The sequence below is a fragment of the Erythrobacter sanguineus genome, from assembly GCF_900143235.1.
Taxonomy (GTDB): domain Bacteria; phylum Pseudomonadota; class Alphaproteobacteria; order Sphingomonadales; family Sphingomonadaceae; genus Erythrobacter; species Erythrobacter sanguineus.
The window spans coordinates 1-55689 of record NZ_FRDF01000009.1 but is presented as its reverse complement, the minus strand read 5'-3'; the positions used below and the strand labels follow the sequence as shown (position 1 = coordinate 55689).

General features: G+C 64.3%; 56 protein-coding genes and 3 tRNA genes (1 of these 59 only partly in view). 39 read left to right on the top strand and 20 right to left on the bottom strand.

Going from position 1 to position 55689, the window contains the following annotated elements:
• The 4 genes in view from aroA to cmk are tightly spaced (each overlapping or abutting the next) and all read left to right on the top strand, a layout consistent with a single transcriptional unit that may run on beyond the window.
• A protein-coding gene (gene aroA, locus BUA05_RS08680) for a 3-phosphoshikimate 1-carboxyvinyltransferase (RefSeq protein WP_072674421.1) crosses the window boundary here: on the top strand, positions 1-776 show its 3' portion. 544 nt of this gene lie to the left of the window's left edge; the window shows 776 of its 1320 coding nt (coding positions 545-1320); its start codon lies beyond the left edge, outside the window; it ends in the stop codon at positions 774-776.
• Complete coding sequence (locus BUA05_RS08675; protein ID WP_072674275.1) at positions 773-1042, top strand: CBU_0592 family membrane protein; 270 nt, start codon at positions 773-775, stop codon at positions 1040-1042. Before aroA ends, BUA05_RS08675 begins: the two co-directional genes overlap by 4 nt.
• Positions 1039-2067, top strand: coding sequence for a proline iminopeptidase-family hydrolase (locus tag BUA05_RS08670; protein WP_072674274.1), 1029 nt, complete (start codon positions 1039-1041; stop codon positions 2065-2067). Before BUA05_RS08675 ends, BUA05_RS08670 begins: the two co-directional genes overlap by 4 nt.
• The gene (gene cmk / locus BUA05_RS08665; RefSeq protein ID WP_072674273.1) at positions 2064-2687 is read left to right on the top strand and encodes a (d)CMP kinase; all 624 of its coding nucleotides are present in this window, start codon (positions 2064-2066) and stop codon (positions 2685-2687) included. Before BUA05_RS08670 ends, cmk begins: the two co-directional genes overlap by 4 nt.
• A 21-nt stretch (positions 2688-2708) precedes the next feature.
• Here the strand turns inward: cmk and BUA05_RS08660 are convergent, their stop codons facing one another.
• Positions 2709-3263, bottom strand: coding sequence for a hypothetical protein (locus BUA05_RS08660; protein WP_143150281.1), 555 nt, complete (start codon positions 3261-3263; stop codon positions 2709-2711).
• 304 nt (positions 3264-3567) lie between these two features.
• Between BUA05_RS08660 and rpsA the strand changes: the two genes are divergently transcribed.
• The 3 genes from rpsA (at position 3568) to BUA05_RS08645 (ending at position 7219) form a co-directional block, all read left to right on the top strand.
• A complete protein-coding gene (gene rpsA, locus BUA05_RS08655) occupies positions 3568-5274 on the top strand; it encodes a 30S ribosomal protein S1 (RefSeq protein WP_072674271.1) in 1707 nt (568 codons plus the stop codon).
• Between the two features lie 204 nt (positions 5275-5478).
• The gene (gloB, locus tag BUA05_RS08650; protein WP_072674270.1) at positions 5479-6234 is read left to right on the top strand and encodes a hydroxyacylglutathione hydrolase; all 756 of its coding nucleotides are present in this window, start codon (positions 5479-5481) and stop codon (positions 6232-6234) included.
• 4 nt (positions 6235-6238) lie between these two features.
• Positions 6239-7219, top strand: a complete 981-nt coding sequence (locus BUA05_RS08645) for an NADPH:quinone oxidoreductase family protein (RefSeq protein ID WP_072674269.1) — start codon at positions 6239-6241, stop codon at positions 7217-7219.
• Positions 7220-7283: 64 nt separating this feature from the next.
• Here BUA05_RS08645 and BUA05_RS08640 read toward each other — a convergent pair whose 3' ends face one another.
• From BUA05_RS08640 to BUA05_RS08605, 8 genes are all read right to left on the bottom strand, one after another.
• Positions 7284-7814 carry a F0F1 ATP synthase subunit B family protein gene (locus BUA05_RS08640; protein ID WP_072674268.1) on the bottom strand — a complete coding sequence of 177 codons (531 nt, stop codon included), beginning with the start codon at positions 7812-7814 and terminating at the stop codon, positions 7284-7286.
• Positions 7807-8301, bottom strand: coding sequence for a F0F1 ATP synthase subunit B family protein (locus BUA05_RS08635; RefSeq protein ID WP_072674267.1), 495 nt, complete (start codon positions 8299-8301; stop codon positions 7807-7809). The genes BUA05_RS08640 and BUA05_RS08635 overlap by 8 nt, the downstream gene beginning before the upstream one ends.
• A 74-nt stretch (positions 8302-8375) precedes the next feature.
• Complete coding sequence (locus BUA05_RS08630) at positions 8376-8600, bottom strand: F0F1 ATP synthase subunit C (protein ID WP_036800778.1); 225 nt, start codon at positions 8598-8600, stop codon at positions 8376-8378.
• A gap of 67 nt (positions 8601-8667) precedes the next feature.
• On the bottom strand, positions 8668-9429 hold the full coding sequence (locus BUA05_RS08625) for a F0F1 ATP synthase subunit A (protein WP_072674419.1): 762 nt from the start codon (positions 9427-9429) through the stop codon (positions 8668-8670).
• A gap of 101 nt (positions 9430-9530) precedes the next feature.
• A complete protein-coding gene (locus BUA05_RS08620; protein WP_072674266.1) occupies positions 9531-9878 on the bottom strand; it encodes an AtpZ/AtpI family protein in 348 nt (115 codons plus the stop codon).
• Positions 9879-10198: 320 nt separating this feature from the next.
• Complete coding sequence (locus BUA05_RS08615; RefSeq protein WP_086616541.1) at positions 10199-10582, bottom strand: YdbL family probable chaperone protein; 384 nt, start codon at positions 10580-10582, stop codon at positions 10199-10201.
• 97 nt (positions 10583-10679) lie between these two features.
• On the bottom strand, positions 10680-10850 hold the full coding sequence (locus BUA05_RS08610; protein ID WP_072674417.1) for a YnbE family lipoprotein: 171 nt from the start codon (positions 10848-10850) through the stop codon (positions 10680-10682).
• A 104-nt stretch (positions 10851-10954) separates the two neighbouring features.
• Positions 10955-14155, bottom strand: coding sequence for an intermembrane phospholipid transport protein YdbH family protein (locus tag BUA05_RS08605; protein WP_158093699.1), 3201 nt, complete (start codon positions 14153-14155; stop codon positions 10955-10957).
• A gap of 43 nt (positions 14156-14198) precedes the next feature.
• On the opposite strand from BUA05_RS08605, the gene radC reads away from it, so the two are divergent.
• From radC to BUA05_RS08545, 12 genes are all read left to right on the top strand, one after another.
• Complete coding sequence (radC, locus tag BUA05_RS08600; RefSeq protein ID WP_084662550.1) at positions 14199-14969, top strand: RadC family protein; 771 nt, start codon at positions 14199-14201, stop codon at positions 14967-14969.
• A complete protein-coding gene (locus tag BUA05_RS14755) occupies positions 14969-15139 on the top strand; it encodes a hypothetical protein (protein WP_158093700.1) in 171 nt (56 codons plus the stop codon). The genes radC and BUA05_RS14755 overlap by 1 nt, the downstream gene beginning before the upstream one ends.
• A complete protein-coding gene (locus BUA05_RS08595; RefSeq protein ID WP_084662549.1) occupies positions 15136-16869 on the top strand; it encodes an SGNH hydrolase domain-containing protein in 1734 nt (577 codons plus the stop codon). Before BUA05_RS14755 ends, BUA05_RS08595 begins: the two co-directional genes overlap by 4 nt.
• Before the next feature lie 84 nt (positions 16870-16953).
• On the top strand, positions 16954-18264 hold the full coding sequence (gene purB, locus BUA05_RS08590; protein ID WP_072674415.1) for an adenylosuccinate lyase: 1311 nt from the start codon (positions 16954-16956) through the stop codon (positions 18262-18264).
• 65 nt (positions 18265-18329) lie between these two features.
• A complete protein-coding gene (locus BUA05_RS08585; protein ID WP_072674261.1) occupies positions 18330-18725 on the top strand; it encodes a LapA family protein in 396 nt (131 codons plus the stop codon).
• Positions 18722-19396: an orotidine-5'-phosphate decarboxylase gene (gene pyrF, locus BUA05_RS08580; protein ID WP_072674260.1), complete on the top strand. Its 675-nt coding sequence runs from the start codon at positions 18722-18724 to the stop codon at positions 19394-19396. The genes BUA05_RS08585 and pyrF overlap by 4 nt, the downstream gene beginning before the upstream one ends.
• Positions 19393-19911 (top strand): GNAT family N-acetyltransferase, encoded by a 519-nt coding sequence (locus tag BUA05_RS08575; RefSeq protein ID WP_084662548.1) that lies wholly within the window; start codon positions 19393-19395, stop codon positions 19909-19911. The genes pyrF and BUA05_RS08575 overlap by 4 nt, the downstream gene beginning before the upstream one ends.
• Positions 19912-19921: 10 nt before the next feature.
• Positions 19922-20557 (top strand): phosphoribosylanthranilate isomerase, encoded by a 636-nt coding sequence (locus BUA05_RS08570; RefSeq protein WP_072674259.1) that lies wholly within the window; start codon positions 19922-19924, stop codon positions 20555-20557.
• Between the two features lie 85 nt (positions 20558-20642).
• A complete protein-coding gene (gene trpB / locus BUA05_RS08565; RefSeq protein WP_072674258.1) occupies positions 20643-21857 on the top strand; it encodes a tryptophan synthase subunit beta in 1215 nt (404 codons plus the stop codon).
• A 366-nt stretch (positions 21858-22223) separates the two neighbouring features.
• Positions 22224-23018, top strand: coding sequence for a tryptophan synthase subunit alpha (gene trpA / locus BUA05_RS08555; protein WP_072674256.1), 795 nt, complete (start codon positions 22224-22226; stop codon positions 23016-23018).
• Complete coding sequence (accD, locus tag BUA05_RS08550; protein WP_072674255.1) at positions 23015-23866, top strand: acetyl-CoA carboxylase, carboxyltransferase subunit beta; 852 nt, start codon at positions 23015-23017, stop codon at positions 23864-23866. Before trpA ends, accD begins: the two co-directional genes overlap by 4 nt.
• A 15-nt stretch (positions 23867-23881) precedes the next feature.
• Positions 23882-25183, top strand: a complete 1302-nt coding sequence (locus BUA05_RS08545) for a bifunctional folylpolyglutamate synthase/dihydrofolate synthase (RefSeq protein WP_072674254.1) — start codon at positions 23882-23884, stop codon at positions 25181-25183.
• Positions 25184-25186: 3 nt separating this feature from the next.
• On the opposite strand, the gene BUA05_RS08540 is transcribed toward BUA05_RS08545, so the two are convergent.
• The gene (locus BUA05_RS08540) at positions 25187-26902 is read right to left on the bottom strand and encodes an AmpG family muropeptide MFS transporter (RefSeq protein WP_072674253.1); all 1716 of its coding nucleotides are present in this window, start codon (positions 26900-26902) and stop codon (positions 25187-25189) included.
• A gap of 93 nt (positions 26903-26995) precedes the next feature.
• On the opposite strand from BUA05_RS08540, the gene BUA05_RS08535 reads away from it, so the two are divergent.
• The 4 genes from BUA05_RS08535 to BUA05_RS08520 all read left to right on the top strand — a co-directional run bounded on the left by BUA05_RS08535 (position 26996) and on the right by BUA05_RS08520 (position 32210).
• Entirely contained in the window at positions 26996-28153 is a 1158-nt protein-coding gene (locus tag BUA05_RS08535; RefSeq protein WP_245790144.1) for an aromatic ring-hydroxylating oxygenase subunit alpha, read from the top strand.
• A gap of 28 nt (positions 28154-28181) precedes the next feature.
• The gene (locus BUA05_RS08530; protein ID WP_245790143.1) at positions 28182-29276 is read left to right on the top strand and encodes a pseudouridine synthase; all 1095 of its coding nucleotides are present in this window, start codon (positions 28182-28184) and stop codon (positions 29274-29276) included.
• Positions 29276-29830 (top strand): 16S rRNA (guanine(966)-N(2))-methyltransferase RsmD, encoded by a 555-nt coding sequence (gene rsmD / locus BUA05_RS08525; RefSeq protein WP_072674251.1) that lies wholly within the window; start codon positions 29276-29278, stop codon positions 29828-29830. Before BUA05_RS08530 ends, rsmD begins: the two co-directional genes overlap by 1 nt.
• A 73-nt stretch (positions 29831-29903) precedes the next feature.
• Positions 29904-32210 (top strand): ATP-dependent helicase, encoded by a 2307-nt coding sequence (locus tag BUA05_RS08520; protein ID WP_072674250.1) that lies wholly within the window; start codon positions 29904-29906, stop codon positions 32208-32210.
• Positions 32211-32212: 2 nt separating this feature from the next.
• Here the strand turns inward: BUA05_RS08520 and BUA05_RS08515 are convergent, their stop codons facing one another.
• On the bottom strand, positions 32213-33661 hold the full coding sequence (locus tag BUA05_RS08515; RefSeq protein WP_072674249.1) for a DEAD/DEAH box helicase: 1449 nt from the start codon (positions 33659-33661) through the stop codon (positions 32213-32215).
• Positions 33662-33805: 144 nt separating this feature from the next.
• Complete coding sequence (locus BUA05_RS08510; RefSeq protein ID WP_072674248.1) at positions 33806-34381, bottom strand: hypothetical protein; 576 nt, start codon at positions 34379-34381, stop codon at positions 33806-33808.
• Between the two features lie 161 nt (positions 34382-34542).
• On the opposite strand from BUA05_RS08510, the gene BUA05_RS08505 reads away from it, so the two are divergent.
• The gene (locus BUA05_RS08505; RefSeq protein WP_084662547.1) at positions 34543-35997 is read left to right on the top strand and encodes an FAD-binding oxidoreductase; all 1455 of its coding nucleotides are present in this window, start codon (positions 34543-34545) and stop codon (positions 35995-35997) included.
• Between the two features lie 89 nt (positions 35998-36086).
• On the top strand, positions 36087-36866 hold the full coding sequence (locus BUA05_RS08500) for a SapC family protein (RefSeq protein WP_072674246.1): 780 nt from the start codon (positions 36087-36089) through the stop codon (positions 36864-36866).
• 265 nt (positions 36867-37131) lie between these two features.
• On the opposite strand, the gene BUA05_RS08495 is transcribed toward BUA05_RS08500, so the two are convergent.
• Complete coding sequence (locus tag BUA05_RS08495) at positions 37132-38121, bottom strand: N-formylglutamate amidohydrolase (protein ID WP_084662561.1); 990 nt, start codon at positions 38119-38121, stop codon at positions 37132-37134.
• A 138-nt stretch (positions 38122-38259) separates the two neighbouring features.
• On the opposite strand from BUA05_RS08495, the gene cpdR reads away from it, so the two are divergent.
• From cpdR to BUA05_RS08465, 6 genes are all read left to right on the top strand, one after another.
• Positions 38260-38637: a cell cycle two-component system response regulator CpdR gene (gene cpdR / locus BUA05_RS08490; RefSeq protein ID WP_072674245.1), complete on the top strand. Its 378-nt coding sequence runs from the start codon at positions 38260-38262 to the stop codon at positions 38635-38637.
• Between the two features lie 85 nt (positions 38638-38722).
• Positions 38723-38797 (top strand) — tRNA-Val (locus tag BUA05_RS08485).
• A 165-nt stretch (positions 38798-38962) separates the two neighbouring features.
• Positions 38963-40465 (top strand): ATP-binding protein, encoded by a 1503-nt coding sequence (locus tag BUA05_RS08480; RefSeq protein WP_072674244.1) that lies wholly within the window; start codon positions 38963-38965, stop codon positions 40463-40465.
• 122 nt (positions 40466-40587) lie between these two features.
• On the top strand, positions 40588-42705 hold the full coding sequence (locus BUA05_RS08475; RefSeq protein ID WP_158093701.1) for a TonB-dependent receptor plug domain-containing protein: 2118 nt from the start codon (positions 40588-40590) through the stop codon (positions 42703-42705).
• Positions 42706-42759: 54 nt separating this feature from the next.
• Entirely contained in the window at positions 42760-43656 is an 897-nt protein-coding gene (locus BUA05_RS08470) for an HpcH/HpaI aldolase/citrate lyase family protein (RefSeq protein ID WP_072674243.1), read from the top strand.
• Positions 43657-43728: 72 nt separating this feature from the next.
• Entirely contained in the window at positions 43729-44142 is a 414-nt protein-coding gene (locus BUA05_RS08465) for a holin family protein (RefSeq protein WP_072674242.1), read from the top strand.
• Here the strand turns inward: BUA05_RS08465 and BUA05_RS08460 are convergent.
• Positions 44123-45169: an acyltransferase family protein gene (locus tag BUA05_RS08460; RefSeq protein ID WP_178139161.1), complete on the bottom strand. Its 1047-nt coding sequence runs from the start codon at positions 45167-45169 to the stop codon at positions 44123-44125. The two genes, BUA05_RS08465 and BUA05_RS08460, sit on opposite strands and share 20 nt — an antisense overlap.
• 100 nt (positions 45170-45269) lie before the next feature.
• On the opposite strand from BUA05_RS08460, the gene BUA05_RS08455 reads away from it, so the two are divergent.
• From BUA05_RS08455 to BUA05_RS08440, 4 genes are all read left to right on the top strand, one after another.
• Positions 45270-45710 carry a type II 3-dehydroquinate dehydratase gene (locus BUA05_RS08455; RefSeq protein ID WP_072674240.1) on the top strand — a complete coding sequence of 147 codons (441 nt, stop codon included), beginning with the start codon at positions 45270-45272 and terminating at the stop codon, positions 45708-45710.
• A gap of 106 nt (positions 45711-45816) precedes the next feature.
• A complete protein-coding gene (gene accB / locus BUA05_RS08450) occupies positions 45817-46329 on the top strand; it encodes an acetyl-CoA carboxylase biotin carboxyl carrier protein (protein ID WP_072674239.1) in 513 nt (170 codons plus the stop codon).
• Between the two features lie 4 nt (positions 46330-46333).
• Positions 46334-47683 carry an acetyl-CoA carboxylase biotin carboxylase subunit gene (gene accC / locus BUA05_RS08445; RefSeq protein ID WP_072674238.1) on the top strand — a complete coding sequence of 450 codons (1350 nt, stop codon included), beginning with the start codon at positions 46334-46336 and terminating at the stop codon, positions 47681-47683.
• A 180-nt stretch (positions 47684-47863) separates the two neighbouring features.
• Positions 47864-49174: an NAD(P)/FAD-dependent oxidoreductase gene (locus BUA05_RS08440; RefSeq protein ID WP_072674237.1), complete on the top strand. Its 1311-nt coding sequence runs from the start codon at positions 47864-47866 to the stop codon at positions 49172-49174.
• A gap of 7 nt (positions 49175-49181) precedes the next feature.
• Here the strand turns inward: BUA05_RS08440 and BUA05_RS08435 are convergent, their stop codons facing one another.
• From BUA05_RS08435 to BUA05_RS08425, 3 genes are read right to left on the bottom strand one after another with little or no spacing between them, the layout of a single operon-like run.
• Complete coding sequence (locus BUA05_RS08435; protein WP_072674236.1) at positions 49182-49568, bottom strand: hypothetical protein; 387 nt, start codon at positions 49566-49568, stop codon at positions 49182-49184.
• Positions 49569-49594: 26 nt separating this feature from the next.
• The gene (locus tag BUA05_RS08430; protein ID WP_245790142.1) at positions 49595-50041 is read right to left on the bottom strand and encodes a GFA family protein; all 447 of its coding nucleotides are present in this window, start codon (positions 50039-50041) and stop codon (positions 49595-49597) included.
• Positions 50042-50054: 13 nt separating this feature from the next.
• On the bottom strand, positions 50055-50516 hold the full coding sequence (locus tag BUA05_RS08425) for an Lrp/AsnC family transcriptional regulator (RefSeq protein ID WP_072674235.1): 462 nt from the start codon (positions 50514-50516) through the stop codon (positions 50055-50057).
• Between the two features lie 290 nt (positions 50517-50806).
• Here BUA05_RS08425 and BUA05_RS08420 point away from each other — a divergent pair, with 290 nt between their 5' ends.
• From BUA05_RS08420 to BUA05_RS08405, 4 genes are all read left to right on the top strand, one after another.
• On the top strand, positions 50807-52615 hold the full coding sequence (locus tag BUA05_RS08420; protein ID WP_072674234.1) for a histidine kinase dimerization/phospho-acceptor domain-containing protein: 1809 nt from the start codon (positions 50807-50809) through the stop codon (positions 52613-52615).
• Positions 52612-53613 (top strand): polysaccharide deacetylase family protein, encoded by a 1002-nt coding sequence (locus BUA05_RS08415; RefSeq protein ID WP_072674233.1) that lies wholly within the window; start codon positions 52612-52614, stop codon positions 53611-53613. The genes BUA05_RS08420 and BUA05_RS08415 overlap by 4 nt, the downstream gene beginning before the upstream one ends.
• 90 nt (positions 53614-53703) lie before the next feature.
• Positions 53704-53776 (top strand) — tRNA-Ile (locus tag BUA05_RS08410).
• Positions 53777-53804: 28 nt separating this feature from the next.
• Positions 53805-53881 (top strand) — tRNA-Pro (locus BUA05_RS08405).
• 160 nt (positions 53882-54041) lie between these two features.
• Here BUA05_RS08405 and BUA05_RS08400 read toward each other — a convergent pair.
• The 3 genes from BUA05_RS08400 to BUA05_RS14865 all read right to left on the bottom strand — a co-directional run.
• On the bottom strand, positions 54042-54608 hold the full coding sequence (locus BUA05_RS08400; RefSeq protein WP_072674232.1) for a hypothetical protein: 567 nt from the start codon (positions 54606-54608) through the stop codon (positions 54042-54044).
• 80 nt (positions 54609-54688) lie between these two features.
• Positions 54689-55435: an MBL fold metallo-hydrolase gene (locus tag BUA05_RS08395; protein ID WP_072674231.1), complete on the bottom strand. Its 747-nt coding sequence runs from the start codon at positions 55433-55435 to the stop codon at positions 54689-54691.
• Positions 55436-55470: 35 nt separating this feature from the next.
• Positions 55471-55689 (bottom strand): hypothetical protein (locus BUA05_RS14865; RefSeq protein WP_218587359.1); only part of this gene is annotated, 219 nt, incomplete at its 5' end.

Below are 55689 nucleotides of genomic sequence, written 5' to 3'. Positions count from 1 at the left end.
CCCCCGGCATCACCCGCGTGATCGAGCCTGTCCCCACCCGTGACCATACCGAACGGATGCTGACCGGATTCGGCGCGCGGCTTGAGGTGGGCGAGGAAGGCGGCGAGCGGATCATCGCCATCCATGGCGAGGCGGATTTGCGCCCGATGGATGTGACCGTGCCGGGCGATCCGTCCTCGGCGGCGTTTTTCATGGTCGCCGCCACTTTGGTGCCGGGGAGCGATCTGACGATCCGCAATGTCGGCCTCAACCCGACCCGCGCAGGCCTACTGCATGTGCTGCGCCAGATGGGCGCAGACATCACCGAAGTGGACGCACGCGACGTTGGCGGAGAGCCGGTTGCCGATCTGAAGGTGCGCCATGCGCAGCTTGCCGGGATTGATATCGACCCCGCGATTGCACCCAGCATGATCGATGAATTCCCGGTTCTGTTCGTCGCCGCCGCGCTGGCCAGCGGCACCACCCGCACCACCGGGCTGGAGGAACTGCGGGTCAAGGAATCTGATCGCCTTGCCGTCATGGCTGCCGCCTTGAAGCTGGCAGGCGCGCGGGTGGAGGAGCACGAGGACGGCCTCACCATCCACGGCACCGGCGGTGATCCTCTTGCCGGCACGCCCGAGGGCGCGCTCGTCGCCACCCGGCTCGATCATCGCATTGCCATGAGCATGGCGATCGCCGGCCTCGCCAGCCGTGACGGGGTGCGCATTGACGATACCAGCCCGATCAACACCAGCTTCCCCACTTTCATGGGCCTGCTGGCGGAGGCGGGACAATGAGTACCCCGTTCGACTGGGCGAGCATCGTCGGCCTGTGCGGCACCGCCTGCATCATCGGCGCCTATGCCTACCTGACGCTGGCCAAGGCGACCAACCCCTTCCCGCTCCACGGCACGAACCTGCTGGGCGCGGCCTTGCTGACCATATCACTGCTGGTACACACCAACTGGGCGAGCCTGATGCTGGAAGGGTTCTGGGCGTCGATTGCGATCTTCGGACTGGTGCGCGCATGGCATCGACGTCCATCGACAGGAGAACCGACATGACCACGGCCCCCTTGCGCGCCGCGCTGCTGGCCGCCTTGGCATTGCTGCCCGCTGCCGCTCTGGCGCAGGGTGCTGCGCTGCCGGCCGATCCGGCAGCGGACTGGTCTGCGCCCACCTCCGAACACCGAATCGCGGTCGAAGGCGGGCAGGTCTGGGTCAGGGTCAACGGCACCATTGATGAAGGCGCGCCGCCCGCGATCTTCATTCACGGCGGCCCCGGCGGCACGCATATTGGTTTCGGCGGGCTTCTGAGCCTTGCCGACCAGCGCCCGGTGATCCTGTACGACCAGCTCGACAGCGGCATGTCAGACCGGCCTGAAAACCCCGCCAACTGGCGGCCCGAACGCTTCGTGGCCGAACTGGAAGCGATCCGGCAGGCGCTGGGGGTCGAACGCTGGCATGTCGTCGGCCACAGCTGGGGGTCGGCATTAGCGCTTGAATATGCCGCCGCCTATCCGCAGCACACCGCATCTGCCGTTTTGAGCGGCACCTTTCTTTCAACCGCGCACTGGATCACCGGCACCAACCTGCTGATCCGCGACCTGCCGGATGACGTGGCTGCCGCAATCCGCGCCTGCGAAGGCCCCACCCCGCCCGGCCCCGAGGTGTGCAAGCCCGCCACCGACGCCTTCTACAGCGCCTATAATGGCCGCCCCGACAGGCCTGCCCCTTCGCCCGAAGCGGTCGCCTATCGTGCGCGCTATGGCGGCAAGGGGTTCAACGCGGCGGTGTATAATGCGATGTGGGGGCCGACCGAATTCCGCGCCTCGGGCTCGCTGGCGAATTATGATGCATCGCCCTTGCTATCACGGGTCGATGGCAAGCGGGTGCTGTTCGTGATCGGCCAGTATGACGAAGCGCGGATCGACACCGTGCAGGATTTCGCCGCGCTCACCCCCGGCGCGGAGCTGGCCGTGGTACCGGGCGGATCGCACGCGTTCATCTCGGAACGGCCCACAATCGCCGAGGCGATCTACCGCGACTGGATGACCCGCATCGACGCGCGCATGAGCAGCGCCGAATGATCATCGCCGTCGACGGGCCGACCGCATCGGGAAAGGGCACCATCGCCAAGGCGCTGGCCGCGCATTTCGGCCTGCCGCACCTCGATACCGGGCTGCTTTACCGTGCGGTTGGATGGCAGGTGCAGGACAAGGGCGGCAATCCCGATAATCTGCAAGATGCCATGGCCGGATGCGATTTTGCCGGCAGCCTGCTTGATGAGGACAGCTTGCGCTCAGAACAGGTCGGCGGGTTGGCCAGCCGGGTTTCGGTGCATCCGGCGGTGCGCCAGGCCCTGTATGAACGCCAGCGCGCCTTTGCGCTGCAACCAGGCGGCGCGGTGCTGGACGGGCGCGATATCGGTACGGTGATTGCGCCTGAAGCCGTGGTGAAGCTTTATGTTACCGCCAGCGTGCAGGAACGCGCCCGCCGGCGGTGGCTGGAACTGCAGGGCCGGGGGATCGAGACGGCCCTTGCCGCCATCGAGCGCGACATCGCCGCACGCGATGCGCGCGACATGGGCCGCGCCGACGCCCCCTTGCACGCCGCATCCGATGCGCTGGTGATCGACACGACCCATTTCAGCCGCGATCAGGCGATCGAGGCAGCGATCGAGGCGGTCGAGGAACGTTTGAGGCACTAAGGCCAGCCGTCGCTTTGCGCGTCAGTCGGCCCAGCCAGCCTTCTGGTCTTCGGCCCGCTGGATTGCAGCCTCTTTCTGCGCCTCGACCCATTTTTCGTCGGCCTCAAAACCTTCCTTCTGCATTTTCGGGAAGCTTTTGATCACGATCGCCGCCATTTCTCGGCCGAGCAATTCGGCATCGACCGGCTCGCCCGTCAGGGTCTGGCGGACAAGGGCGGCGATTTCACGTTCGAAGAATTGAACGCCCGCATCGGTGATGGCCGCGCCTGTATCGCCGCAGTCGGGTGTGATGCGGGTCTTGTCGGAACCCACCGTCTCGAAACGCACGACGCAGGATGACGAATATGTGCCCGCGTTGGACAGCTTCACCCGCAAGCCATCGGCGGCCACCCCTGCGGAGCGCATCCATCGGGTTTGCGATCCGGCCTTGTACGATGCCTTGGTGCTGGCAATCCTTGCCTTCGCCTCTGCAAGGGGAATGGCATAGACATCGGCATCTGCGCCGCAGGCGCTCAACATGGCACATCCGGCCAGCAGCGCCCCGAAAAGACTTGCGGATTTCCGTGTGGTCAACATGATCATGGTCCCCGGTCTGGCTGAAGGGTCAGTGCGGTTCCTAGCTCGGCATGCTTAACAAACCCCTTTGCCGCCCGGGCTTGCCGAAGGCGGTTTTCCTTGCTTTTCGCCGCCGCCTCACCTAGGCGCGCGGCCGTTCTCGCAATCTTTATCGGTTGAAGGACCTTCGCGGCGGCATCCGGCCTCGCGGAGAAGTCGGCCTCTTGCCCTGCCAGCCCCCGCAATGGTGCGCGGGAAGCAGTTTAAGACCCCGGAAAAACCGGTGGCCGGTAGCACAACGAAGTAAACAGGATTCACCTGAACAATGGCAACCCAGATGCCCACCCGCGCTGACTTTGAAGCGCTGCTCAATGAACAACTCGGCGGTGCCGGCGAAGATGGCTTTGAAGGCCGCGTCGTCAAGGGAACCGTCACCGCGATCGAAAACGGCTTTGCCGTGATCGACGTCGGCCTCAAGAGCGAAGGCCGCATCCCCCTCAAGGAATTTTCGCGTGGCGAAGACGATCACGGCCTGACCGTCGGCGGCGAAGTCGAAGTCTTCGTTGACCGCGTCGAGAACGCCGATGGCGAAGCCATGCTCAGCCGCGACCGCGCCCGCCGCGAAGCCGCGTGGGACAAGCTGGAAAGCGAATTCGGCGAAGGCAAGCGCGTCGAAGGCCGCATCTTCGGCCGGGTCAAGGGCGGCTTCACCGTCGACCTCGATGGCGCCGTGGCCTTCCTGCCCGGCAGCCAGGTCGATATCCGCCCGGTGCGCGATGTCACCCCGCTGATGGACATTCCCCAGCCGTTCCAGATCCTCAAGATGGATCGCCGCCGCGGCAATATCGTTGTCTCGCGCCGCGCGGTGCTCGAAGAAACTCGCGCCGAACAGCGCAGCGAGTTGATCAACGATCTGGCCGAAGGTCAGGTGATCGACGGCGTGGTCAAGAACATCACCGATTACGGTGCCTTCGTCGATCTCGGCGGTATTGACGGCCTGCTGCATGTCACCGACATGAGCTACAAGCGCGTCAACCACCCCAGCGAGGTCATCAATATCGGTGACACCGTGACCGTGCAGATCGTGCGCATCAACGCCGATACGCAGCGCATCAGCCTCGGCATGAAGCAGCTAGAAAGCGATCCGTGGGATGGCGTTGCCGCCAAGTATCCGGTGGGCATGAAGCTGTCGGGTCAGGTTACCAACATCACCGAATACGGCGCCTTTGTCGAACTCGAGTCCGGGATCGAAGGGCTTGTCCACGTTTCGGAAATGAGCTGGACCAAGAAGAACGTCCATCCGGGCAAGATCGTGTCGACTTCGCAGGAAGTCGAAGTGATGGTGCTGGAAGTCGACAGCGACAAGCGCCGCATCAGCCTCGGTTTGAAGCAGGCCCAGCGCAATCCGTGGGACGAGTTTGCTGAAAAGCACCCCGTCGGCGCGGTCGTGGAAGGCGAAGTCAAGAACGCGACCGAATTCGGCCTGTTCGTCGGCCTCGACGGCGATGTCGATGGCATGGTCCACATGTCCGATATCGCATGGGGCATTTCGGGCGAAGACGCGCTGGCGCTTCACCGCAAGGGCGAAATGGTCAAGGCCGTGGTGCTCGATGTCGATGTCGACAAGGAACGCATTAGCCTCGGCATGAAGCAGCTCGAAAAGGGCGCGCCTTCGGCTGAAGGTGCCTCGACCGGGGGCGCCTTGCGCAAGAACCAGACCGTCACCGTCATCGTGCTCGAAGTGCGCGACGGCGGGCTGGAAGTGCAGGTTGGCGAAGATGGTGCGACCGGCTTCATCAAGCGCAGCGACCTTGGGCGCGACCGCGACGAACAGCGCCCCGACCGCTTCCAGGTCGGCAGCAAGATCGATGCGATGGTGATCGGCTTCGACCGTTCGAAGAAGCCCAACTTTTCGATCAAGGCGCGTCAGATCGCCGAAGAAAAGGAAGCCGTGCAGCAGTTCGGCTCGTCCGACAGCGGCGCATCGCTGGGCGACATCCTCGGCGAAGCGCTCAAGCGCAAGGACGACTGATTGCCCTGATCGACGATCCCGCCTCGGCGGGAGCGTCATCGGTGCTGTTTCGCGCTGTGCGCGAGCACCTGCGGGCGGCCGGTCGGCCTTGCGGCACCTGTGGTGCCGTAGCCGCACATTCAATCCGACGCAGACAGGAAAAGGCCCGCTTGCTTTGGCAGGCGGGCCTTTTCCTTTGGGACCTGCGGCTGTAAGGTATGCCGCATGATCCATGTTCACCAGTTCCCCTGCCTTAGCGACAACTACGGCTATCTCGTCCACGACACCGACAGCCACGAAACCGCGGCCATCGATACCCCCGACGCCCGGGAGTATCTGCGCCAGGCCGATTTGAAAGGCTGGCGCATCACCCAGATCTGGAACACCCACTGGCACCCCGATCATGCCGGCGGCAACGCGGCGATCAAGGACGCAACCGGCTGCACCATCACCGGCCCGGCGGAGATAGAGGGCAAGTTCCCGATCGATACCATTGTCGCACATGGTGATACCGTGACGCTGGGCGAGGAGAAGGCGCAGGTTATCGACGTTTCGGGCCACACCAATGGCCACATCGCCTTCCACATGGCCGATGCAGGCGTTGCCTTCGTCGGCGATAGTGTTTTTGCGCTTGGTTGCGGGCGGATGTTCGAAGGTGAGCCTGCGCAGTTCTGGGCGAGCCTCAAGCGCATCAAGGCGCTGCCGCCCGAAACCCTGCTTTATTGCGCGCACGAATATACCGCCTCCAACGCGAAATTCGCGCTCCACGCGGACCCGGAGAACGCCGCGCTGCAAGCCTACACCCAAGAAATCGCCGCCAAGCGTGCGCGCGATGAATGGACCGTGCCGACCACGCTCAAGCGCGAACTGGCCACCAACCCGTTCCTGCGCGCCGATGATCCGGCGATGATGGCAAAGTGGGGCGGCAGCGCGCCTCACCAGACCTTTGCGGCGCTACGGGCCGCCAAGGACAATTTCTAGCACCATGCAGGCCCTCAGGGTCGAACGCCTTTCGGAGGATCTCTCCGGCGTCGTTCTCGCCGATATCCCCGCACCCGTTCGTGCAGCCGGCGAGGTGCTGGTGCAGGTGCGCGCGGCCTCGCTCAACTTTCCCGATCTGCTGATGACCCGCGGGAAATACCAGTTCAAGCCGGACGTGCCCTTTACCAGCGGGCTGGAATTTGCAGGCGAGGTGCTGGAGGCGGATCCCGCCAGCGGTTTTGCACCCGGCGACAAGGTTATGGGGGGCAACAAGACCGGCGCCTTTGCCGCGTTTGCCAGCATGCCTGCCGGCAAGCTTTCGCCCATGCCGCGCGGCATGGATTTTCCCGCCGCAGCCGCCATGGGCGCAGCCTATTCGACCGCGTATACCGGGCTGGTCGAACTTGGCGGCCTGAAGCAGGGCCAGTGGGTGCTGGTCCACGGCGCAAGCGGCGGGGTCGGCCTTGCCGCCTGCGATCTGGCGATAGCGCTGGGCGCGCGGGTGATCGCAACCACCGGCAGCCCCCCAAAGGCCGACCGTATCGCCGCCCTCGTCCAGCCTGACGCGGTGATTAGCGCCGAAGGGCGTTTCCGCGAGGCGGTGGGAGAAATCACCGGCGGCAGGCTGGCCGATATCGTGTTCGACCCGGTCGGCGGCGATGTGTTCGACGAATCGACCCGCTGCGTCGCCTTTGGCGGCAAGCTGATGGTGGTGGGCTTCACCTCGGGCCGGATTGCCGACATCGCCACCAACATCCCGCTGATCAAGGGGTTTTCAGTCGTGGGTCTGCGCGCGGGCGAATATGCCCGCCGCTTTCCAGAAAGGGGCCGCGCCATCACCCAGGCCATCGCCGCGCTGGCCGAGGCGGGCAAGATAACGCCCGCAATCGACCGGGTGCTGCCGCTGTCGCGCTGGCGCGAGGGCTTTGATGCGATGGCAAGGCGCGAACTGGTGGGCAAGGTGGTGTTCCAACCGGGCGGCTGATGCGCCCACGAAAAAGGGGCGGCCCGATCAGACCGCCCCCCTACAATCGGAAATTGTCACCCACTCAGAGCGAGGAAATCACCTCGTCGGCGAGTTTCCTGTCGGCCTTCTTGTCGTGGGCCTTGGCGATCAGCAATTTGGAAGCAGCCGCAGCAGCGGAAACTGCGCTTGCCTTGACTTCGGCCACTGCGGCACGTTCGGCAGCGGCGATCTTGTCTTCGGCCATGCGCTGGCGGCGGGCGACCATCACCTTGCTGTCAGCCTCGGCCTTGGCGAGGATCGCGTCAGCCTCTTCGCGGGCTCCGTCCAGCATCGCCTCGGCGTCTTTTTCAGCGCTGGCGATCTTGGCGGTATATTCGGCCCGCAAAGCCTCTGCCTCGGCGCGCAAGCTCTTGGCGTCGTCAAGCGCGGCACGGATTTCGGCAATCCGGGAGTCGAGCCCGCCGGTGACAATGCCGGGGACCTTTTTCCACACGAACACCGCGATCAGCACAAGCATCGCCAGCGCGACCCACTGGTAGGAATCGAGCCCGAACACGGCGGGTTCGGCATAGCCTTCGGCACCGCTCGCCAGCAGGGTGAGAATGTCAGCCATGAGCCATCACCTCCTTGACCGCAGCCTCAGCCGCAGCGGGTTCGATTTCAGCGCCGGCAATCCGGGCGACGATATCGCGCGCGGCATCGGCGGCAACGCCTTCGATTTCGGCCATTGCGCTGGCCCGGGCAGCATTGATCCCGGCTTCGGCCTCGGCAAGCCGGGCATCGAGCCGCGCCTGTGCCTTGGCCAGCTTGGTCTGGTTTGCCGTGGCGGCCTTGGCCTTGGCCTTGGCGATCAGAGCCTGGGCGGCAGCGCGATTTTCATTCTCGCGCTTGCGCCAGGCGGCTTCTTCGCTGTCGGCAGCATCGCGTGCCGCCTGTGCGGCAGCAAGGTCAGCCGCGATCTGCTGGTCGCGCAGGTCAACCGTGCCCATGACTTTCGGCACCATGCCCAGCCCCACAACGATGAAGGTCAGGCCGAAGAACAACAGAAGCCAGAACACCTGGCTTGTCAGAGTGTCAGCGATTTGGGCAATCTGGGGCATGGTCCGCCTTTATTCTGAAGCGCCGGCCGGACGGGTCAAGCCCGTGCACGCCCGGCGCTTCCGGATCGTCGATCTCAGTTGAAGATCAGCAGAACGGCGATGACGAAGGCCAGCAGGCCGAGCAGTTCGGCAGCCGCGAAGCCGATGAACAGGCGGCCCTGCTGGGCATCAGCGGCACCCGGATTGCGCAGCGCGCCTTCGAGGAACGATGCGAACACGTTGCCCACGCCGAGCGCGGCAAGACCCGCGCCGATCGCCGCGAGACCGGCACCCAGAAGAGCTGCAGCTTGTGCGTCCATGGTAGTAAACTCCTTGAGATAAATTCGATGGTTGGTGAGGGTTTTGAAGATCGCCTGCGAGGCGGCCTCAGTGAAGGTTTTCCGCGTCGTTGATGTAGAGCGAGGTCAGCAGCGCAAAGACATAGGCCTGAATTCCCGCGACAAGGATTTCCAGCGCGCTGATCGCCACCATCAGGATGAAGCTCGGCACGCCGACCAGTGCGCCAAGGCCAAGGCCCGCGCCCCCGCCGGCGATCACGAAGCTTGCCAGCACCTTGAGCAGCACGTGGCCCGCCATCATCGCCACGAACAGCCGCAGTGCGAGGCTGAAGGGGCGCACCATGAAGGACACAAACTCGATCGGGGCGATGAAGATCGCCATCAGAAACGGCGTGTCCTTGGGAACGAACAGCGAGAAGAAGTGGAACCCGTGCTTGGCGAAACCGACGATCAGCACGATCGAGAAGCTCATGATCGCCAGCACGCCGGTTACGGTGAAATGGCTGGTGAAGGTGAAGGCATGAACCCCGGGAATCACGCCGACCGGCACCAGACCAAGCAGGTTGCCGAACAGGATGAACATGAACAGGGTGAAGATATAGGGCACATATTTGCGCCCGGCCTTGCCGATATTGGCTTCGAGCATGTCGTCGATGAAGCCGGTCATGCTTTCGACCGCCATCTGCCAGCGCCCCGGCACCAGCTCGCGCTTCATGCCGCCCGCGACAAAGACCCAGACGAGGACAGCGGTCAACGCCATCCACAACGCGGAATTGGTGAACGCTATGTTGAACCCGTCAGCAAGTTGCCAGTCAGACCCCAGCAGGGGCTCGATGGTGAACTGCTTCATCGGATCGACCTTGCCTTCTTCGGCTGCCACGGTGTGTCGGTCCTCAAATGTTTCACATGAAACGCGCCCCAAACGGAGCCTAAGGCGGGTCAAACAGGGGTCTAACCCTCTTTATCCTGCCCTTCGGACGGCTCTGCGGGACGCGTATTCGCCGCAAGGATGATGCTTCTGAAGGCCGACGCCGTCCCGAGGAACAGTCCGGTCAACAGGCCCCAGGGCGCGATCCCGGCCAGCGCATCCACTGCGAAGCCGATCACCAAGCCACCGATGATCCCGCCGAGGAGGTTGGCCAGTGCACGGTTGCCGCTGCGATAATTCGCGTCGGCCCCCTGCACCTTCGGCCGGTTGCGCTGTTCTTCGCGCTCGCGTGCGGACTTTAGCCGCGCTTCGAGCGCATCAATCCGCGCATCCTCGTCGATAGGTTCTCGGGCGGGTTTCTCATCGCTCATGCCATGCTCCGAAAGGGGAACGACAAGGCACGCGCAACAAGGTTCCCGCCGAGGGCGCCGCCCCCTTAGAAGGGGGGCACAAACGTGTCAACATGGGGCGGGGTTTGTTTGTGCAGTTGCGAACCTTTGTATTCTGCACCGCCTCTGCGATGCGAAATCCTCGCTCAGACTCCCTTTGAGCGCGTCGCTGCTTGCGGTGACTGGCGAGGCCGATGCATCACCAGACCCGGGGTTTGGAACTGTTCCGGCCCGTCAAAGGGCGGGCCGCAAGGGCGACCGCCCGCCCGCAGGTGCGCCCGCGGAGGCAGGCACGCAAAACATCAGGGACAACGCGGATCCCGGGTGGGAGCAGCGGCCGTCCGCGTCTGCCAGCTGCCATCGGGCGCACGATATTTCTCCCCCGGCGCGGTGCGGGCGATTGCCTGACACCCCGCGGTCAGCGCATAGGCTTCAAGCGTTGCGTTGTTTTCCTTCGCCTTTTCGGCATAGACCGCGCGGCGCTTGATATTGATGTTGTCGACCAGCCGCTGCAAGGCAGGATCAGCCGCGCCGACAATGCCGAGATAGCCATCGGGCTGTTCGCCAACCTTGCCCGCGCCGCGTGCCGCAGCATAGGCGGGATCGCGCTGGGCCAGCGCCGGGCCGGCCACCAGACCAAGCGCCGCCAGTGCGGTAATCCCTGCAAGCATCGAACTGCGCATCATCATTCCTCCTCAAGAAAACCAGACTAACCAAGCCTCAAGTAGCGAAGCGGTAGGCCCTCCAAACAAATCGCCCCTCAAGTAGCGAAGCGGTAGGTCTTCAAAAAATATCCGCGTTCTCGTCAATCGTGTTGGCCGCGTCCTCGGCCAGACGGTAAATCACTTCCTGCCGGATGTTGATGTTCAGCTCGATCACGATCGGCTGATCGGGCGCGGCGATATTAATGCAGCCGCCCAGCCCTGCCGAAAGGATCGCCGCTGCTGCCATCATGGCCCCGGGCTTTCCATATCCTCGCTGTGCCATCCGCGCCTGCCCTCCCCGCAAGATGCCGGCGGGTGTGGCAGCGCGCAGTTGCGCGGTCAATTCGCAGTGGTTCATGGCTGGTCTTCGCTTTCAGGAGGTTGAACGGATTTGCCCGAAGGGGCTGAAAGAGGCGAAACGGGATTGGCGGGAACGAAACGGCCACCCTCGACCTTGATCAAACCGCGATCGACCGGATTGCCGATGGCATCGATGTCCCAGAACGAACGCACCATCATCGCCAGCTCGTAGAAATTTTCCGATCGTACATTGACCTTGAACCGGATCGGCAGGCGGGAAATGCGGCGGGTGACGAAGTTGCGGCTAGTGCCCTCGCCCTGCCGCACCCCGTCGAAATCGAAATTGGTGATGATCTCGCCCGCCAGCCTGCCATTGAGCCCGACGCTCATCTGCCGGTAATCGAGCGAGCGCAGCGCCGAGAAGGCATAATTGCCCATCGTGCCAAGGTCTTCGTAGGTCAGCTCGCCGATATAGGCGACATTGCCGCCGCCTGCCCGGCTCAGCAGCAGTCCGCGTTCGATCCGGCCATTGCCGTTGGCATCGAAGATGATCGGCACCGTGCCATCAAATGTGCCGGTGGCGGAAAGGTTGGTCAGTTCCATTTCGGCCACGAAGGTCGCGGCATCAAGACCGATGAGTTCGAAGATGTAACGGCGTTCCTCGGGCTGCGAGAAATCCATCATCAGCGGGCGCATCACCAATTGCCCCCCCATGAACGGGAAGCGCGCATCATCGAGCCGCAGCAGCGTGCCCGCCTCGATCGCAAAGCGCAGCTGGCCGGCCAGCACTTCAATACCGGGGTTGATCGCATCGATGGTGACAACTTGATCGGGCGCGGTGGTGAGGTTGACGAGATCGGTGAAAACCACCTGTCCCTTCAATCCGCGCACCGGGCCAAAGGGCGCGGCGAAATCGAACCTGTCGCTGGCAAAGGTGCCGCTGCTGGTAATGTCGTCGCCGGTCCAGTCGATCCGGCCCTTGCCGGTCACTGTCCCGTTGGCAAAGACAATCAGATCCTCGGCAAGATAAGAGAGGTTTTCAGGCTGCAGCCCTTCATCGAAAACAAGGCCCGGCACGCCAAGCCGCGCGCTGCCTGCGGCGCTGGCAAGATCGTGGTCGATCGTGACTTCGGCCACCAGCCGGTCGGAGGCCGGATGGCGCAGCGCGGCGCGTGCGCGGATGGCGTTATCGGCCAGCGTCATTGTCGCTCCGCGCACGGCGAGCGGAACGAAACGCGCAGCCCCCTCAGGCGGACGGTCGTTGAGGATGAAGGCGCCTTCGTCCACGCGCAGCACGCCGTCGGCGAATGACCAGCGCGCCGCCAGCGCGCCAAAATCGAACGGCATCGCATCAAGCCGCGCCGCCCCGCCAGCAAACGCGCCGCCGATCGGCCCCACAAGGCTGCCGTCAAGGCTGGCAGCGGTGAACCGCGCTTCGCTGCCCGGTGCGCCGATGCGGGCGGACAGCCCTTGTGCAAGGAACGGCGCGGGATAACGCAGCGCGAGGCTTTCGGCCGCAAGCCTTGCCGGGCTATCCCCCAGCTTGCCTGTCAGCACCATTGGCCCGCTGCGGGCGGCCAGTGTCAGACCATCGGCATAGGCCAGCATTGGCGCGCTGCCTTCCGGGCAAAGCGTCAGTTCCTGACCTGCCAGTTCCAGACCCGACAGCGCCAGCGACTTGAACCGCAGCGGCATGCAGCGCGTCCCCAGCATCAGGCCGCCAGCCGCAGACCAGCGCCCTTCGAGCGGCAGGTCGATCCCGTTCACCGTCCCGCCCGGCAGATCGCCGCTGGCGGTCACCAGCCCTTCAAACCGCAGCGCGCCGCTGCGCTCCTGTTGCAGGCTCAGGCGCGGGATCGCCAGCCGGTTTGCCCCGGCGCGATATTCGGCCATTGCCATGCGAAGAACCCAGCCCCCGTCCGCGCCCTGCTCCATCCGCCCGTTGATCGAAGGCAGGCCCGCACCGCCGACCAGCAGATTGCCGCGCAAGCCCGTAAGCCCGCCGTCTGCCACCCCGGCGCTGACCTGCGAGAGCGCCAGCACCCGTTCGCCCGCGCGGCTGGTCAGCGCGGCATCGGGGATGATCAGCGCCAGCTCCGCCGTCTTGCGGCGCATGATCGCATCGACGGCAAAGCCCGCACCATCAAGCGCCTGCGACAACCCGCCACGCGCCTTGGCGACAAGCGCGGCGATCAAGGTTCCTTCAAGCCCGCGTCCGGCTGCCGCAAGCTGATCGCCCAGCGCCGCATCGGCAGCCAGTCCCTCGCCAGTCAACCGCCCCTGCCATTCGCCCAGCACAAAATCGCTGCCGCCGCGCCATGTCCCTTCGGCGGCCAGCCGCGTAAGCCGGCCCTGCGGCGCGGCCAGCCCGGTCAGCGCCAGATCATGCGCCAGCACAATCCCCTTGTCCGACCATGTCAGCCGCCCGGTTCCATCCAGCGCCGTACCGGTGATGGTGTCCAGCGCCAGCCCCGAACCTGCCACCGCGAAGTCCCCGTCGGCCCCGGCAAAATCGGGCGCAAGGGCGATCTTGGTGCCGATATCAGCGCGCGCCATCCTTGCCCCGCTGCAAGCGACGCCGCCGAGCCGCAGCGGACCGTCAAGCAGCGAGGAGCCGCCGGAAGTCGAGAGCTTGGCATAAAGCGTCGCGCTGTCGGCGCGGCAGCCCTCAATCCCGATCCCCGGCGCGGTCGCGGCCAGCGTTCCTACAAAACCATCATCCAGCTGCCCGGCGCCTTCGATCTTCACGCCGACTGCGCCATAATCGCTGGTCAGCCGCGCCCGCGCATCGTGCAGCACCAGTTCGACTGCGGGCAGCGCCGGCGGCGCGGTGCTGCCGGTAAACACCAGCGGATCGAGCGCTCCGAGGCTGAACCGCCCGGCACGATAAGTTGCATCCAGCCGCGCGCCGTCCACCCGCACCCGCTGCACTTGCGGCCCCTCCCAGCCAACGCCGAGTTCGACCACCATCCGCCGCGCGGTGAGATCGGGCCGCGCCGGATCGCCGACCACGAGATTTTCGATCACCTGCGTGCGCGGGCCGATGGCAATGATGTCATAAGTGGCAGGGACGCCATTTTCGGCGAGGTAATCATCCAGAAAATCGCCCGCGATCCGCTCACGATCAACCCATGTCGCACCGCCTGCCGCCAGCGCCAGCGCGACACCGCCAAGGCCGATTCGGGTGCGCCAGCGATGGGGCCAAAAGCGGCGACGGGCCGCTGGCGGGGAAGTTTCGTCTTGCGTGTCAGGCACCGCCATTATTCCTCACCCTTGCGCGCATCGCTGCCCAAAGGCAATGAGAGAGCAGGGTCAATTCCTGCCGGGGGTCGCATTGCCGGGAGCTGAAGACGGATTCGAGTTTGGTGACGGGCCAGAGCCGGTCGCGGGGGCAGGCAAGTCCGCCGGGGCTGGCCATCGCGCCCGCCTGCGCGCGCGCCTGCTGACCGGCGGGGCCGAGGCGCTGGCCGATTACGAAGTGCTCGAATACCTGCTGTTCGCCGCGATCAAGCAGGGCGACACCAAACCCGTGGCCAAGGCGCTGATTGCGCAGTTCGGCAGTCTCGCAGGCGTGCTCAACGCCGATCCCAGGGCATTGCAGCGGGTCAAGGGCGTGGGCGAAACCAGCGCCGCCGCGCTGCTGAGTGTCGCCACCGCCGCCCGCCGGATGACGCGCGGCGAGATCATCAGGAAGCCGGTGCTGGGAAGCTGGCAGGCGCTGATCGATTATCTCACCACCGACATGGCGCATCTGACCGTCGAGCGGGTGCGCATCCTGTACCTCGACACGCGCAACCGCCTGATCGAGGATCACCATCTGGGCGACGGTTCGATCGATGAAGCCGCGATTCACCCGCGCGAAGTGATCCGCAGGGCGATGGATGTCGGCGCGAGCGCGATGATCCTTGTCCACAACCATCCCAGCGGCAACCCTGAGCCCAGCCGCGCCGACATCCAGATCACGAAGCGCATCGCCGAGGCCGGACGGCTGCTGGGGGTGACCGTCCACGATCATGTCATCATCGGGCGCGAGGGGCACACCTCGCTGAGGGCCAAGGGGCTGATCTGATGGTCGCTGCCACGCTGCCGGGACCGCAGATGCAGACCGGACGGGTCGTCTATCGCCCCGAAATCGACGGGCTGCGCGCCATCGCGATCACGCCGGTGGTGCTGCATCACGCCGATCCGGGCATGCTGCCGGGCGGCTTTACCGGGGTCGACGTGTTTTTGGCTATCTGATCACCGCGATCATCGCTGGCGAGCTGGCTGAAGGGCGTTTTGGCCTGTGGCGCTTTTACGAGCGCCGGGTGCGGCGGATCGTGCCAGCGTTGGCAGCGATGCTTGCGGCCACCACGATCACGGGATGGGCGATCCTGACGCCCGAGGATTTCCATCAATTTTCCAAGGCTCTCATCGCAGCATCGGTCTTCGCGGCGAACCTGCAATTCGCGCGCGGCACAGACTATTTCGAAAGTGCCGAGGGTTTGCAGCCCCTGATCCATACTTGGACGCTGGGGGTCGAGGAGCAGTTCTACCTCATGTTCCCGCTGCTGCTTATGGGGGCATCACGCTGGCGCAAGGATGCGATGCTGGTGCTGGTGACGTTGCTCGGGCTGGCGAGCTTCGCGCTGGCGCTGTGGCTGGCACCGCGCTGGCCGGTGGCGGCGTTCTATCTGCTGCCGACCCGGATGTGGGAGCTGATGCTGGGCGCGGCCTGCGCCTTGCTGCCCAAGGCGCCGCGCAAGAACGGCTGGCTTGCCACGACCGGGCTTTGCCTGATTTTGGCCGGGCTCTGGCTGATCGGCCCGGAGACCCCGGCCCCCGGCCCGCTGTTTCTGCTGCCCACGTTGGGCACGGCGCTGATCATCCTGTTTGCGCAAAGCGGCACGGGCGTAGCCCGCCTGCTCGGCTGGCGGCTGCTGGTGCTGTTGGGGATGATCTCTTTCGGCACCTATCTGTGGCACCAGCCGGTGCTGTTCTTCCTCCATTATGTCTGGTTCGGGCCGCTCCCCATGATCGTGACTGTGGCCGGCATTTTCGCCGCGCTTGCGCTGGGGACGGCATCGTGGCGCTGGCTGGAAGAACCGGTGCGCCGACGCCGCGCGCTTGCCCGCCCGGCGCGGCTGGTGCTGGCGTGCAGCGCGGCGCTGATCGTGCCGCTCGCCGCGGGCGGCGCGGGCTATCTGACCGTGCTGCTGCCCCGCAGCGGTGCCGAGGCGCAGCGGCTGGCCGGATTGCGCCCGCCCAATGCCTCGGCGCAGGTGATCGTGCAGGACCGCCGACCACTGTCCTTTGTGCTTTATGGCGATAGCCACGCGGCACAATACTTCGATGCGGCCACCGCACGCTTCGGCACAGGTGCGTTGCTGAGCAATCCCGGCTGCCTGTCTGCGGGCGCTGTGTCGAACCGGCTTTCCGGCGACCCCGAAGGCGCGGCCTGCCGCGGGCTCGCAGCGCGCCTGACAGAACTGGTTGCGGAACGTCAGGTGCGCACCGTAATCTGGGCACAGCGCTGGGAACGCATGCTCTACGCTGATGGCTCCGACGCGCCGCTCGGCACCACCTTCGGCAAAGGCGGGACCCATCTGGTTCAAGCGATGGCGGGGCTTGCGGACACTCTGCCGCCGCAGACCCGCGTCATTATCGTCGGCAATTCGCCGACCGCATGGGCAGCGGGGCCGCTGCTGGAGCACGGCTGGCTTCGCTGCCGCGCGTGGCGCAACGTCGATTGCCCCGACAGCTATCCCGCCGCCCGTGCCGAGGGGCGCGAGGTCAGCGCCATGCTGAGCGCCTTTGCCGCGCGCGACCCGCGCTTCACCTATGTCGATGCGCAAGCGCCCTTGTGCCCCGATGGACGCTGCCTGCTGCGTCAGCACGGCCAGCTCAACTACTGGGACGGGAGTCACATGACCACCCCCGCGGCCGCGCGTGTGATGGCGACCATCGGCTCGGAACTGCTGCGGCCCTGAAACCTGCGCACGGCAAGCGGTGATCTTGCCTTGACCGCCCCCCTTCCCTACCGCTCCGGCCAAACCTGCCAACCGGAGTCGATGATGGTCCCCCGCTATGCCCGCCCTGCCATGACCGCCCTGTGGGAGCCGGAGGCAAAGTATCGCATCTGGTTCGAGATCGAGGCGCATGCGACCGAAAAACTGGGCGAGTTGGGCGTGGTGCCGAAATCCGCAGCCAAGGCGCTGTGGGACTGGTGGGCGACCAATCCCGCGATCGACGTCGACGCGATCGACGCGATCGAGGCCGTGACCAAGCATGATGTGATCGCCTTCCTCACCTGGGTGGCCGAGCAGGTCGGCGACGAGGCGCGCTTCATGCATCAGGGCATGACCAGTTCGGACGTGCTCGACACCACGCTGTCAGTGCAACTCGCCCGCGCGACCGATATCCTGATTGCCGATACCGACGCGCTGCTGGCCGCGATCAAGACCCGCGCGATGGAGCACAAATACACGCCCACGATTGGCCGCAGCCATGGCATCCATGCCGAACCGGTGACCTTCGGGCTGAAGCTGGCGCAGGCCTATGCCGAGTTTGACCGTTGCCGCGAACGGCTGGTTGCGGCGCGCAGGGAAATCGCCACCTGCGCGATTTCCGGCGCGGTCGGCACCTTCGCCAATGTCGATCCGGAGGTCGAGGCCCATGTCGCCGAGAAGCTGGGCCTCGCCATCGAACCCGTCTCGACGCAGGTCATCCCGCGTGATCGCCACGCGATGTATTTTGCCACGCTCGCTGTGATCGCTGGCAGCATCGAGCGACTCGCGGTGGAAATCCGCCATCTGCAACGCACCGAAGTGCTGGAGGCCGAGGAATATTTTTCCCCCGGCCAGAAGGGTTCCAGCGCAATGCCGCACAAGCGCAACCCGATCCTGACCGAAAACCTCACCGGACAGGCCCGGATGATCCGCGCCTATGCCCTGCCCGCGCTGGAAAATGTCGCGCTGTGGCATGAACGCGATATCTCGCATTCCTCGGTCGAACGCTTCATCGGGCCGGACGCGACCATCACGCTCGACTTCGCGCTGGCGCGGCTGACGGGCGTGGTCGAAAAGCTGCTGATCTACCCAGAACGGATGCTCAAGAACCTCGATAGCATGGGCGGGCTGGTCCATTCGCAGCGCGTGCTGCTGGCGCTGACGCAGGCCGGAGTGAGCCGCGAAGATGCCTATGCCCTCGTCCAGAGGAACGCGATGAAGGTGTGGGAATCGGGCGGCGCATTGTCGCTGCTCGATCTGCTCAAGGCCGATAGCGCGGTGACAGCCGCGCTGTCTGCGGCAGAACTCGAAGAGAAGTTCGACCTTGCCTACCACTTCGAGCATGTCGACACGATCTTTGCGCGGGTTTTCGGCTAACTGGACATGGGACGCAAATCGCCTAGGCTTGCCGCACGATTGTGCCAACGGGGGGCAAACCGCCTGTGAAGATCCTGCGTACCATGATCGGCGTGCTCGCCCTCATCTCCTTCCTGATCTTCGCGATCTACAACTGGAAGCCGGTGGAGGTGACGCTGTGGCAGAATCTCGTGATGGAAACCAGGCTGCCGGTGCTGGCGCTGCTCGCCTTTGCCTTGGGTTTCTTGCCTGCCTGGACCTATCATCTGAGCGTCAAGTGGGGACTTGATCGCCGTGTGCGGGCGCTGGAAAACTCCCTGAAGCACACCGCGCTGGCGCGTCATCATGAACCACAAGCGCCCGCCACACCGGTTGCGAGGGGCGTGGACACACCTGTGGATAAATCCGGGACAGGGCCGGGAGAAACGCCCGATCCGCTGTCCCCCGTCGATGCCGGCGGCGAAGGGGAAGGCAGCAAATGAGCAACCCGGTCTATCTCGCGCTTGACGTGCCGCAGCTGGAAGCGGCCAAGGCTTTGCTGGGCAAGGTCAAATCGCATATTGGCGGGGTGAAGCTGGGGCTGGAGTTCTTCTGCGCCCATGGCAGCCATGGCGTACATGAAATCGCGCATCTGGGCCTGCCGATCTTCCTTGATCTCAAATTCCACGACATCCCCAACACCGTGGCCGCTGCGATGCAGGCGATCCACGTCTATGAACCCGCGATCGTCACCGTACACGCCAGCGGCGGGCGTGCGATGATGGAAGACGCCAAGGCGGCGGCGGCAGAAGGCTGCAAGGTCGTCGCCGTGACCACGCTGACCAGCCTCGACGCGAACGATCTGACCGCCACCGGCGTTTACGGCAGCGCCGAAACACAGGTGATGCGCCTGGCCGAACTCGCCCATGCGGCGGGATTGGACGGGGTGGTATGTTCCGGGCAGGAAGTCGGCTTTGTGAAAAAGGCGTGGAAGGACGGCTACTTCGTCGTTCCCGGCCTGCGCCCCAGCGGAAACGGCACTGGCGATCAAAAGCGCGTGGTGACGCCGCGACAGGCGCGCGACAATGGCGCGAGCGTGCTGGTGATCGGCCGCCCGATCAGCCGCGCCGAAGACCCGGAAGCCGCCGCGCGGGCGATCGAGGCGACGCTTTGATCGCAATCGCAGCGGCGTCACCCAAGGATGCCACCGCATTGAAAGCCCTGATCGAAGCCGCCTATCGCGGCTCATCGGCGCGGCGCGGGTGGAACCACGAGGCGGATATTCTCGACGATGAGCGCACCGGCCCCGGTGAGATCGAAGCATTGCTGGCCGATCCGGCGGTTACGATCCTGACCGCCCGCGAAGGGGCCAGGGACAATGAGGCGCTGATCGGCTGCGTCGCGGTGACCTTCAAGGACGCAGCCCTCGCCTATCTCGGGATGCTGTGCGTTGCGCCCGACCTGCAATCGGCGGGCCTCGGACGGCGGCTGCTCGATGCGGCGGAGGAGCATGCGCGCGGCGAAGGCATCGCAGCGATGGAAATGACCGTGATCGACAGCCGCGACGCGCTGATCGCGTGGTATGAACGGCGCGGATACCTGCGCACCGGCGAAACCCGCCCCTTCCCGGTGCTGCGCGATCCGCCGGTGACTTTCGCGGTGCTGGAAAAGCCGCTCGGCCCGGCGTAGGGACGGCCCCATGCCTTCCACCCTTGTCAAGATCTGCGGCCTTTCGACCGCCGAAACCCTGACCGCCGCTGTGCGGGCAGGCGCAGATTATGTCGGGCTGGTGCATTTTGAAAAAAGCCCGCGTCATCTGTCGCTGACCGAGGCTGCGCGCCTGCGCCAATTGGTGCCGCCGCAAGTCAAGGTGGTGGTGCTGGTGGTGAACCCGTCGCCCGCGACGCTGGCCGAAGCGTTACGCGAAGTGCGGCCCGATGTGGTGCAGTTCCATGGGCAGGAAACGCCCGAGGCCCTCGCCCGCTTCCGCTCCGATACCGGCGTCGAAGCATGGCGCGCAATGGGTGTGCGGGATGCCGAATCGCTGGCTGAGGCGGCGCGGTTCCACCGGGCAGCTGACCTTCTTCTGTTCGATGCGCCCGCCAGCGGGTTGCCGGGCGGCAATGGCACCCGCTTCGACTGGAGCCTGCTCGGAGCCTACAAGTCGCCCACGCCGTGGGGCTTGGCGGGCGGCCTCACCCCCGCCAATGTTGCCGACGCGATCCGCCTGACCGGTGCGCCACTGGTCGACACCTCCTCCGGCGTGGAAAGCGCTCCGGGCGTCAAGGACGTGGACAAAATCGCCGCCTTCTGCAAAGCGGCCCAATCCGCCTGACCCCGTTTGCCTCGAGCGTAGTCAAGAGGCCTTCCGCGCAACAAGTGTCTCGACTTCGCTCGACACGAACGGCATTGACCTTCTGATGAACACTCCTCTCAACTCCTTCCGCAACCAACCTGACGAGCGGGGCCATTTCGGCCAGTTCGGCGGACGTTATGTCGCTGAAACCCTGATGCCGCTGGTGCTCGATCTGGAACGCGAATATCGTGCGGCGCAGGCTGATCCCGCGTTTCAGGCCGAGTTCGACGATCTGCTCGAACATTATGTCGGCCGCCCCTCGCCGCTCTATTTCGCGCCCCGGATTACGGAGGAGTTGGGCGGCGCGCAGGTGTGGTTCAAGCGCGACGAGCTCAATCACACCGGTGCGCACAAGATCAACAATTGTATCGGGCAGATCCTGCTTGCCATGCGGATGGGCAAGACCCGCATCATCGCCGAAACCGGCGCGGGCCAGCATGGGGTGGCGACCGCCACGGTCTGTGCGCGGTTCGGCCTGCCTTGCGTGATCTATATGGGCGCAGAGGACGTGGCGCGGCAATCGCCCAACGTGTTCCGGATGAAGCTGCTGGGGGCCGAGGTCGTGCCCGTCACCAGCGGCGGCGCGACCCTGAAAGACGCGATGAACGAAGGGCTGCGCGACTGGGTCGCGAATGTCCACGACACTTTCTACATCATCGGCACCGCGGCAGGCCCGCACCCCTATCCCGAGATGGTGCGCAACTTCCAGAGCGTGATCGGCAAGGAAGCCCGCGCGCAGATGCTATCGCGAACGGGCCGCCTGCCCGATCTGCTGGTCGCCTGCATCGGCGGCGGATCGAACGCGCTGGGGCTGTTCCACCCGTTCCTCGATGATGCTGACGTGAAGATGCTTGGCGTCGAGGCAGCAGGCCACGGGCTCGACGGCGATCAGCACGCCGCCAGCCTGCTCGGCGGATCGCCCGGCGTGCTCCACGGCAACCGCACCTATCTGTTGCAGGACGAAGACGGCCAGATCACCGAAGGCCACTCAATCAGCGCGGGCCTCGACTACCCCGGCATCGGGCCGGAGCACGCGTGGCTGAAGGAATCGGGCCGCGTCGAATACACCGCCGTCACCGATGACGAGGCGCTGGAAGGCTTCAAGCTGCTCTGCCGCACCGAGGGGATCATTCCTGCTTTGGAGCCCTCGCACGCGATTGCCGCCGTGGCGAAGGTCGCGCCGACGATGCCGAAGGACAGCATCATGCTGATGAATCTGTGCGGGCGCGGCGACAAGGACATCTTCACTGTGGCGGAAAAGCTTGGGGTGGAGCTTTGAGCCCCACGCCCTCCCCCGTCTTCCCGGGCTTGACCCGAGATCCCGCTGGTTTTTCCATCCGCGCGGAAGGAAGCTGGACCCCGGATCAAGTCCGGGGTGACGGGAAACTGGATAGAACGTGACTTTGAAGCATCGAAAGCAGGAACTCGGGTCGATCCTAGGGGCGAAACCATCGATTGGGGAACGCATGGTCCGCAGCTTTAACCTCAAGCGAGGGATCTTCCTCGGACTGTTGGCAATCCCCTTCCTTGCCGTTCTTAAGACAGGCGAGCTATCCACTTACATTTCACCAGAGGCATGGCTCGTATCAGCCATAATGTCCCCGATAGTGTTTATCGTAGGCTGCTTCACAGACAACGTCGGAATATGACCCGCCTCACCACCACCTTCGCCGCCGCCCGCCCCGCGCTCGTCTGCTTCATCACCGCAGGCGATGGTGACACGGCGGCCAATCTCGATGCGCTGGTGGAAGCTGGCGCAGACGTGATCGAACTCGGCATGCCCTTCACCGATCCGATGGCCGATGGCCCAGCGATCCAGAGCGCCAATCTGCGCAGCCTTGGCGCGGGCACGACCACCGCTGACGTGCTGCGCTACGCCACCGAATTTCGCGCGCGGCACCCCAATGTGCCGTTGGTGCTGATGGGCTATGCCAACCCGATGGTGCGACGCGGGCCGGAGTGGTTCGCTAATGCCGCTGCCGCTGCGGGCGTTGACGGCGTGATCTGCGTCGACATTCCGCCCGAAGAGGACGACGCGCTCGGCCCGGCATTGCGTGCCAAGGGTATCGCCCCGATCCGCCTCGCCACCCCGACGACCGACGCCGCCCGACTGCCGCAGGTTCTCGCAGGCTCGGAAGGCTTCCTCTATTACGTCTCGGTTGCCGGGATCACCGGCAAGCAGCAGGCCGTGCAGGCCAGCATTGAAGAAGCGGTTGCGCGGCTCAAGCAATCAACCGATCTGCCCATTGCGGTCGGCTTCGGGGTGCGCACGCCCGAACAGGCCGCCGCCATCGCCAATGTGGCTGATGGCGTGGTGGTCGGCTCGGCGTTGGTGGAAATCTGCGGCGAATATGGCGTTGCGGCTCCGGCCAAGCTAAGGGAGCTGACGTCAGCCCTCGCCCAAGCGGTTCACGCCGCCCGACAGGAGCAAGCAACATGAACTGGTTCACCCGCGTCCGTAACTCGATGGGCTTCAGCACCGACAAGAAATCCACCGAGCGTGATCTGTGGATCAAGTGCCCGTCGTGCCAGGAAATGCTGTTCGTGGCCGAGTACGAGGACAACCTTTCAGTCTGCCCGAAATGCGAATATCATGGGCGGATCGGCGCGGATGCGCGGCTAGGGCTGCTGCTCGACCCCGGCTTTGAAGTGCTGCCGCTGCCACGCGTCACCGAAGACCCGCTGCAGTTCAAGGACACCAAGAAATATACCGACCGGTTGAAGGCCGCGCGCGCCGCCAACCCGCATGAGGATGCCTTTGTGGTCGGTTCAGGCACCATCGAAACGCGGCCCGCCGTGGTCGGGGTGCAGGATTTCAGCTTCATGGGCGGATCAATGGGCATGGCTGTGGGACAGGCCTTTTGCGAAGGTGCACAAAAGGCGCTGGATCGCGGCTGCGCCTATATTGTGGTCACCGCCGCAGGCGGGGCGCGGATGCAGGAGGGGATTCTCAGCCTCATGCAGATGCCGCGCGCCACGGTGATGACGCGCAGGCTGAAGCAGGCCGGGCTGCCCTATATCGTGGTGCTGACCGACCCCACCACCGGCGGCGTGACGGCGAGCTATGCCATGCTCGGCGACATCCAAATTGCCGAACCCGGCGCACTGATCGGCTTTGCGGGCCAGCGCGTGATTCAGGACACGATCCGCGAACAGCTGCCCGAAGGCTTCCAGCGCGCCGAATACCTGCACAAGCACGGCATGGTCGACATGGTCGTCCCCCGCCGCGAGTTGAAGGCAACCTTGGGTCAGGTGCTGGATTATCTCCAGCCGGTGAAGGCGGCGTAATCCGCTAGCCTGCCCATGAAACCGCTTGATTTCGGCCGATCCGATGATCCGGCGGTTCAGGCTCAGCTTGACCGGCTGAGCGCGCTGAGCGTGCCGCAGGGGCGGCTGGGGCTGGATACGATCCGTGCCTTGATGGAACGGCTCGGCAATCCGCACCGCGCTCTGCCGCCGGTGTTTCACGTTGCAGGCACCAACGGCAAGGGATCGACCTGCGCGTTTCTGAGGGCGATGCTGGAGGCGCAACGATACCGCGTCCACGTCACCACCTCGCCCCATTTGGTGCGCTACAATGAACGCATCCGGTTGGCGGGAGAGCTGATCTCCGATGCCGAGTTGGCCGCGACCCTCAACGAGGTGCTCGATGCGGGCGAAGACCTCGGCCCCAGCTTCTTCGAGGTCACCATCGCCGCCGCCTTCCTCGCCTTTGCCCGCACGCCCGCCGATGCCTGCGTGGTCGAAGTCGGCATGGGCGGGCGCTTCGATGCGACCAATGTGCTGGAACCAGAGGCGCTCGCCGCCTGCGGGATCGCCGCACTGGGCCTCGATCACGAACGGTTTCTGCTGGCGCCCGATGACGGCGTGCCGAAAGAGCCGATGGCGCGGATCGCGTTTGAAAAGGCCGGGATCGCGAAGCTGGGCGTGCCGCTGGTTGCCATGAACAACGGCGAGAAGCCAAACCGCGAAATCGCGCTTGTGGCCGAGCGCGTTGGCGCGATCCTCGTTGCCCACAACAAGGATTGGTACATCGGTTCGCATAGCGGGTTTCTCGAAGACAGGCTCGGCGAACTCGACCTGCCCTCACCCTCGCTAGTCGGCGAACACCAGATGACGAACGCCGGTCTCGCCGCTGCAATGCTACGTGCTCAGACACGCATTGCGGTATCCGACGATGCGATCCTCAAAGGCGTTCGCGCCGCCCGTTGGCCAGCGCGTATGCAGCGCCTCGGTGAAGGCCCGCTGACCGCGCTCGTTTCTGCGCAGCAGGTCTGGCTCGACGGCGGTCACAACCCGAGCGCAGGAGCGGTGATTGCGGCGCATTTCGACGGCCCGCTCCACCTCGTCATCGGCATGATCGAGGGCAAGGACCCGCGCGCGATCATCGAACCGCTCGGCAAGCGTATCCGCACGCTGACCGTGGTTCCCGTCCCGGGCCATGAGTGCCACCCGGTCGAAGCTTTCGGCGCCAAGGCCCGCGCGGCATCGAATCTGGAGGACGCCCTGCTAGGCGTGTCTTCGGATGATTTCCCGATCCTGATCGCAGGCTCGCTCTACCTCGCGGGCGAGGTGCTGCGGCTCAACGACGAGCTGCCAGATTAAGCGCTACTCTGCCGGTACCACCTCTGGCGTCACCACCCCCGCAGCCCGTCCCTTGCGCGCCTGCCGATACCATTCGGCAAGGCATAGAGCGACCGCGACAAAGCCGATCAGCGTCGTCAGCACGAAGACATCGAAATAGCCGCGATCCTCGATCATCTCGCCCAGCGCCCCGCGCCCCAGCGTCCCCACCAGCAGCGTCAGCGAAGACAGCAGAGCATATTGCACAGCGCTGTACTGCTTCGAAACGATGGAGGAGAGCCACGCAATATAGGCCGCGCCCGCAATCCCGATCGCGAGATTTTCAAACATCACGGTGAAGGTCAGCTTGGCCAGTGCGGGGCTGCCGATCACCGGCACTTGGCTGATCGCCGAGGTGAAGCCCACTGCATCGCTCGCCGCCTGCATCCGCGCCCCGCCGATGGCGAGATCGGCATAGAGCAGGTTTGTCAGCGCCGCGAGCAGCGCGCCCAGTGTCAGCGTCAGCATCCGGCCCAGCACCGTCAGCAGATACCCCCCCAGCGCCAGTCCGGCGATGATCGCCCCCACCCCGAAGAACTTGGAGGCAAAGGCGACTTCGTCATTGGTGTATTCCAGTTCGCCCAGATAGAACGGATAGGCGAAGGTGCCCCAGATCGCATCACAGATCCGGTAGGTCAGCACCAGCGCCAGGATCAGCACGAGGCTCCAGCCCATGCGCCCGACGAACTCCACCAGCGGCAGCACCAGCGCACGATAGAGGTGATCCATCGCGAACCCTGCCCCGGTTGCCGGCGGCGCGTCTTCGGCCAACAGATTGGTGCCGTCGCGCTTTTGCGCCGCCAGCCACCCGGCGATCAGCGCGGGCAGCACCACTGTTGCCACGATGATCCACGGGCCGTACGTCAGCGTGAATTCGGTCGGATTGGGCCGTTGATCGGGCGGAAAAGCGAGCGACATGACCATGAAGGTCAGCACCACGCCGATCGCGCCTGCCCACAGCACCCCCACCAGCGCCAGCGCCCGTGCGCGGATTTCGGGGCGCAGTTCCCCGGCGCTGCGCAGCGCCAGCAGCTGCGCATCCGAGGCGGCATCGTCATCCACATTGCCCACCTTGGTATCGGGCGCGAACAGCCCGAGCGCGCCGATGCCGAGCAGGATCAGCCCCATCAGCGCATAGGTTTCCGGCCAGCCGATCCGCGCGGCAATAATCAGGCCAAAGGCGCCGCCTACCAGCGCGGCGAGGCGATAGCCCATCTGGTAGACGGTCGAGAGAATATCGAGCGTTGCCTTCTCGTCCGCCACGTCGATGCGCCAGGCATTGATGGCAATGTCCTGCGTGGCCGAGGCGAAGGCCCCGATCCCGGCGAGCAGCGAAAACCAGCCGAGCTGGCTCACCGGATCGAGCAGGCTGAGCGTGACCAGAATCCCGCCCAGCAGCAATTGCGCCGGCACCATCCATTGCTTGCGCCGCCCCAGCCGCGAAAAGCCCGCAATATTGACCTTGTCGATCAGCGGCGACCACAGGAACTGAAAGGCATAGGACAGGCCGATCAGCGAAAACACGCCCATCGTTTCAAGGTCAACCTCGGCCTCGGACAACCACGCATAGAGCGTGCCGAGGAACAGCGCGAAGGGCAAGCCGCTGGCAAAGCCGAACAATGCCATATAGCCGGTCTTGCGCTGGCCCATCGCGCGCAACACCGCAGCCCAGCCCGGCTTGCCGCCTTGCGCTTCAGCCATCGATATCGATCCTTGTTCTCATCGCCATTTGCCTGCACCATTAGGCCCGCATGAGAGGATGAGCAAAGAGCGATGAACGCTGCCGCAACAGATATGCCCGATTTGCGTCCGACCGAGGGACAACTCGCACTGGCCGAGGCGATCCGTGAAGGCCGGACCAAGGTGGCAGGCGCCATCCAGACCGTGCCCGCCAGCAACTATACCTGCCCCGATCACTTCGCGCGCGAAAAGGCGGCGCTGTTCGACCGCCTGCCGCAGGTGATCGCGCCTTCCGCGCTGTTGCCCGAACCCGGCATGGCGGTGCCACATGATGCCACCGGCCGCCCGCTGCTGATCACCCGCGATGCCGGGGGCACGGCCCACGTCTTCCTCAATGTCTGCCGCCACCGCGGCACCCGGCTGGTCGAAGGTAATGAGGTGCAATGCGCCAAGCGGCTGGTCTGCCCCTATCATGCCTGGACCTACCGGCTCGACGGCGGGCTGATGGCCCTGCCCCGGCCCGAGACCTTCCCCGGTCTGGACAAGGCCGATCACGGCCTCGTCGAACTGCCCAGCATCGAGGCGGGGGGCCTGATCTGGTTCGCCCCGCAGGCCGATGCCGATTTCAGCCATGCCCGCGCCCTGGGCCATGATCTTGCCGCCTTCGGCATGCCACAAGCGCACCTGTTCCGGCGCAAGACCCATACCGTGAAAGGCAACTGGAAGCTGATCATGGATGCCTTCCTTGAAAGCTATCATGTCACGCGCCTGCATGCCGCCACGATCGGCCCTTTCTTCAAGGACGGGATCACCACCGGCGACCAGATCGGCCCGCACCAACGCTCGGCCGTCGGTCGGCTGGAGGAAATGGCGAGCATCGACCTCACCGATATGGCCGCGCTGCGGCGGGTGGTGACCTTTGCCTACCAGCTCCTGCCCGCGACGATCATCGTTCCCAGTCCTGATTACGTCAACGTGATGGTGCTGATGCCGCAGGCGCATGATCTGACGCTGGTCGAGGATTTCATGCTGATCCCCGAAGCGCCCGCGACCGAAAAGGCGCTGGCCCATTGGGAGCGCAGCTGGAACTTGCTCGATGGCGGGGTGTTCGCCTCTGAAGATTTCCGCGCCGCCGAACTTGGCCAACAGGGCCTTGCGTCAGGCGCGATTGATCACCTGACACTCGGCACGCTCGAAGGCGGGATCGCGCGGTTCGATCAGATCGTGCATGATGCCTTGCAGGCGGCGAACCAGCCTTCGCCCCATTGCTAAGGCGCGGGCAGGAACCTAAGGGCGCACTATGCCCACCGCCCCGCCCCGTTCCGAAAATCGCCCCGAGGGTGATCGTATCGCCAAGCTGCTCGCCCGTGCGGGCGTAGCCAGCCGCCGCGAGGTGGAGCGCATGATCGCCGAAGGGCGCGTGGCGCTGGATGGCAAGGTGCTGGATACCCCCGCAACCATCTTGCCAAACCTTGTCGGCGTGACAGTCGACGGCAATCCCGTGACCGCCGCCGAACCAACGCGACTGTTCGCGTTTCACAAACCCACCGGCCTGATCACCGCAGAGCGCGATCTGGCAGACCGCCCGACGATCTACACCGCGCTGCGCAATGCCCTGCCCAAGGGCGCGCCGCGACTGATCCCGATTGGCCGCCTCGATCTCAACACCGAAGGCCTGCTGCTGCTGACCAATGATGGCGGGTTGAAGCGCATGCTCGAACTGCCGTCTTCCGGCGTGCCGCGCACCTACCGCGCCCGCGCATTTGGTGAAGTCAGCCAGTCGCAACTTGAAGACCTGATCGAAGGCGTGGAAATCGACGGGGTGCGATACGGCGCAATCGACGCCAATCTCGAACGCGGCACGGGCCGCAACGTGTGGGTCGAAATGACCATTACCGAAGGCAAGAACCGCGAAGTCCGCCGCGTGCTCGAACATCTCGGATTGAAGGTCAACCGCCTGATCCGCGTGGGTTATGGCCCCTTCAACCTTGGCGATCTGGGGCGCGGGCAGGCGGTGGAACTGATCGGCAAGCCGGTGGCCCGGTTCCTGTCCGATATCACCGGCGTGCCGATCCCGCGCGGCGGGGTGAAGAAGGCGGAGAAGGCGGAGAAAGCGGAGAGAGCGGAGAGAGCGGAGAAGGAAAAGATCGCGGCCCCGGGCAGACCGCCCCGGCGCGGCCCGCCCAAGCCCGCTGGTCTTGCCAAGCCATCAAGCCCGGCCAAACCCGCCGCTCATGCCAAGCCGTCAGTGCCCGCCAAACCCGCGTTCCCGCGCAAGGGCGCCGCTGATGCTGCCCCGGCGCGCAAAGGCTCAGGCGCTCCGGCAGGATCGCGCGGGCGTTCGCGCAAGCATCCGCCCGCCACCCGCGGAAACACCCCGCGCGGGGGGCGCTGATGCGGGTCGTTGCGGGCGAATGGCGCGGGCGCAAACTGGTGGCACCCAAGGGCGAGGCAACCCGCCCCACGGCCGACCGGATGCGCGAAACGCTGTTTTCGATGCTCACCAGCCGGCTTGGCAGTTTCGAGGAACTGACCGTCGCCGATCTGTTCGCCGGTTCCGGCGCACTGGGGCTGGAGGCGCTGTCACGCGGCGCGGGCAGCTGCCTTTTCGTCGAACAGGATCGCGCCGCGATTGATGCGATCCGCACCAATATCACCGCGCTGGGCGCCGGGCTGCGAGCGCGGGTCGAGGCCGGATCAGCCACCCAGTTGCGCGCCGCCGCCACCCCGTTGGACCTGATCCTCGTCGATCCGCCCTATCGCAGCGGCACAGGCGAAGTTGCGATAGACCGGTTGCTGCGTCTGGGCTGGATCGGGCCGCAGACATGGATCTCGCTGGAAACCGCGGGCAGCGAGGATGTCAGCATCAAGGGGCTGACAATCGAGAGCGAACGCCGGGTTGGCAAGGGCAAGCTCAGCCTGCTCCGGCTCGCCGTGCCTGCTGGCTGAGGCGCGCGGTCGATAAGCCGGCCGAGGTGGCTTGCCCGCGCGGCCATTGTTCCCTACCTGTTCACATGACACGATGAGCACCAACCTGCCTTCTCCCGCGCCCGGACGCGATCCGATCCCCGCTTATGCGGCGCGGCTGAACGAGCCCCAGCGCGCCGCCGTGCTGGCGACCGAAGGCCCGGTGCTGATGCTGGCAGGGGCTGGCACGGGCAAGACCGCTGCGCTCACCGCCCGCCTTGCGCATCTGGTGGCGACCCGGCGGGCCTATCCCTCGCAGATCCTGTGCGTCACCTTCACCAACAAGGCCGCGCGCGAAATGCGCGAGCGTGTGGCGCACCACCTCGGACCGGGGGCGGAAGGCATTCCGTGGCTCGGCACGTTTCATTCGATCTGCGCCAAGATGCTGCGCCGCCATGCCGAACTGGTCGGCCTGCAGCACAATTACACCATCATCGATACCGACGATCAGATCCGCCTGCTGAAGCAGCTGATTGCCGAGGCCGAGCTTGACGAAAAACGCTGGCCCGCACGCCAGCTTGCCGGGCTGATCGACCGCTGGAAGAACCGCGGATTGAATCCGCAGGATTTGGACGCGATCGAGAACGAAGCATACGCCAACGGGCGCGGGACAGCCCTATATGCGCGATATCAGGAACGGTTGCGCGCCCTGAACGCCTGCGATTTTGGCGACCTGTTGCTGCATATGTTGAACATCTTGCGACAACATAATGATATCCTTGCCGATTATCAGCGCCGCTTCCGCTACATCATGGTGGACGAGTATCAGGACACCAACGCAGTGCAATATCTGTGGCTGCGTCTGCTGGCGCAGCAGCACAAGAACATCTGCGTAGTCGGTGACGACGATCAATCGATCTATTCCTGGCGCGGCGCGGAAGTCGCCAATATCCTGAGGTTCGAAAAGGATTTTCCTGGCACCGAGGTGATCCGGCTCGAACAGAATTACCGTTCCACCCCGCATATTCTTGGCGCCGCCTCGGGCCTGATCCGCGCCAATTCGCAGCGCCACGAAAAGACGCTGTGGACCGAGGTCGATGGCGGCGACAAGGTCAAGGTGATCGGCGTGTGGGACGCGCCCGAGGAAGCGCGCCGGGTGGGCGAAGCGATCGAGCGGCTGGAGGCCGAAGGCGTACCGCTGGATCAGGTCGCGATACTGGTGCGCGCGCAATACCAGACCCGCGAGTTCGAAGACCGCTTCATCCAGATCGGGGTCAATTACCGCATCATCGGCGGTTTCCGTTTCTACGAACGCGCCGAAATCCGCGATGCACTTGCCTATCTCAGGCTCGTTGCGCAGCCGCAGGATGATCTCGCGTTTGAACGTATCCATAATCAGCCCAAGCGCGGGCTTGGGGCCAAGGCGCTGGAGGCGATGCACAGCCATGCGCGCCGCACCGGCCTGCCGCTGGCCGCGGCGGCGTTGCAACTGGCCGACAGCGACGATTTGCCCAGGCGTGCGGCCAGCACCATCGGCGGGTTGATGCAGCAATTCCTGCATTGGCGCGAGATGTCCGAAACGTTCAGCCCGGCAGACCTGCTGCGGCTGGTGCTGGAGGAATCAGGTTACAGTGCGATGCTGGCTGCCGACCGTTCGGCGGAAAGCGCGGGGCGCGTCGAAAATCTCTCCGAACTCGCCCGCGCGATGGAGGATTACGACAGCCTCGGCGATTTCCTCGAACATGTCAGCCTCGTGATGGATAATGACCGCGCAAGTGATGGCGAGCGGGTGACAATCATGACGATCCACGCCGCCAAGGGGCTCGAATTCGACAATCTGTTCTGCGTCGGCTGGGAGGAAGGCGTGTTCCCCAGTCAGCGAGCGATCGACGAGGGCGGGCTTGCCTCGCTGGAGGAAGAACGCCGCCTTGCCTATGTCGCGATCACCCGCGCGCGGCGACGCTGCACCATCCTGCATGCCGCCAACCGCCGGATTTACGGCCAGTGGACGAGCAGCATTCCCAGCCGCTTCATCGAGGAACTGCCCGAGGAGCATATCGAGCAGGAAACCACCCTCACCGGCGGTGCTTCGCTATGGCGGGCGAACTGGAGCGAGCAGGAAGATCCCTTCGCCCATGTCGCGCGCGACCGGCCTGACCGCGCCCAGCAACGCGGCCCCGGCTGGCAGCGGGCTTTGACTTCGGGATATGACACCAAGCCAGCGCGGGTGCGCGAGAACACGCGGTCAGCCGCCAGCTTCGCCGCCCCCGCCCGCAGCGACATCGCGATTGGCGCGATGGTCGCCCACGACAAATTCGGCACCGGCTGCGTGATCGATCAGGAAGGCAACAAGCTTACCATCCTGTTCGAGGATGCAGGCGAAAAGCGGGTGCTGGACAGCTTTGTGAAGCTGGCGGGCTGACCTCAGCCAAAACCCACATCAAGAAAGCTCGGGCGCGGGCCGTTCCATTCACCCGGCGGCACGGACTCATCATCTTCGTGTTGACGGCGGGCGCGCGGTTTGCGCTCGGCAGGTTCCTCTGCGCGTTCGGCGCGCTCGCGGCGCGGCTTGGCGGGACGATCTGCCGCAGGTTCGGCGCGCTCCTCACGCGGCGAACGGTCTTCACGCGCACGGCGCGGTTTTCTGGCCGGGCGCTCTTCGCGTTCCTCGGTCGGTTCCTCAGCCTTGCTGGCTTTGGCGGTCGCTTCGGCGGAAGCTTCGGCCTTGGCGAGTGCTTCGCTGAGGTCGACCCGCACATCATCCTTGCCGAACACCTTGATCGCGCTGCCGGTCAGCTTTTCGACATTGCTGATCGCCTCGGCATCTTCTTCGGATACGAAGGTGAAGGCCCGGCCCTTGGCCCCGGCGCGGCCCGTGCGGCCGATGCGGTGGACGTAGTCATCCGGGTGCCAAGGCGTGTCGAAGTTGAAGACGTGGGACACGCCCTTGATATCCAGTCCGCGCGCCGCAACGTCCGATGCGACGAGGATATTCACCTCGCCGGCCTTGAAGCGTTCCAGTTCCTTGATCCGGCTTGACTGGTCCATATCGCCGTGGATTTCCGACGACCTGAAACCGAAGCGGGTCAGGCTCTGATTCAAGTCGCGCACCGTGGTCTTCCGGTTGGCGAAGATGATGGCGGTTTCGACCAGATCGTTCTCAAGGAACCAGCGCAGCGTGTCCTTTTTCGACCGCGACTTCACCGGCACCTTGAAGGCGGTGATATCGGCATTGGTCGATGCAGCGCGGCTGACTTCGATCCGCTTGGGGTTGTTGAGAAACTTCTTGGCCAGCTTCTCGATCGGTGGCGGCATCGTGGCCGAAAACAGCATGGTCTGGCGGGTTTCGGGAAGCTTGGAACAGATGAACTCGATATCCGGGATGAACCCCATGTCGAGCATCCGGTCAGCTTCGTCGATCACCAGCAATTCGCAGCCGTTGAGCATGATTTTGCCGCGTTCGAACAGATCCATCAAACGGCCCGGGGTGGCGATCAGCACGTCGACCCCGTCGGACAGCGCCTTCAGCTGGTCACCCATCTGCACGCCGCCGATCAGCAGCGCCATCTTGAGATCGTGGTTCGCCCCGTATTTCTCGAAATTCTCGGCCACCTGCGCAGCGAGTTCACGGGTCGGCTCAAGGATCAGCGAACGCGGCATCAGCGCGCGCCGGCGACCGGCGGCCATGACATCGATCATCGGCAACACGAAGCTTGCCGTCTTGCCGGTGCCGGTCTGGGCGATGCCGATGAGGTCCCTCATCATCAGCACGGTGGGGATCGCCTGGGCCTGGATTGCGGTCGGCGTGGTGTAGCCCGCGTCCTCCACGGCTTTGAGCAATTCGGGCGAAAGGCCGAGATCGGCGAAGGTCATGCTTGGCGATATGTCCGGATAAGCGGGCAGACGGGCTGCCGGGATTGCTGGCCTGCGCGTGCCAATGGCGGCGCTGGCCAGCGGCGCGTTTCCCTCAATCGGGTGCAAAAGTCAAGGAATCGCGCACGTGCCGGCGCAGAGGCTTCAGTTGCGCACTTCGACCAGCTGGCGCATCACCTCGACCTCGCAGCGCATCCCGGTGCGGGACTGTAGCTTGTCGCGCTCTACACAAAGGCGGCCGTCCTTGTTCCGCTCGACATAGAAGCCCGAATAGAAATCGCGCGCTCGGCAGGATTTCTCCAGATTGAGCGAGATCATCCGCTCGTCGCGCAGGAACAGGACAAGGCGGTTGCCGCTGCCCGTCTGCACTCCGGCAATGCCTTCAAGCGGGACGCATTTTTCCTTGCGCGCTTCTTCGAAACGGGGGGCAATGGCGCGCTGTGGCAGCTGCGCGAGCATGTCCTGCCGCGCAGCCGGCGGCTGCGGCGCGATCCGGATCACCACACGCTGTTCGATCCGCACCTGCCGCGCACTCTGCTGTGCTCGCAGCGCCGATAGCGGATTGACCCGCGGCGTATCCGACAGCCCGGCGGCCTCGCATTGCGGTGCGGAAGCCGCTGCGGTTCCTGCCGGCCACTCCCCTTGCAAAGGCGCACCCCCGTCCGCCGCCAGCGGCAGCATAAGCGCCAGTGGCGCTGTCAGGGCAAGCAGGCTGTGCATGGCGGCTGAAGCTTCCTCCTCAAAGTGCCAGAGCGGCCCGACAGGCGCGGCTCTGCACAAGTGCACGCCTAATGCCGGCAATTGAACCCCGGCTTAACTCGCGTGCGGCGCAACGCAAAACCTCTGGCACAATTGCAGCAGACTGTGGCATGGGCGCAACAATGACCCTGCCCTCTCCAGCCACCAGCTTTCTTGAAGAAGCCACCAACCTGCTTGGCCAGCGCGGTCTTACCAGCGATCCGGAACTGGTGGAAACGTGGCTGACCGACTGGCGCGGGCGCTACACCGGGCGCGCGCTGGCGATGGCATCGCCCGCTTCGACAGCGCAGCTTGCCGCGCTGGTGAAATTGTGCGCCGCGCACCGCGTGCCGATCGTGCCGCAGGGGGGCAATAGCGGCATGGCTGGCGGCGCCACCCCGGATGATAGCGGCAACGCGCTGCTGCTGTCGTTGCGGCGGATGGACCGGATCCGCGCGATCGACCGGGATGCCGGGCAGGTGGTGTGCGAGGCCGGTGTGATCCTCCAGCATCTGCACGAAGCGGCAGATGAGGCCGGGATGCGCTTTGCCCTGACCTTGGGCGGCAAGGGTTCGGCGACCATCGGAGGGCTGGTCTCGACCAATGCCGGCGGCACGCAGGTGCTGCGCCACGGCACGATGCGCGCGCAGGTGCTGGGACTTGAGGCCGTGCTGGCCAATGGTGAGGTGTTCGACGCCCTGACCCCGCTCAAGAAAGACAATCGCGGGTTTGATCTCAAACAGTTGCTGATCGGGTCAGAAGGCACGCTGGGAATCGTCACGGCGGCAACCCTCCGGCTGCTACCCGCGTCCAACGGGCGGGTGACGGCGTGGACGGGCCTTGCCGCGATCACCGATGCGCGCGCCCTGCTGCGCCGGGTCGAACGCGATCTGGGCGAAGCGCTCGAAGGCTTCGAGGTGGTGCCTGCCCATTGCCTCGACAGCGTGCTTGCCCACCAGCCCGCAGCGCGCGCCCCGCTTGCCGGACGCCATCACTGGAATGCGTTGATAGAATGCGTCTCGTCCAGCGCCGACAGCAGCGACTTGCGAGACAAGCTCGAAACCAGCCTTGCCGCGGCGATGGAGGAAGGGCTGCTTGATGACGCGGCAATCGCCGCCAATGAGCGGCAGGCAGAGGATTTCTGGCATCTGCGCGATTCGATTTCAGCTGCGGAACGCGCGCTTGGCCCGGCGATGCAGCACGATATCTCAGTGCCAGTCGAAAAAATGCCCGAGTTCATCCTCGCCGCCAGCCCGCTGATCGAGGCCGCATTTCCCGGCACGCAGGCGGTCGCCTTTGGTCATCTGGGCGACGGCAATGTCCATTTTCATGTACTCGCCCCAGCGGCGGCGGTGCGCGGTGAATGGGAGGAGGCCGAAGGCAAGGCAGTCAGCGCGCGGGTCCATGATCTGGTGTGCGAATGGGGCGGATCGATCAGCGCCGAACACGGGATCGGGCAGATGAAGGTCGATGAACTCGCCCGCCTGCACGATCCGGTCGCGCTTTCGCTGATGCGCAGCGTCAAGCAGGCGCTCGATCCGGACGGGCTGCTCAATCCGGGCAAGCTGATTGCCGCCGACCCCACGGCTTGCACCTGAGGCCGCAAACGCCTACAGGCCGCCGCGTTCGGCGGGGGGAGCCTGCCGCAGGGATCAACCCGCAACTGATTTTTCTCGGAGACGATGTCATGGCCAGCGCGCCGCAACCGCAACTTCCGCTGTTCTACAAGGACCTACTGCCGCTCAACAGCCGCGACCATGCCGACTGGAAGGTCGGCACCATGGAAAACGCTGCGTTTCTGGCCGAAACCCACGCCGTTCCGCTGACCTCGGACGAATTCATCGACGCTCAGCGCCACTTTCCGATCGTCTTCACCGCAGGCGAGAATCCGCTTCCGATCGCGCTGTTCGGGCTCAACGAAGGCGTCAACACCTTCATCGGCGACGACAAGAAACTGGTTAGCGAAATCTATGTCCCGGCCTATGTGCGGCGCTATCCCTTCATCCTGGCAAGACTGCATCAGGACAGCGATGAAATGTCGTTGTGCTTTGATCCGACTGTCAGTGTGGTCGGCAAGCATGCCGAGGGCGTCGAACTGTTCGACGCGCAAGCCGAGCCAACCGAATATACCAAGGGCGTACTCGATTTCTGCCGCCGTTTCGAGGAAGCCGGCCAGCGCACCAAAGCTTTCATGGATGAGCTCGGCAAGCTTGATATCATGATGGACGGTGAAATCTCGATCACCCGCAATGACGAACCCGACAAGCCGTTTGTCTATCGCGGCTTCCGGATGGTGGACGAAAGCAAGCTGCGCGATCTTCCGACCGAAAAGCTTGAGGCGCTGATCAAGAACGGGATGCTGGTCCTGATTCACGCCCACCTTTTCTCGATGAACCTGATGCGCAACATCTTCCAGCGTCAGGTCGGCATGGGCCTGCTGCCGACGCCGGATGCGACGGTAAACTGACAATCAGGCCGCGGCCCTCGTCAAGGCGAGGGCCGCGCCGACAGAGCGAGAAGCACCGCGCAGCGCGGGCAGCATTCTTGAAAAAGGCCGCCACATTCCCATATCATTGGCACTGGCAGCGCACCTTTTGCGCCGGCCAGTGAGGCGCTGACAAAAGCGCAATTCCCCTGAACCTTGACCACCTCGCGCTGTCCCCCTCATGCGGCGAGGTGGTTTCTTGTCGTTCCCTCCCCAACGCACGAAGGCATGAAGGCACGCATCGGGCCTATTCGGCGGCCTGCAAAACAGCTTCGCCCCCGCCAAGCAGCGCAGTCTCCGCGCCGATCACGCGCACCAGCGATCCAAGCAGTGTGGCCATTGCGTCCATCCCCTCACCCGGTTCAGCCAGTCGGCGATCAAGGTAGGTCGCCCGGCAGACCTCGACCTGCAATGCATGGATGCCCCGCTCCGGCGCGCCGTGACGATCGAGCACATAGCCGCCCGAATAGGGCCGGTTCTGGGCTGCCGGGCAGCCCTGCGCCTCAAGGTGCAGCAGTGCGCGCCCCATCAGGCCGTGGTGGCAGGAGACTCCAAACCGGTCACCCAGCACGATCTGTGGCGCCTGTTCCTCACCCTCGGCAGCGCGCAGCGGGGGCATCGAATGCAAGTCGATCAGCAGCGCCGCGCCCCAGCCAGCGCGGATCCGCGAAAGTTCCGCGCCGACAAATTCGTGATAGGCGCGGTGGATACCCGCAATCCGCGCGTCGAGTTCGGTCCGGCCAAGACGTCCGCGCCAGATCTCGCCCGATCCGGGCAGGCGCCGCGGCACCAGCCCCAGCCCACTGCGGGCGCGGTGGTTTCCGCCCTGCCCCGCCACTTGCCGGAGCCCGAGATCTTCGGGCCTGCCGCCTTCGACCATGTCCCAGTCGATATCGTCCTCGGCACGGTTGAGATCGAGCACGGCGCGCGGGGCATGGGCCACCAGCAACGCGGCCCCCGTCGCCTGCGCGATGGCGTGGCCGAGCCGGTCGACCAGCCGGTCCTCCAGCCGCAATTGGGCGCCATGCGGATCGCGCATGCGCGCCAGCACATGCGGCGGATAGGCGCGTCCGGCATGGGGCACGGCCACCAGCACCGGCAGGCGCATCCGGTGCGGAGCAATGTAGGAAAACGCCGCGCTGCCCGCGAGACCCGGCACGCTGCCGCCGCTCAGGCCGGGGCCCTTGTCCGAAACGGGACGGCCAGGATCGGGCATATCCAGAGAAAATCGCGACATTTCGATGACCTTGCTGACGGCTTTGGGCGCGCCTGTCAAAGCCTCATCGCGTGAAAAGTTCTGCGAAAACTTCGCGGGGACGGCTTGCCGTCACCACGGACAAAGATTTCTTAAGCCGGGGCTGCTAACACACTTGCCATGACCGTCACCAATGCCCCCCACATCCTGCTTGCCGAAGACGAAGAGGCGATGCGCACCTATCTCGAGCGCGCGCTGACCAATGCCGGTTACCGGGTGAGCGCTGTCGACCGCGGCACCGAGGCGATCCCGCTGCTGGAAAGCGGCGATTTCGATCTGCTGTTGTCGGACATCGTCATGCCCGAGATGGACGGCATCGAACTGGCCCAGCGCTGCGCCGAAATTTCTCCGCGCACCAAGGTCATGTTCATCACCGGTTTTGCCGCCGTCAGCTTGCGCGCCAGCCGCGAACAGCCCAGCGCCAAGGTGCTGTCCAAGCCGTTCCACCTGCGTGACCTCGTGCTGGAAGTTGAGCGGGCGTTCGAGGAAGCAGGATAGGCCGATTTTCCGAATCGCTTGCACCTTGGCGGGGGCTGCGATAAAGGGCCGCTCCGCTCTCGACAGGGCGGCGATCCGATGGTGCGGGCGTATAGCTCAGTGGTAGAGCACTATGTTGACATCGTAGGGGTCGCAAGTTCAATCCTTGCTACGCCCACCATCGTACTGCCGCTTGGCGCGAAACAGCCCCGCAACTCCATAGAGTTGGCGGGGTTTTTCTTTGCCTGGCGTCGGCCGGAAGCGATCCTTCGCGATCCTGCCTGAATCACTGGAAAACTCGGCCCTGCGCCTTTGCGCTGGCCTGCACCCTGCCTAAGCCGGACGCGTGAGCGCACAGATCGACATCGGCCGGGACACAAACGGGCAGAGCATCTTCATCGATCTGGAGGAGCTGCTTGCGACGCGTTTACTCGTGCAGGGCAATTCCGGGTCGGGCAAGTCGCACCTGCTGCGCCGCCTGCTGGAGGAATGCGCCGGGATGGTGCAGCAGGTGGTGATCGATCCCGAAGGCGATTTTGTCACCCTGGCGGATCATTTCGGCCATGTGGTGATCGATGGTGCCGCCTATTCGCCCAAGGAGATCGAGATGCTGGCCGGGCGGGTGCGCCAGCACCGCGCCTCGGTGGTGCTGGCGCTGGAGGAACTGGAGGTCGAACAGCAGATCCGCTGCGCCGCATTGTTTCTGACCGCGCTGTTCGATGCCCCGCGCGAACATTGGTATCCGGCGCTGGTGGTGGTTGACGAGGCGCAGATGTTCGCCCCTGCCGCGGCCGGCGAAATGAACGATGACACCCGCCGGATGACGCTTTCGGCGATGACCAACCTGATGTGCCGTGGGCGCAAGCGCGGGCTGGCCGGCATCGTCGCCACCCAGCGGCTCGCCAAGCTGGCCAAGAATGTCGCCGCCGAAGCCTCGAACTTCCTGATGGGGCGCACCTTTCTCGACATCGACATGCAGCGCGCGGCAGATCTGCTCGGCATGGACCGTCGGCAGGCCGAGCGGATCAGGGATCTGCAGCGCGGGCAGTTCCTCGGGCTTGGCCCCGCGGTCAGCCGTCGTCCGGTCGCTGTCCATGTCGGGGCGGTGCGCACGGGTGGCAAGAATGCGGCGCAGGTGCTGCTTCCCCTGCCCGATGCCCCGGGCGATGAGATGGAAGCCTTGCTGACCAACCGGCTGATGGAAGCCGCAGCAGCCGATCAGCCCGCACGCCGGCCCGCGCCGCCGCCACGTCCGGCGGTCGATCTGGAACAGGCCCTGACCGCCGCGCCGGTGGCGAAACAGGCTGAAACGCCGCCCGCGCCGAAACCTGCCGCGCCATCTCAGCCGCCGCGGTCTGCGGCCGAAGCAGCGCAAGAGACACCCGACGTCATGACCGTGACACGCGAACTTGCCTCCAGCGAGGGCGCAACCTTCCGGCCCGCTGCGGCGCTGTTCCGCGATTTCGCCATCCGCTGCCGTCAGCGCGGCATCGCCAGCGCGCATGTGGATCTTGTCGCTTTTCGCCGCCTGTTCGCCTTTGCGCTTGCGGGGCTCGACCGGCTCGACCCGCACAGGCGCGCTCTGGTCGAGGGCATGGCCGGGAAGGTCGGCGAAGATGTGCTTGCCCCCTATCTGGCGCTTGTTGTTGCCGCGGCGACCGGCGACGCGATGCCGCAAGAACACGAGCTGGCCCGGCTTTACGGCAGCTCCTCACCCAGCCGGGTGCGCCGCCTGCTCGATCATCTCGAACGCGCCGGGCTGATCGTGGTGCGCGAGGATTTCGGCGGCGAGCGCAGCATTACCGTTCCGGGCATTGCTGCGCTGACGGCGCCTGGCGAAACCGCCTGACATAACGGGCCGTGCCTTTCGTCGGACCGCAATGCCCCTTGGCCGAGACACAGGCGAAAAACGCATCGACATTGCATCGCAATTGCGCTGATAGGATGGTGATGAAAAAGGCCTGCCATAAAATGTTCCGGGCGCAAGCCAAGGCCTTGCTGCCCTTGCTCGGCTTGGGTCTTTCCACGCCGCTTTGGGCAGAAAATTTCGCGGCTTTCTCCGATCCGGACTCTGCGGCGGAGGACAACGAAGAAGGTCAGACTGGAACTGCGGCGGCAGGAACCACGCGCAGCACCTTTGCACCCGATGATTTCGCCCGGTTCGCGCCGCGCAGCGCGCTTGACATGGCGCGGCAGGTTCCCGGATTTTCGATCCGCGCGGGCGACGGCGCACGCGGGCTGGGACAAGCGGATACCAATGTTCTGATCAACGGTCGGCGCATTTCGGGCAAATCCAATGGTCCGGTCGAGGCGCTACAGCGCATCCCGGTCGAAGACGTGGTAAGGCTGGAGCTGGTCGACGGGGCCAGTCTGGATATCGGCGGCTTGAGCGGACAGGTGCTGAATGTCGTCACCAGTTCGAGCGGTCGCATCGCTGGCCAGTTCCGGCTCGCCCCGCAATTCCGCAGCAAAGGCACGCCCGGGCAATTCCTCGATGGTTCGGTCGCAATTGCGGGCGGCGGTGCCAAGACCGACTGGACGCTGGCGCTGGAAAACGATTCCAATCGGCGCGGCGATCAGGGGATCGAACGGGTGTTCGATGGAGCGGGCGCGCTGATCGATATCCGTGACGAAAAGGCCAATTTCAATTCCGACCGGGTCGGGCTTTCCGGATCGTTCACCCGCATCGCCGACAATGGCAATGTGCTGAACCTGACCGGACAGGTGCAAGGCTTCATCTTTCGCGAAACCGAATTGTCGCAGCAGGCCGGGCCGGGCTTTGCGGTCGACCGGGTACGCACCTTCCGCAACCGCGAGGACGAATTCAATTTTGAACTTGGCGCGGATTACCAGTTTGCCGTCGGCCCCGGACAGCTCAAGCTGATCGGCTATCACCGCTATGAGGACAGCCCTTTCGTTTCGCTGGTGCTGACCGAATTCGCCGATGACAGCGCACCGCAGGGCAGTGCCTTCACCCGCGATGCCGATGAGGGCGAAACGATTTTGCGTTCCGAATACAACATCGCCGCGGCCGGCGGAAACCTTGTCGCAGCGGTGGAGGGGGTGCGCAATTTCCTCGATATCGCCTCCGCGCTGGAAGTGCGCGATGGTGCCGGCGTGCTCCGGCCGGTGGTGCTGCCCGGCGCTTCGGCGCGGGTGGATGAAGATCGCGCCGATGCCGGGCTGACCTACAGCCGCCCGCTGCTGCCATCGCTGCAATTGCAGCTTTCGGCAGGCGGCGAATATTCGCGCATCAGCCAGAGCGGACCTTTGGGGCAGACCCGCAGTTTCTGGCGGCCAAAGGGATTTGCCGCGCTCGACTGGAAGGCCAGCCCGGCGCTCAATCTGGCGGGACGGGTCGAACGGGTGGTGGGGCAGCTCAATTTCTTCGATTTCATCGCCACAGTCGATCTCAATCAGGAACGCGAAGATGTGACCAACGCCGATCTGGTTCCGCCGCAAAGCTGGAACTACGAGATCGAGGCAAGCCTGCGGCTGGGCGCGCTGGGCAATGTGAACCTGCTCGGATTCTACGAAGACATTACCGATATTGTCGATCAGATCCCGATTGCGGGCGGCGGACAGGCGCCCGGCAACCTGCCATCGGCCCAGCGCTATGGCATTACCGGTGATTTCACCCTTTTATCTGACCCGATCGGTTGGAAGGGGACGCGGCTCGATCTGAGCTTTGCCCTGCGGGACAGCGATGTCATCGATCCGTTGATTGGAAACAGGCGCCGGCTTTCCAGCACGGTGATCACCGAATTTCGCACCGATATCCGGCATGATTTCGGCGGTACCGCCTGGGCCATGGGCGGGAATGCAACCTGGCAAGACAATGCGCCATCGGTGCGGCTCGATGAAATCTCGCTGCGGACCGAGACATTCGGCTTTGCCTCGATGTTCGTGGAAAACAAGGATGTCGCCGGAATGACCATGCGGGCCAGCGCCGCCAACCTGCTCGACCGCCGCAATCTGTTCGAACGCACGATCTTTACCGACCGGGCGGCAGGCGAGATTGCGTTTACCGAACGGCGCTCGCGCGATTTCGGCATGATCTTCACGCTGGCGGTCGAGGGCTCGTTCTAGCCTTTACCTTGGCGGAGCAGATTCGTAAGCCGATCGCCCGATAGGAGAAGAACAATGTCTGCATCCCCCACCCTGCCGATGCGTTCATGGCTGTTCGCTCCGGGCGACAGCGAAAAGAAGATGGGCAAGGCCGCCGCCAGCACTGCCGACATCGCGCTGTTTGATCTTGAGGATTCGGTCGCGCCCGAAAACAAGGCGGCGGCGCGCGCGATGGTGGCTGAGCAGATTGCGGCCAGCACCGGGCGGGCACGCCTATGGGTACGGATCAACCCAGTCAGCACCGCGGCCTGCATCGCCGATCTTGCCGCGATCATACCGTCACAGCCCGGCGGGGTGTTTCTGCCCAAGGCCGAGGGGGCAGCGGACATATCGCGGCTTCACCACTATCTGACCGCGCTTGAAGCAGCGAACGGCATCCCGCAGGGTCGCACGCTGATCGCTGCGCTGGTGACAGAGACGGCGGCAGCAATGTTCCGCACCGGTGAATATGCGGGTGATTATCCGGGGCGCGAGCGGCTGGCGGCGATGAGCTGGGGGGCAGAGGATCTCTCCGCCGTGCTCGGCGCCAGCGAGCAGCGCGGCGCAGATGGCGAATATGCTCATACCTATGAAATGGCGCGCAGCCTGTGCCTGATCGGTGCATCGGCAGCTGGCATTGCCGCGATCGAGACGGTGCAGCCCGAATTCCGCGACCTTGAGGCACTGGAAAAGCGCGCGCGGAATGTGCGGGCGGCAGGCTTTCGCGGGATGCTGGCGATCCACCCTGCGCAGGTCGATCCGATCAACGCCGCCTTTACACCCAGCGCGCAGGAACTGGCGCATGCCCGCGCGATTGTGCAGGCCTTTGCCGATCACCCCGGCGCAGGCGTTGTCGCGCTCGACGGGGCAATGCTTGACCGTCCGCATCTGGCGCTGGCCCAGCGGTTGTTGGCCGAAGCAAAAGAAAAATAGGTTAATTCATTTTCCTACTTTAACCGAATTGGTCAATCAATGCGCGACTCAGACCCAAGGAGCGCACGCAAAATGGCCATTCTCGACGTGCTGATCGGCCCGATTTCTTCGATCATCGACAAGATCATTCCGGATAAGGAGGCCCGCGCCAAGGCCAAGCTCGAACTGATTGCGCTCGAAGGCACGCAGGAGATGCGGATGATCGAGGCGCAATTGCAAGCCATCGTCGCCGAGGCCAATTCCTCCGATCCCTGGACCAGCCGCGCCCGGCCGAGCTTCCTTTACGTGATGTACATCCTGCTGCTGACCGCGCTGCCGATGGGATTGCTTTCCGCCTTTCATCCCATGGCAGCAAAGGACATCGCGGCGGGGATGAACGCCTATCTCGCGGGGCTGCCTGAACCGCTCTATGCGCTGTTTGGCACCGGGTACCTCGGTTACACGGCGGCCCGGCAGTGGGGGAAGGTCAAGGGCGTTGACCGGTAGGGATCACAGCACGGCGCGCTTTCAGATCAACCCGCGTGCCGATCATCATTGGCAGCCGCTCGATCGTCACAAATGACAGCCACGCAAGTGCGACCGAAGGGACAAGAACGGCGCCGAACAAGGTCACACCATCCAGCCAGGGGCGAAGCGCGACTGTTATGGGATAGTGCCACAGATATATCCCGTATGACAATTTTCCCAGTCGAATGGCAATCGGGGCGCACAAGGCAATTTTCAGCCTGCCAAGCTGACCATGCGCAGCCGCACCCACCACAAGTGCAGCCCCGATCTCCGCTACCGGGAAAACAGTCGCCGATGTCGGCCCGAACTCACCAAACGCTGCGGCCACGATAATCGCGCCAATGCCCGTCCATGCGTAAACAGGGGTGAACGTCAGCCGGTGCAGATAAAGGGCTAGTGCGGCACCGATGATCAGGCCGCTGGCGCGCGTGTCGGCCCGGTAATAGTAGCTTGCCCAGTCATCGCCAAAACTCGCACGCCAGCAAATGACCGCGACATACGCCGCACCAAGCCACAGGATCGGAATTCTTGCGCGCATCAAGACCGGCAAAAGCAGACGCCAGAGCAGGTAAAATTGATCTTCGACCGCCAGCGACCACGTATGCTGGAGATAGAGAGGCTCCTTGAAAAGCGCGAAACTGTAATTGCTGACATAAAGACCAGCCAGCATCGCATCGAACAGATGGGGATGGGATGGCCAGATCAATGGCGCGAATGCGATATAGCCTGCGAGCAGGAAGGCCAATGCCGGACCAAGCCGGGCCAGACGGCGCAGATAGAAGCGCGAAAGCCTGATCGCGCCAGTCTGCGAAATTTCCCGCTGAAGAATTCCGGTGATCAGGAAGGCCGAGAGGACAAAGAACACATCCACGCCAATGAAGCCGCCCGAAACAATACGGGCATGAAACGCCACCACCAGAAGCGCCGCGACAGCGCGCAATCCGTCCAGTGCGGGAATATAAGTGCCTGACGCAATTGCCGGCTTGGACTTGTCGATCGCCACCACCACAATGGTCTACCCGCCACCGGCTAAGGTTTCGTTAGCTTTGACAAGCGCCGACAGCCACGCACTTCCCCGCCCCCACCCTTCGCGCTATCCTCGCGCGATGAACAACCTCATCTACGTCCTCAACGGCCCCAACCTCAATCTCCTCGGCACGCGCGAACCGGAGATCTATGGCACCACCACGCTCGATGATATAGCCGGGATGCTGGAAGACCGCGCCCGCGAACTCGGGTTCGAGATCGAGATGCGCCAGACCAATCACGAAGGGATGCTGGTGGACTGGCTGCATGAGGCGCAGGCCGAAGGCGCGCGGGCGGTGTTGCTTAATGCGGCGGCCTATACCCACACCTCCATCGCGCTTCTGGATGCGATCAAGGCGATCCGTACGCCGGTGATCGAGGTGCACCTTTCCGACCCCAAGACCCGCGAGCCGTTCCGCCACCTCTCCTATGTCGGGATGGCCGCTGCCATGACCGTGGAGGGCCACGGCGCCGATTCCTACCGCATCGCGCTCGAAGCCGTAGCGTCGGGGCAGGTCTGATTCGTCACCAGACTTTCACATTTTGCATCCTTGCCACTTGCCAGCCGCAATTCGCGGCAATAGTCCCCTGCGCCTGACGGGCGTTTTCACAAAACAAGGGACATACATGGCAAACGACGGTGCCGAGGGCAGCAAGTCGGGCGGACGCAAGTCCGGCATGAATATCGACACCGCGCTGGTGCGCGAACTGGCTGAACTGCTCAACGAAACAGGGCTTACCGAGATCGCGGTCGAGGATGATGATCGCAAGATCCGCGTCTCGCGCGGTGCGGTGGCAGCGGCGGCACCGGTCTATGCTGCGGCACCCGCTCCGGCTGCGGCGGCGGCCCCTGCGCCTGTCGCAGCGGCGCCTGCGGCTCCCGAACCCGCCGCCGGCCCCGACATGACCAATGCGGTCAAATCGCCGATGGTCGGCACCTGCTATCTGACCCCGGAACCGGGCGCTGCGCCGTTCATTGCGGTCGGCAAGGCGGTGAAGGAAGGCGATACCCTGCTGATCGTCGAGGCGATGAAGGTGATGAACCCGATCACCGCGCCAAGGTCCGGCACGGTCGGCGCGATCCTCGTCGACAATGCCCAGCCGGTCGAATTCGACCAACCGCTCGTCGTGATTTCCTGAAGCCATGGGGATCAAACGCATTCTGATCGCCAATCGCGGCGAAATCGCGCTGCGCATCCACCGCGCGGCGCACGAAATGGGGATCGAGACGGTGGCAGTGCATTCCACCGCCGATGCCGATGCCATGCACGTGCGGCTGGCCGACCACGCCGTGTGCATCGGCCCGCCGCCTGCGTCCGACAGCTATCTCAACATCGCCAACATCATTTCGGCGGCCGAAATCGCCCAGTGCGATGCGATCCACCCCGGCTATGGCTTCCTGTCGGAAAATGCCAAGTTTGCCGACATTGTCGAAGCGCATGACATCATCTGGATCGGCCCCAAGCCCGAACATATCCGCACCATGGGCGACAAGATCGAGGCCAAGCGCACCGCGGGCGCGCTCGGCCTGCCGCTGGTCCCCGGCTCGGACGGCGCGGTGTCCGACATCGCCGAAGCCAAGGCGATTGCCGAAGCGGCTGGCTATCCCGTCATCATCAAGGCCGCGAGCGGAGGCGGCGGGCGCGGCATGAAAGTGTGCAACGGCCCGGACCAGCTCGAAACGCTGATCCAGCAGGCCGGCTCCGAAGCCAAGGCCGCTTTCGGCGATGCGACGGTCTATATCGAGAAATATCTCGGCAACCCGCGCCACATCGAATTTCAGGTGTTCGGCGACGGACAGGGCAACGCAATCCATCTGGGCGAGCGTGACTGTTCGCTGCAACGTCGCCACCAGAAGGTGCTGGAAGAAGCGCCCTCCCCGGTGATCTCGCCCGAAGAGCGCGAGCGCATGGGCGAGGTCTGCGCCAAGGCGATGCGCGACATGGCCTATCGCGGTGCGGGCACGATCGAATTCCTGTGGGAAAACGGCGAGTTCTACTTCATCGAGATGAACACCCGCCTTCAGGTCGAACACCCGGTGACCGAAGCGATCACCGGGGTCGATCTGGTGCGCGAACAGATCCGCATCGCGGAAGGCAAGCCATTGTCGGTCAAGCAGGACGAACTGGAATTCAAGGGCCACGCGATCGAGTGCCGGATCAATGCCGAAGACCCGTTCAATTTCGCGCCTTCGCCCGGGCTGGTGACCTATTATCACGCGGCAGGGGGGATGCATGTGCGGGTCGATTCCGGGCTTTATGCCGGGTACAAGATCCCGCCCTATTACGACAGCATGATCGCCAAGCTGATCGTTTATGGCCGGACGCGCGAAGGCTGCATCATGCGCCTGCGCCGCGCGCTGGAGGAAATGGTGGTTGAAGGGGTGAAGACCAACATCCCGCTGCACCAGGAACTGCTGCGTCAGACCGACGTGCTCAATGGTGATTATTCGATCAAGTGGCTCGAAAAGTGGCTGGATGAGCGCGAGGTCTGAGGCGCGCGGCATTGGAACCTGCTGGCTGCCTCCACCGCCGATACGATTGATGCTGCAATGCAGCAAGAAATCGCGTAACAGCCGCGAGCGGGCGCTGGTCCGGGATGCGACTGCGGCCAGGGCCATGGCGTCTTCCCCATCGGGCTCCGCTTGCGCCGCGTGGGCGCAAAGGAGTGTTCGATGAGCCGCAAGACCCAGATCGTTGTCGTCGGCGGAGGCGCCGGAGGGCTTGAGCTGGTGCGCCGGCTGGGTGCGAAATATGGGCGGAAAGCCCACGACATCATCCTAGTCGACCAGAACCTCTCCCATATCTGGAAGCCCTTGCTGCACGAGGTCGCGGCCGGATCGCTTGACGCCAATCTCGACGAGGTCGGCTATCGCGGGCATTGCTACCGCTGGGGATACCGCTTCTTCCAGGGCAGCCTCGACGGCATCGACCGCGAGGCGAGGACCATCAGCATCGCCCCGGTGCATGACGAGGACGGCAGCGAACTGATCGCAGGCCATACCATCCGCTACGATATCCTCGCTCTGGCGCTAGGATCGGTTTCAAATGACTTTGGCGTACCGGGTGTCAAGGAGCACTGCCTTTATCTCGATTCGCGCGAACAGGCCGACCGCTTCCGCACGCGTTTGCTCAACCATTGCTTGCGCGTCAGCCGGGCGATGATGAACGATCCCGGCGCGGACGAACGGGTGCGCGTCGCCATCGTCGGCGGCGGCGCAACCGGGGTGGAACTTGCTGCCGAGCTCTACAATGCCGCCGGGGCGCTCCGGCACTACGGGCTGGAGGTGTTTGACGAAAGCCGCCTGCATGTCACCCTGCTCGAGGCCGGACCGCGCATTCTTCCCGCTCTGCCCGACAAGCTGGCGGAAGCGGCGCGTTACGAGCTGGGGCAATTGGGGGTCGAGGTGCGGCCGGGCACGCAGGTGATCGAGGCCCGCCCGCGCCAGTTGGTGACAAAATGCGGCGATGTGATCGAAGCCGACCTGATCGTCTGGGCGGCCGGGGTGAAGGGCGCCGAGTTCCTGTCAGGGCTGGGGCTTGAAACCAATAACCGCAATCAGATCCTTGTCACCGACACGCTGCAGACGACGGTCGATCCAGCCATCTTCGCGCTGGGCGACTGCGCCAGCTACACCCCGCCGGGTGAGGATCGTCCTGTCCCGCCGCGCGCGCAGGCTGCACACCAGATGGCCGAGGTTGTATTCGCCAATATCTGCCGGATGCAGAAGGGCAAGCCGCTGAAACACTTCACCTATCACGACAAGGGCTCGCTGGTGTCCCTGAGCCGTTTCTCCACTGTGGGCAGCCTGATGGGCAACCTGATCGGCGGCAGCATGGCGATCGAGGGGCGGCTGGCGCGGTTCATCTACACCTCGCTCTACCGGCTTCACCTCATCGGCATTCACGGCTGGTTGAAGGCAACCTTCCTGATGCTGGTCGGCCGGGTGAACCGCATCGTGCGGCCGCGGCTCAAGCTGCATTGACCGCGCCTCAGAAATCGATCCTGAGCCGCACCTCGCCGCCCTGGGCGTTGAAGCCGCCGACACCCGGCGCGGTCGCGTTGGCCTCAAGCGTCGCGGTGTCCGACAGCCGCAACCGCGCGCGCGGGATACCGATGGCGAAATCATCGACGTCAGGCAGAACATCCGGGCCAATGCGCGGCGATGGCGCGGTCTGGCGGCAGACGATGATCTCGGGATTGAGCGGATCGGGTTCTTCCGCGATGCACTGCGCAGGCGGGGGTGGGACGAGCGGCAGCAGGTCGATTACCAGCGTTCCGTCTTCGCGCGTTTCCGTCGGCAGAGCCGGGGTGTGCGCCTCGCCCTGACCGGCTGCAACAGGAGCAGCTTCAGGCATGAGCGGCGGGATATCGATCATCGGCAATCCTACCTTCCGCAAGGGCATCAATCGAAGCTGAAGCCCTGCGCCATCGCCTCGGCCAGCACTTCTTCGCCGGTCAGCATCGGGCTTTTCTGAGCAATATCATACCAATCGGGCTTCTCGTCGACAAAAATCTGCTGCTCGATTCCGAAGCCTTTCGGCAGATCGAACAGGCCGGCAAGAAAGCTCCGTCCCCCGGTCGGAAGGAAGCGATACCACAGGTTGCTGCCGCAGGTGCCGCAGAACGCGCGTTCGGCCCAGGCACTGGAACGATAGATGGTGATGGCGTCCTCGCCCGCGACGGTCACGTTTGCGCCCTTCACCCCGGCATAAAACGCCCCGCCCCAGCGCTGGCACATGGCGCAGTGGCAGATATCGACCTCGGCCTGCATTGCCTCGACCGCGATCGTCACCGCCCCGCACAGGCAGTGGCCGGTGACAGGTTCGGCAAGGCGCGGCGCATCGCTCACAGCGGCCACCCACTCACAAAGGAACGCCGGGTTCCTGTTTGGCGGTGCGGATCGTCAGCGAGGTTTTTACGCTTTCCACATTGGGCGCAGGCGTGAGCTTGCCGGTCAGGAACTCCTGAAAGCTTTGCAGGTCCTTGCTGACGATCTTGAGGATGAAGTCGATTTCGCCGTTCAGCATGTGGCATTCGCGCACTTCGGGCAGGGCGCGCATGTGTTCCTCGAATTCGCGCAGGGCGCTTTCGGCCTGGCTCTTGAGGCTGACCATGGCAAACACGGTGATCGCAAAGCCGAGCCTGGACGGGTCGAGATCGGCATGATAGCCGCGGATCACTCCGTCTTCCTCAAGGCCCCGCACCCGGCGCAGGCAGGGCGGCGCAGTCAACCCGACGCGCTGGGCGAGCTCGACATTGGTCACCCGGCCCTCCGCCTGCAGTTCCGCCAGCAGGCGGCGGTCAATATCGTCCAGATTGGCCACTTGGGTTAAGCTCCTCATGCACTGCGCCGTTCACCACACGGCAACGCCACGTGCCTTATCATCCGAGAGTAAGAAGATGCGCGCCGGATGGCCCGCTTCGCTAATATTATTAGGTTTGCCAGCAATTGTCCCGCTTTGCAACGCAGCAAGCGCGCCAGACTGTGACAATCGGTTCATACTGATAGAAGATCGCAGGCAGACTGCCCTAGGGTGCGTCTCCGACCCGGGAATCGTGGCGATGATTCGGGCTGCGGTGCCTTTGGATAAGGCCACCTTACAGGAGTAACTGATTGTTTTTCGATGACCGTCTTGCCACCGTGCTGCGCCAACGCGCCACCGGCGAGGCGGGCTTGCGCACGCAATACCGGCAATTGCTCGACCTGCTCGGCAAGGACCGGCTGCACCGCGGCGGGAGGCGCGACCACAGCCTGATTGCGGCGGCATGGCTCAAAATGGATGCATTGGCCGAAGCCATACCGGCAGATAAGCGCGCGCGGATGATTCGCGAGCCCGGCTGGCGCTTTCGCAGCGCCGATCTTGCCGCGCACCTGGCTGATGACGAACCCGAGGTTGCAGCAGCAGCATTGTCGCGGGCCGAGCTTTCTTCCGAGGACTGGTCGGCGCTGATCCCGCGCCTGCCGGTTCGCGCGCGCGGGTTCTTGCGCCTGCGCCGCGACATGCCGGTTGATGTCGAAGCACTGCTTGATCGGCTCGGCATCCATGATCGCGGGCTGCCACGGCCAGAACAGGCCGAAGCCGCGACGCCAACCGCGCAGCACGACGCGGCGCCCGCCTCGCGTGCGTCGCCAGCCAAGCCATGGTCCGCCGCTCCGCCGAGAAAAGCCGCGCGAAACCGCGACCGGGACGAGACTGGGCGCAGCGAAATTTCCGCACTGGTCGAGCGCATCGCCCAGTTCCGCCGGGAACGGAGCGAAAACCGCATCGACGCCGAACTCTCCCCCCGGCTGCCGCTCGGTGAAGTTGCCGACAGGGCCGAACAGCGCGTCTCAAGCTTCGGCTTTGTCGCCGATGCGGGGGGCCGGATCACATGGGCCAGCAACGATGTTGCCGCGATGGTGATCGGCATCAGGCTGCTGTCCGCGCCTCTTTCCAGCGCTCAGCCGGAGGAAAGCGCGGGACGGGACGACACCGTCATCGCCCGCGCCTATGCCCGCCGCCAACCGATTTCCGGCACGCCCATCTGCCTCGAAGGGGCAGAGGCGATTACGGGTGACTGGATCCTTGATGCGCAGCCCAGCTTCAGCCCCGAAGGCCATTTCACCGGCTATGCCGGACGTTTGCGCCGGTCGCTTGCACCAGCAGCATTCGCCGGGCGGCACGAGGCCCGCGAGGCTGATCGCATCCGCCAATTGCTCCACGAATTGCGCACCCCCGTGACTGCGGTGCAGGGCTATGCCGAGGTGATCCAGCAGCAGTTATTCGGCCCGGCTCCCAACGAATACCGCGCGCTTGCCGCAGCGATTGCCGCCGATGCGGCGCGGATTCTCGCTGGCTTTGACGAGCTCGACCGGCTGGCGCTGCTCGAGACCGGGGCACTCGCGATCGAACCGGGCGAAGCCGATCTGACGCAAATCGTCCGCCGCACGCTTGACCAGCTTTGCCCGGTGCTGGAACCTCGCGATGCCGGGATCGCACTTGCTCTACCCCCTGATTCAAGCCTGCTGGTGGCAAGCGACCACGACGATGCCGAAGCGCTGCTGTGGCGGCTGCTGGCGAGCTTGGCCGCAGCCTGCGCCAAGGGGGAGCGGCTGCAGGCGCATCTTGAACCGCTGGTCGGCAACGGCACGGCGCTGGCGCGGTTGTCCTGCCCCTTACCTGCCGTCCTTGCGCGGGAGGATGACATGTTCGCAGCGACCGCGCGGGCGGCCGACGGTGTGATCAATGCCGGATTGTTCGGTGCCGGCTTCGCGCTGCGGCTGGCCCGGGCAGAGGCCCGTGCGGCAGGCGGCAATCTGGATCGCGATGCCGCACAGATTGTGCTTACATTGCCGCTGCTGACCGGGCATGGTAATCATAGCGGTAGCGAGAGTCTGCAACTGCGGCGTGATGACCAGCAGAAGCAAGGGGCAGAAACATGAGGACAGGCTCGATGCTTGAGCCGCCTTCTGCAAGTATGCTGGCAAACTTTGCCCCCGGTTTCGGCCAGCGAGTGCTGTTAACGGTTGATACCGAGGAGGAGTTTGACTGGCGGGCGCCGTTCAGACGCGAAGGTCATGGCCTGTCGCATGTCGCAGCGATCCCGCGCTTCCAGAGCTTCTGCGAAGCAATCGGCGCGCGTCCGGTCTATCTGGTGGCCTGGCCAATCGCGACCAATCCCGCGGCGGTTGAAATCATCGGCGATGCGGTGCGGCGCGGGACGGCGGAAGTCGGCATGCAGCTTCACCCCTGGGTCAACCCGCCCTTTGAAGAGGAGCTCAGCCATCATAACTCCTTCCCGGGCAATCTCCCGCCCGCGCTGGAAGCAGCCAAGTTCACCGTGCTGCGTGACCGGGTCGAGGAAGCGTTCGGTTTGTCTCCCCTGATCTATCGTGCAGGCCGCTATGGTCTCGGCCCGCATACAGCCGGACTGCTTCGTGCTGCGGGCATCCGCATCGACACCTCGGTGCGTTCGCTGTTCGATTACAGCGAGATAGGCGGGCCGGATTACACCTGCCATCCGCAGAGCCCCTATTGGGTCGATGATGCGTGCCAATTGCTCGAATTGCCGTTGACCACCGTGCAGTGGGGTCTGCTGCGCAATCTGGGAACTGGGCTGCAGCGACTTGGCCAGCGCATCCCGCGGGCAATGGGGGTGATGGCGCGTCTCAGTCTGCTGGAACGGATCGCGCTTACACCCGAAGGAGTCTCGGCCGAAGAAGCGTTGCGCGGCATCGACATTGCACTCGATAGCGGCTTGCCGGTGCTGGTGCTGTCGTTGCACAGCCCGTCCCTTGCCCCCGGTCACACGCCTTATGTGGCCACCCAGGCCGATGTCGAAATGCTCTATCAATGGCTGTCAGTGGTCTATGCCGACCTCGCCCGCCGCAAGGTGCAAAGCTGCACCGTGGCCGACATCATTGCTGCAACTGGTGGTTGAACTGCGCACGAACCTCTCTTCACGGCTTGTTTCCCGCCTTTCGGCAGAGTAGGGGCTGGCAATCGCCCTGCCTCCGGAGCCTTGATCCAAGGGCCTGTAGCTCAGCGGTTAGAGCTGGCCGCTCATAACGGCTAGGTCGCGGGTTCGAATCCTGCCGGGCCCACCGGGGCGGGGCGAGGTGAATGAAGTGTCGGGGAGTAGCGCAGCCTGGTAGCGCATCTGGTTTGGGACCAGAGGGTCGCAGGTTCGAATCCTGTCTCCCCGACCACTTATACCAACGCGCTAAGATGCTGACGCATCACGCGCTGGGAATGCTCAAGCGCCGCACGGGCTTAACCAATGCTCGATGAGTCACGCTCATCGAGCATTGATACTACTGAGAACCACGGTTTTCTGCCGGTTTTTCGAAGTGGCCGTGACACTTGCAGTTACGATTCTCGTGACTCGCCCGGTCGGCGTTCAACGCCATGCACATGCACGTCATCGCCAGCGTGTTTCTGCAGAATTTCGACGGCTCGGCTCTCATCATTCTGGTTCCACGTGCGCACCCACAACAGCAATCCGCCATACTCCAGCTGGCGTTCGATATGCCTGGCATGATGATCGCCAACCAGTTTGGCGAAAATCGCGCCAAGAGCAGCGCCTGCTCCGCCCGCGGCGACTGCGCCCGCGATTGCCGCAGCCAGCGTTCCGCCAGAAACCATTACGGCGATCGTGGCTGTGGTTGCCGCGATGTAAAGCGGCGTTCCGATCAGAGCGCCCTGGGTGTCGCCAAAGGTCTCAGGCGAGATATATTCGATGCGCGGCACATTCGGATCATCTTCGAGTTCCGAGGTCTTGCGATATGTGTGACCGAGCTTCTCTGCGATCGCATCTTCCCCTGCCAGCAGGCTGAGTTCAGCCCGATCAAAGCCATGGGCAAGCAGATCGTCGATAGCCTGCTGGAGACCGCTGGCATCATGAAAAACCGCTACGGCCTCTCGCACAGATGGCATTGCTTGAACTCCTTTAACCTCCAGCCGCCTGTGCGGCTCATCCAAACACTTGCGGTAATGTCGCGGGCCGCTGGGAAATGTCACCCCTGGATCGAAAGCCCGTCGGGCAGGCTTGCAAGGTCAGCATCCGAACAGTCCCCGCACCGCATATTTGCGGGCACAGCGACGTCGATCTTTTTCGGATAGGGCAGATCGAGATTGTTCATGATTTCGATGAATTCTTCGAGTTCGCGGTTGTTGCCCAGCCTCGCGTTGCGTTCCTTTTCCTGGATTATCGAGCTTACGTGCCGGTGCTGATAATCATGCGCGGGATAAACCAGCGTCTCGTCCGGCAAGGTGAACAGCTTGTCATGCACGGAACGATAGAGGGTGACCGCATCTCCGGATTGGAAATCGGTCCGTCCGCAGCCGTCGATCAGCAGCGCATCGCCAGTGAAGACCCTCGTCGTTCCGCCCTTGTCGAGAAGATAGCAGTGGTGGGTATCAGTGTGTCCCGGAGTGAAAAGCGGCTTGAGCGACATGCTGCCCAAGGTGAGTGGTTCAAGCTCGCTCACCCCGATGTCCGCACATGGCAATTCGTCCATTGCCGGATAGGCCACCTTGCAACCCGTCACGCTGCGCAGGCGGCAGGCCGCCGTGATGTGATCGGCATGAACATGCGTTTCAAGCGTGTATTTCAACGTCAGACCCATGTTCTGGATGACAGCAAGGTCGCGGTCCCGCATCTCGCAGACGGGATCGAGAAGCACAGCTTCCCTCGTTTCCGGACACCCCAGCAGGTACGTGTATGTCGAGGATTCGGGGTCAATCAATTGCCTGAAAATCATTGGTCTGCTCCTTGTCTCTCGGTCCCTGCCCGGGCTCAGGACTCGTTGCGGTAGCCACGAGGGGAAGGTTGCGACGATGCAGATGGCGGGCATGAAGGTGCGCGCGCATCGCCGTAACGGGTGCGGACGCGTCGCCAGTCCTTGAGCTTTCCGAACATGTTATACCAACCTGTATAGATCATGACCCATGTGCCCAGTTGCGGCGGCCGATGGTCATGATGCGCCAAGGCTGGTCGATGAGCTTGTTCCAGGCC

Coding starts and splice junctions, on each gene's coding strand:
- BUA05_RS08675 (WP_072674275.1), top strand. CDS start 773: ATGAGTACCCCGTTCGACTGGGCGAGCATCGTCGGCCTGTGCGGCACC.
- BUA05_RS08670 (WP_072674274.1), top strand. CDS start 1,039: ATGACCACGGCCCCCTTGCGCGCCGCGCTGCTGGCCGCCTTGGCATTG.
- cmk (WP_072674273.1), top strand. CDS start 2,064: ATGATCATCGCCGTCGACGGGCCGACCGCATCGGGAAAGGGCACCATC.
- BUA05_RS08660 (WP_143150281.1), bottom strand. CDS start 3,263: ATGTTGACCACACGGAAATCCGCAAGTCTTTTCGGGGCGCTGCTGGCC.
- rpsA (WP_072674271.1), top strand. CDS start 3,568: ATGGCAACCCAGATGCCCACCCGCGCTGACTTTGAAGCGCTGCTCAAT.
- gloB (WP_072674270.1), top strand. CDS start 5,479: ATGATCCATGTTCACCAGTTCCCCTGCCTTAGCGACAACTACGGCTAT.
- BUA05_RS08645 (WP_072674269.1), top strand. CDS start 6,239: ATGCAGGCCCTCAGGGTCGAACGCCTTTCGGAGGATCTCTCCGGCGTC.
- BUA05_RS08640 (WP_072674268.1), bottom strand. CDS start 7,814: ATGGCTGACATTCTCACCCTGCTGGCGAGCGGTGCCGAAGGCTATGCC.
- BUA05_RS08635 (WP_072674267.1), bottom strand. CDS start 8,301: ATGCCCCAGATTGCCCAAATCGCTGACACTCTGACAAGCCAGGTGTTC.
- BUA05_RS08630 (WP_036800778.1), bottom strand. CDS start 8,600: ATGGACGCACAAGCTGCAGCTCTTCTGGGTGCCGGTCTCGCGGCGATC.
- BUA05_RS08625 (WP_072674419.1), bottom strand. CDS start 9,429: ATGAAGCAGTTCACCATCGAGCCCCTGCTGGGGTCTGACTGGCAACTT.
- BUA05_RS08620 (WP_072674266.1), bottom strand. CDS start 9,878: ATGAGCGATGAGAAACCCGCCCGAGAACCTATCGACGAGGATGCGCGG.
- BUA05_RS08615 (WP_086616541.1), bottom strand. CDS start 10,582: ATGATGCGCAGTTCGATGCTTGCAGGGATTACCGCACTGGCGGCGCTT.
- BUA05_RS08610 (WP_072674417.1), bottom strand. CDS start 10,850: ATGATGGCAGCAGCGGCGATCCTTTCGGCAGGGCTGGGCGGCTGCATT.
- radC (WP_084662550.1), top strand. CDS start 14,199: ATGAGAGAGCAGGGTCAATTCCTGCCGGGGGTCGCATTGCCGGGAGCT.
- BUA05_RS14755 (WP_158093700.1), top strand. CDS start 14,969: ATGGTCGCTGCCACGCTGCCGGGACCGCAGATGCAGACCGGACGGGTC.
- purB (WP_072674415.1), top strand. CDS start 16,954: ATGGTCCCCCGCTATGCCCGCCCTGCCATGACCGCCCTGTGGGAGCCG.
- pyrF (WP_072674260.1), top strand. CDS start 18,722: ATGAGCAACCCGGTCTATCTCGCGCTTGACGTGCCGCAGCTGGAAGCG.
- BUA05_RS08570 (WP_072674259.1), top strand. CDS start 19,922: ATGCCTTCCACCCTTGTCAAGATCTGCGGCCTTTCGACCGCCGAAACC.
- trpB (WP_072674258.1), top strand. CDS start 20,643: ATGAACACTCCTCTCAACTCCTTCCGCAACCAACCTGACGAGCGGGGC.
- trpA (WP_072674256.1), top strand. CDS start 22,224: ATGACCCGCCTCACCACCACCTTCGCCGCCGCCCGCCCCGCGCTCGTC.
- accD (WP_072674255.1), top strand. CDS start 23,015: ATGAACTGGTTCACCCGCGTCCGTAACTCGATGGGCTTCAGCACCGAC.
- BUA05_RS08545 (WP_072674254.1), top strand. CDS start 23,882: ATGAAACCGCTTGATTTCGGCCGATCCGATGATCCGGCGGTTCAGGCT.
- BUA05_RS08540 (WP_072674253.1), bottom strand. CDS start 26,902: ATGGCTGAAGCGCAAGGCGGCAAGCCGGGCTGGGCTGCGGTGTTGCGC.
- BUA05_RS08535 (WP_245790144.1), top strand. CDS start 26,996: ATGCCCGATTTGCGTCCGACCGAGGGACAACTCGCACTGGCCGAGGCG.
- BUA05_RS08530 (WP_245790143.1), top strand. CDS start 28,182: ATGCCCACCGCCCCGCCCCGTTCCGAAAATCGCCCCGAGGGTGATCGT.
- rsmD (WP_072674251.1), top strand. CDS start 29,276: ATGCGGGTCGTTGCGGGCGAATGGCGCGGGCGCAAACTGGTGGCACCC.
- BUA05_RS08520 (WP_072674250.1), top strand. CDS start 29,904: ATGAGCACCAACCTGCCTTCTCCCGCGCCCGGACGCGATCCGATCCCC.
- BUA05_RS08515 (WP_072674249.1), bottom strand. CDS start 33,661: ATGACCTTCGCCGATCTCGGCCTTTCGCCCGAATTGCTCAAAGCCGTG.
- BUA05_RS08510 (WP_072674248.1), bottom strand. CDS start 34,381: ATGCACAGCCTGCTTGCCCTGACAGCGCCACTGGCGCTTATGCTGCCG.
- BUA05_RS08505 (WP_084662547.1), top strand. CDS start 34,543: ATGACCCTGCCCTCTCCAGCCACCAGCTTTCTTGAAGAAGCCACCAAC.
- BUA05_RS08500 (WP_072674246.1), top strand. CDS start 36,087: ATGGCCAGCGCGCCGCAACCGCAACTTCCGCTGTTCTACAAGGACCTA.
- BUA05_RS08495 (WP_084662561.1), bottom strand. CDS start 38,121: ATGTCGCGATTTTCTCTGGATATGCCCGATCCTGGCCGTCCCGTTTCG.
- cpdR (WP_072674245.1), top strand. CDS start 38,260: ATGACCGTCACCAATGCCCCCCACATCCTGCTTGCCGAAGACGAAGAG.
- BUA05_RS08475 (WP_158093701.1), top strand. CDS start 40,588: ATGTTCCGGGCGCAAGCCAAGGCCTTGCTGCCCTTGCTCGGCTTGGGT.
- BUA05_RS08470 (WP_072674243.1), top strand. CDS start 42,760: ATGTCTGCATCCCCCACCCTGCCGATGCGTTCATGGCTGTTCGCTCCG.
- BUA05_RS08465 (WP_072674242.1), top strand. CDS start 43,729: ATGGCCATTCTCGACGTGCTGATCGGCCCGATTTCTTCGATCATCGAC.
- BUA05_RS08455 (WP_072674240.1), top strand. CDS start 45,270: ATGAACAACCTCATCTACGTCCTCAACGGCCCCAACCTCAATCTCCTC.
- accB (WP_072674239.1), top strand. CDS start 45,817: ATGGCAAACGACGGTGCCGAGGGCAGCAAGTCGGGCGGACGCAAGTCC.
- accC (WP_072674238.1), top strand. CDS start 46,334: ATGGGGATCAAACGCATTCTGATCGCCAATCGCGGCGAAATCGCGCTG.
- BUA05_RS08440 (WP_072674237.1), top strand. CDS start 47,864: ATGAGCCGCAAGACCCAGATCGTTGTCGTCGGCGGAGGCGCCGGAGGG.
- BUA05_RS08435 (WP_072674236.1), bottom strand. CDS start 49,568: ATGATCGATATCCCGCCGCTCATGCCTGAAGCTGCTCCTGTTGCAGCC.
- BUA05_RS08415 (WP_072674233.1), top strand. CDS start 52,612: ATGAGGACAGGCTCGATGCTTGAGCCGCCTTCTGCAAGTATGCTGGCA.
- BUA05_RS08400 (WP_072674232.1), bottom strand. CDS start 54,608: ATGCCATCTGTGCGAGAGGCCGTAGCGGTTTTTCATGATGCCAGCGGT.
- BUA05_RS08395 (WP_072674231.1), bottom strand. CDS start 55,435: ATGATTTTCAGGCAATTGATTGACCCCGAATCCTCGACATACACGTAC.